This window comes from Streptomyces desertarenae (assembly GCF_042681365.1).
In the GTDB taxonomy this organism is placed as follows: Bacteria; Actinomycetota; Actinomycetes; order Streptomycetales; family Streptomycetaceae; genus Streptomyces; species Streptomyces desertarenae.
The window spans coordinates 282832-340173 of the sequence record NZ_JBHUFU010000005.1; the positions used below are offsets into that span (position 1 = coordinate 282832).

Consider the following 57342-nt stretch of genomic DNA (forward strand, 5'->3'; position numbering starts at 1 on the left):
GTGGCGTGCGGGCTTCGGCCGTTCCTCCCCGAGGGCGTGACCGCCTCCGGACGCGTCTGGCACAGCAGCGACCTGCTGCCCAACCTCAAGGAGATCAAGGAGGACGCCGCCCCCACCCGCTTCGTCGTGGTGGGCGCCGGCCAGAGTGCGGCCGAGGCCGTCTGGCACCTGCACCGGACCTATCCGTCCGCCGAGGTGTGCGCGGTGTTCTCCCGGTACGGGTACGGCCCCGCCGACGACAGCCCGTACGCCAACCGGGTCTTCGACCCCGAGGCCGTGGACGTGTACTTCCACGCCGACGGCCAGGTGAAGGCCCAGCTGATGGGTTACCACCGCAACACCAACTACTCCGTGGTGGACATGGACCTCATCGAGGAGCTCTACCGGACGGAGTACCAGGAGAAGGTCCGCGGCCAGCGACGGCTCCGCATCCTGCGCACCTCCCGGGTCACCGACGTGCACGACGGGCCGGACAGGGCCGTGGTGCGCGTCCAGGACCTCACGACCGCGACGGCCAAGGAGCTGCACGCCGACGCCGTGGTGTTCGCCACCGGGTACCGGCCCTTCAACCCCGCCGCGCTGCTCGGCGAGGCCGATCGGCTCTGCGTCCGCGACGCCGCCGGGCGGCTGTGCGTCGAACGCGACTACCGGGTGCGTACCGACCCCGCGGTGCGGGCCGGGGTCTACCTCCAGGGCGGCACGGAGCACACCCACGGCATCACCTCGTCCCTGCTGTCCATGGTCGCCGTGAGGGCCGGCGAGATCCTCGACTCCATCCTGCTGAGCACACGGGCGGAGCCGGGAGCCGTCGAGCGGCCGGCCGTCCTCAGCGGCAGCCATGAGTGAAGCCGCGAGCGGGACGTCGACCGCCGACGTGGTCGTCGTCGGCGCCGGGATCATCGGAGCGGCCGTCTTCCACGAACTGGCCGACCGGGGCCTGCGGGTCACGGCCGTCGACACCCGCCGGGCCGGCAGCGGCACCACCGCCTGGTGCGGCGGTGTGGTCCGCTGCTACCACGACACCCCGTCGCTGACCGACCGCGCCGTGGCCGGCTGGCGGTACTTCCACGATTTCGTCCGGCACACCGGCGTCGACGTGCCGTTCCACACGTGCGGCTTCCTGTACGTGCCGCGGGCCGACCGCGTCGAGTACGCCCGGGCGGAGACCTCGCGGATCGCCGCCGCCGAAGTGCCCGCCGAGTGGCTGCCCCCCGCCGAGGTGACCCGGCGCTTCGGGCACCTCCTCAGGGGGGAGTGCCACGGCGCCGTGTGGGAACCCCGCTCGGGGTACCTCGACGCGGACCGGGTCACCCGGGGCTACCTGCGGGCCGGACAGCGCAAGGGCGGCCGGCTCATGGAGGGCGTCGAGGTCCGCGGTCTCCTCCGCAGCGGGGAGCGGGTCACCGGCGTCCGCACCGGACCGGGTGCCGTCCACGCCGGCACGGTCGTCCTTGCGACCGGCGCGTGGACCCCCGCCCTGCTCTCCTCGTGGGGCATCCCGCACGACATGTGGATCCAGGCGATCCAGGTCGACCTGAGGTTCCCGTCCACCCCCCTGACCGGACACCCGGCGTACATGGACGACCTGTACGACCTCAACGGCAGGCCCGACCCGGACTCCGCCGGCGTCTACGTTGGCCACCCCACCGGTCTGCGCCTCCAGGACGCCGACCGGCACGAACCGGCCGACCCGGCCCACTCGCAGTCGATCCGGAAGGCCGCCGGACAGCGGCTGCGCTGGATGGACGACAGCCACGCCGGCGGGGGGCTGCGGGCCCCGGAATGCCACGCCCCCGGCACCGCCGCACGGGTGGGGCCCCTGTCCCGCGATTCCTCGCTGCTGCTCGCCACCGGTTTCAACGGCGGCGGTTTCAAGATGGCCCCCTGGGCCGCCGCCGAGGTGGCCGACCTGGTCACCGAAGCAGCGGCGGCCCCTTCCACCAGTTCGGTCCCAAGCCGCGACACAGAACGCAGGAGTGCACGATGACCAAGGAGATCAGGGGCGTCCTACCTGTGGTCCTGATGCCCTACACGGAGAACGGCGCCCTCGACGAGGACGACTTCCTCGCCCAGACGGACCACATGTTCGAGGTGGGGAGCGACGGCTTTGTCGTCGGCCAGATGTCGGAGCTGCTCCGGCTGACCCACGGCGAACGGCTGCGGGTCGCCGAAATCTCCGCCAAGGCCGCCGAGGGACGCGGCATCTCCGTGATGAGCACCGGCGCCGAGACGGCGGAGGCGGCCATCGAGTACTCACGCCACGCGCAGGAGTGCGGAGTCGACGCCCTGCTCGTGATGCACCCCACCACGCTCCCCCTGGGCGACGAGGAGATGACCGACTACTACAGCCGGGTCATCGAGTCGGTGGAGATCCCCGTGATCATCCACCACGCCAAGAGCCTGGCCAAGCAGCCTCTGTCCATCGCCGTCCAGGCGCGGTTGCTGGAGGAGTACGGCGAGGAGCGGGTGCTGTACAAGCCCGAGGCGCAGCCCACGCCGCCCCGCGTCAGCCAGCTGCGGGACGCCACCGGTGGCCGGGCCCGGATCTTCGAGGGCGACGGCGGCATGATGCTGCTCGACTGCCACCGCCGCGGCCTGGTCGGCACCATCCCGGCGACGGAGATCGCCGAGATCGTCGTGGTGCTGTGGCGCCTGCTGGAGGAGGGCCGGCGGGACGACGCCGAGAGGATCGGCCATCCGCTGTCCTACCTCATGTGCCACATGATGAACAGCACCGACTACTACCTGTCGATCGCCAAGCGCTTCTTGAAGGAGCGCGGCATCGTCAAGAACACGCTCGTCCGCGGTCCGAGTCGGCACGTGCTGGACGACGAGACGTGGACCGAGGTCCACCGCACCTACGAGAACCTTCTCGCCCTCTCCAAGGAGCTCTCCCGATGAAGAACCACGCCTTCACCATACGCCTGCGCGACGAGGCAGCCGCCGAGAAGTACATCGCCATGCACCGCGAGGTCTGGCCCGAGATCGTCGGCCCCGGCGGCGCGCTGGAGACCATCGGCGTCCGCAAGCTCCAGATCTTCTACATCGATCCGCTGACCCTGTTCATGTACGTCGAGGCCGAGGACCACTTCGAGCCCGTCCGCGACTTCCTGCGCGCCAACGACCTGCACCCCAAGGTGCAGGAGTGGGACGACATGATGCACGCCGACGGCGGACTGCTCGAACGCCACCCCGGCAACGACGGCAAGCTCAACTGGGCGCCGATGCGCCGCATCCACCATGTGGACTTCACCGGCACCCTCCCCGACCTGGACGAGAAGTGAGAGCCGTCGACAGGCCGGCGGTGACGGTCCTCGACTGCACACTGCGCGACGGCGGCTACTACAACGACTGGGCCTTCGACGACGTGCTGGTGGAGAGCTACCTCGCCGCCTGCGCGGAGGTCGGCGTCGACGTGGTCGAACTCGGCTATGCCGGGCCGGGCGACGCCGGCCGGGGGCCGTACGGCCGGCTCCCCGACGGCTTCCCCCCGCACCTGGCGGCCGCCCTGTCCGGGGACCGCGGAACGCGGCTCGCGGTCATGGTGGACGCCGGGCCGCTGCTCGGCGACCGCGCCGCCGAGGCGGGGTCCCGGCTCGCCGAGCGACTGGCCACCGGGCCGCTGCCCATCGACCTGGTGCGGATCGCCGTCAACCACGCCCGGACCGCCGAGACCGGGGCCCTGGTGGAGGCAGTGCGTTCCGCGGGGTTCGGCGTCTGCCTGAACCTGATGCAGATCGACCTCGCCGACGGCGACCGGCTCGCCCGGGCGGTGGACGCGGTCGCCGGAATGGCTCCGCTGGAGGCGGTCTACATCGCCGATTCGCTCGGCTCCATGTCCGCGGAGCGGATCGCCGCCCTGGTCGAGCGGTTCCGCGCAGGCCAGGACGCCCCCGTGGGGATCCACGCCCACGACAACCAGGGGTTCGCACTGCACAACACCCTCGCCGCGGCGGACGCGGGGGCCACCTGGCTCGACGCCACCGTCCTGGGCATGGGACGGGGCGCCGGCAACACGCGGACCGAGCAGCTGCTCGCAGCCCTCGGCACTCCGCCCGACCGGCTGCGGCCCCTCCTGGAGACGGCGGCACGCCGGTTCACCACGCTGCTCGACAAGTACAGGTGGGGGGCGAACCCGCTGTACGCCCTGGCGGGCATGGACCGGGTCCACCCCTCCTACGTGCAGTGCCTGGAACAGACCACGGAGCACAGCCTGGACGTCAAGCTGCGGGTGCTGCGGTCCCTCGCCGCGGTGGGTGCGAACGCCTTCTCGGCCGGCCGGCTGGAGACCGCGCTGCGCGATGGCTGACCGTCTGCTCCCCTGGCTCGCCGGCCACGACGCGGTCGTCTTCGACCTCGACGGCGTACTGGTCGACTCCAACGAGCTGAAAGTCGTGTGCATGCGCACCGCGCTGGCGGACTTCGACCCGGAACTCGTGGAGGACTTCCTCCACGAGTTCCGCCGGACGTTCGGCCGGTCCCGGCGCGAGCACTTCGCCGCCTTCCACCGCGAGCACCTCGGTGGAAGCGGCGAGTGCTCCGGTTTCGAGGACTTCTTCGACCGCTACGCCGGTGCCTACGCCGAGCTGCTCGCCGAGCGCTACCGGCAGGTCCCGCTGTGTGCCCATGCCGACGAGCTGGTCCGCGCACTGACCTCGCTCGGTGCGGAACTGCACGTCGCGACGGGAACGCTCACCGCGGAGGCCGAGGGGGTCCTCGCCGCGAGGGGGCTGCTGGACGCCTTCCGGTCCGTACGGGGCGGTGAGCGTCCCAAGGCCGAACGGCTCGGTGAGATCCTCGCCCGGACGGGCGCGGCGCCGCAGCGGACGGTCCTGGTGGGGGACTCCCGCCAGGACCTGACGGCGGCATCCGCCGCGGGCACCGGCTTCCTGTTCGTACGCAGATACGCTTTCTTCGGCGCGTCCCGGACGCTCGGCGGCTCCGACGCCGCCGGAGCACACCAGGTGTACGACCTCGACCCCGCAGGAGCCGTCCTGCCCGCCTCCGCTCCTGCGCGCGACGGAGAAACGACCCCCATCACAGTCATCGACGGGAAAGCGCGACAGAGATGAACGACAGGTATCCGGTGGTGGTCTCCGGTGTCACCAAGGGGATGGGCCGTGCGCTCGCGCTGCGGTTCGCCGAGCTGGGCCACCCCGTCTCCGGCTGCGGCCGCTCCGCGGACGCGGTCGGCGAACTGCGCGACCGGCTCGGACCGGGGCACGTCGTCGAGGCCGTGGACGTCACCGACGCCGCTGCCGTCGCGCGGTGGTCCCGGACCACCGTCGCCGAGATCGGCGTGCCGCGCCTGGTCGTCGCCAACGCCGGCGCCATCCACGCGCAGCGGCCCGTCTGGGAGGTCGACCCCGCCGTCTTCAGCGACATCATGCGGGTCAGTGTCGAGGGCGTGCACACGATGGCCCACGCGTTCCTGCCGCTGATGCTGGAGTCCGGGGGCTCCTTCGTCGCCGTCTCCTCCGGCTGGGGCCGCACCCCGCGCGAGTTCCTCGCCGCGTACAGCGCCGCCAAGTTCGCTGTCGAAGGCTACGTCGGCGCCGTCGCCAAGGAAGTGCCCGCCCACGTCAAGGTCGCCGCGGTCGCCCCGGACAGCGCCGTGGACACCGAGATGCTCGCCACCTGCCTGCCGGACGAGCACCATGCCTATCCCGGCCCGCAGGAGTGGGCCCGCGCCGCGGTGGACTACCTGCTGCACCGGCTCCCCCAGGAGCCCTCCGGCGGCGGCCTCGTCTTCCCGGCGCCCTGAGACCCTTTGCCACCTCCCCACCACAACGACCTTGGACACCACCATGAGCAACCGCTTCGGCGACCGCCGTGTCGTCATCAACGGCGCCTCCCGCGACTTCGGCCGCACCCTCGCGATCCGTTTCGCCCAGGAGGGCGCCGAGGTCTTCCTCTCCGCCCGCACCGCCGAGGGCGCGGAGAAGGTGCGCGACGAGATCCGCGCCCTCGGCCACGACCGCGTGCACGCCTTCGCCTGCGACCTGGCCGACCCCGCGTCGGTGCGCGGCTTCGCCACCCGGGTCGGCGAGATCACCGACCACGTGGACATCCTGGTCAACAACGCCGCCCGCTGGCTCGAGGGCACCGACCTGCTCTCCGCCTCGGACGACGACGTCATCGACACCATCGCCTCGGGCGCCGTCGGCACGGTCCTGACCGTCAAGAACTTCCTGCCCCTGCTGCTCGCCTCCGAGCAGCCCGACATCGTCACCATGGTGTCCGTCTGCGGAGTCCCCGGGAACCACCGCTCCAGCGCCCACGACGCCTTCTATGCCGCGAAGCACGCCCAGGCCGGCTTCACCGAAGTGCTCTCCAAGCGCCTGCGTTCCAAGGGCGTGCGGGTCATCTCCCTCTACCCGCCGGACTTCCGCAACAACGACCCGCTGTCGGAGGCCTGGGAGACGGCACCGCGCACGGCCGACTCCATGCTCACCTCCCAGTCGCTGTCGGAGTGCGTGCTCTTCGCCGTCGGCCAACCCCGCGACTGCTTCATCAAGTCCTTCCACTTCGAGCAGGTCTGAGAGCAGGTCCGACCATGCCCACACCACCGCAGGACGACCGGAACACAGGACTCCCCGAGGTGAGCACCAAGACGGGCCAGAACGCGGTGGTCGCCGCCGGCGACCCTGCGCTCGCCCTGGACCTGACCGTCCTGGAGAGTCCGGCGTCCCTGGCCCACCACCTCCTGGCCGCCTCCGGCACCGTGGTGGTACGCCCGGACGTCTCCGACGACATGGGATCGGCGCTGTTCCACCGCCCCGGCGCCCCGCTGTCCGAGGAGGACACCGCCCACCTGTGGCGGCGGACCGGGAGCCGCGTCGTCGCGCACGCCCTGGTGCCCGGCACCCCGCACTTCGCCAACGCCGTCGTGCACGACGGCCGCCTGGTCATCACCGACTGCTGGCGCTGCTTCACCCTTGAGGAGGGCGTACGCACGATCCTCACCAGCGTCATCAACGTCGCCTCCGACTCCCCGCTGCTCCCCAGGCTCACCACCGAACTGGAGAAGGTCGTCAAGGCCGCCGGCATCACCGACGGACCGGTGCACTTCGAACTCGTCGTCGCCGAGCACGTCACCAAGGTGGTCAAGTTCGCACGCCGGCAGGCGGCCTCCCCACTGCCCGAACTGTGCGACCTGCTCGGCATACCCGGTCAACACGGTGCGCTCACCACCGGACGGCCCGTCGCCCTCGCCGACACCGGGCACCCCGGGTTCGTCGCCGACTACTCCTTCATCGTCCGCACCCCCGGCCGGTTCGCCGGGGTGATCGGCCTCGCCGAGCTGCTGGCCCGCCCCTCGTACGCGGGAACGGAACGCATCCCCGAGCCGGAGACGCTCCTGGAGCCCTCACTGGACGAGAACGCCACCTTCGTGCTGTGGCTGCGCCACCAGGACGAAGCCACCGTCCTCGCCGACATCGCTCACTACCACTCCCGCAACCGGGAGGGTGTCTTCGCCCTCGCCGACTGACGGTCGGCGAGGGCGAGGAGCCCCTCCGAGCAAAGGAGCCCCCGTGCCCCCATCCGTCGCGCCGACCGTCGCCATCGTCGACGCCTACTCCTCGGCGAACCGCCTCGCCCCCCTGCTGCGGGAGCGTGGCCACCGCGTCGTCCACGTCCAGAGCACCGGACGCATCCCCGCCGTCTCTGCCCCCCAGTTCGTCCCGGAGGACTTCGACACCAACATCGTCCATCGCGGTGACCCGGCCGCCACCGCCTCGGTCCTCGCCGAACACCGCCCGGTGGCCGTACTGCCGGGCGGCGAAGTCGGAGTGGAACTCGCCGACGCCCTCAGCGAGTCGCTGGGCCTGCGGACCAACGGCACGGCGAAGAGCGCCGCTCGCCGGGACAAGTTCCGCATGGTCGAGACGGTCAGGGCCGCCGGGTTGCGCGGAGTCGAGCAGCTGATGACCTCCGACGAGGACGAGGCCGTGGAGTGGGCCGGCAAACTGGGCGGCAGGGTCGTCGTCAAACCGGTCCGCAGCTCCGGCAGCGAAGGAGTCCGGTTCTGCGAGTCCGGCCACGAGGTGCGGGCCGCCGTCCGCGCCGTGCTCGGCAAGGACAACGCCGTCGCGTCCCGCAACGACGCCATCCTGGTGCAGGAGTACCTCTTCGGCACCGAGTACTACGTCAACACGGTCAGCATGGACGGGCGGCACCACGTCTGCGACATATGGCGGACCACCCACATCTCCGCCAACGGGGTGCGCGACCTCCTCGACGGGGCGCACCTGCTTCCCCGGCGGGGCGAGGTACAGGAGCAACTGGTCGCATACACCTTCGCAGTGCTCGACGCGCTCGGTGTGGCCAACGGACCGGCGCACACCGAACTGAAGCTCACCCCCGACGGCCCCTGCCTGATCGAGAGCGGCGCCCGGCTGTGCGGCGGCGGCCTGCCCACACTGGTGCGGACCGCGCTCGGAGAGAGCCAGCTGGAGTGGACCGCCGACGCCTATCTCGCGCCGGACGTCTTCCTCGACCGGTGCGGGGAGGACTACCGCATCGAACGGTACATCGCCTCCATCGGGCTGATCGCACCCCGCTCCGGCACCCTCGTCGACTACCCCCGGCTTCCCGAGGTGCGCACCCTGGAGAGCTTCCACGAGCTCAAGATGGCCGTGGCACCCGGCGACCCGATCCACCGGACCGTCGACGACTTCAAGATCCCGCTGTTGGTCAACCTCGCCCACGAAGTGGAGGAGATCGTCCGCCGCGACCACGGAACCATCCGCCAGCTCGACGGCGACGGCTTCTACACCATCGGCTGACGCGCCCCGCCGCGACCGGAATCCGGCCCCCGCCGGGCCGCAGGGCACGACGACAGCCCACAGGAGGAGATGGAACCAGATGACGAACCCGCAATCGGCCGGCCCGCACGACGGCGTCCTCGTCGTCGTCGGCAGCGGCATACGCCTGTACCGCGAGTACCTGCTGGCGGGGGCCGCCGCGGAGCATCCACTCTGGCTCTTCGACTCCGGGGAACCCACCTGGCAGAAGCCGTACCTGACGGGCTTCACCCAGGTCGACACCTCGAATCCGCAGGCGCTCGTCGACGCCGCCCGGGCACTGCGGCGCAGCCGCCCGGTCGACGGTGTCTTCTGCTTCTCGGAGGCGCTGGTCGAGCCCGCCGCCGCCGTGGCCGACGCCCTGTCCCTGCCCGGTATGAGCGCGGAGGCCGTCCGCAACTGCCGGGACAAGGGCCGCACCCGAGAGCTGCTGGCCGCCGCCGGTGTGGGCCAGCCGAGTTCGGTGGCCGTCTCCTCCCTCGCCGAGGCCGCCGAGGCGGCGGACGCGATCGGCTATCCCGTGGTGCTCAAGCCCCGGGGACTGGCGGGCAGCCTCGGTGTCGTCTTCGTGTCCTGTGCGGAAGAACTCGCCGGCGCCTACCGGGAGGCCGCAGCACCCAGCTATCCGGGGGTGCCGGTCTTCACGGCGTCCGTGCTGGTCGAGGAGTACGTCGACGGTCCGGAGATCAGCGTCGACGGCCTGTTCGCCGACGGTGCCTACCAACCCCTGGCGCTCGCCCGCAAGCGGGTGGCCCTGCCCCCCTACTTCGAGGAGGAGGGCCACCTCGTCGACCCGCGCGACCCGCTGCTGTCCTCGGAAGAGCTGACGGCGTTCCTCGCCGACGTCCACCGGCTGCTCGGCGCCGCCGACGCCATCACCCACACCGAGCTCAAGCTGACGGACTCCGGGCCGCGCCTGATCGAGGTCAACGCCCGTCTGGGCGGCGGACTCATCCCCTACCTCGGGGCCCTGTCCAACGGCATCGACCCCGGCCGGGTCGCGGCCCGCGCCGCCCTGGGCCGCCCGGTCGTGCCGACCGCCGACGGCCGCGGCCGTGCCGCGGCCATCCACTTCGCCTATCCGGACGAGGACTGCACGGTCGACCGGGTGCGGCTTCCGCGGCCCGGCGAAGTCCCGGGGCTGCACCAGGCCGCGGCCCTGGTCGAGCCGGGCGACGTCCTGCGCCTCCCTCCGCGGGGCTACATCTCCCGCTACGCCTACGCGATATGCGTCGCGGACACGGTCGAGGAGTGCGAGGCGAGCCTGGCCCGCGCCCGCGAGGCGATCGGTCTGGAACGCCGTCCCGCACCCGCACTCGACGCGGACGCGGCACCCGAGCTGGTGTGGTCCCGGACGACACCGGGCGCCGCGGACCGGACCGCCGCCGGGGCGGAGGACACCCGATGAGCGCCGCACCGGCAGAAGAGGACGGGAAGGGCGGGAAGCGGAACGAGGCGGCCGGGGACGCCGGGACGTGGGGCGCCGTCAGGACTCTGCGCCAGAGCCATCCGGCTGTGCGCTTCCTGCTCCTGGGCGTCTTCGTCAACCAGGTCGGCGGCTTCGTCCAGCCCTTCCTGGTGCTCTACCTCGTCTGGCGCGGCTTCTCCACCGGGCAGGCCGGCATCGCGCTCACCGCGTACGGCGTCGGCACCATCGCGGGGGTGATGTTCGGCGCAGAGCTGGCCGACCGCCTCGGCCCCCGCAGGACCATCGTGCTGGCCATGGCCTGTGCCGCGACACTGACCGCCGCCGTGCCGATGATCGGCAACTACCACGTCGTCGTCGCCGTCATCGCCGCCTCCGGAGCGATGATCCAGGCGTACCGCCCGGCGTCCTTGAGCCTGCTCACCGACCTGGTGCCCGAGGAACGCCACGTCATGGTGTTCTCGATGAACCGGATCGCGCTCAACCTGGGCGCGACGGTGGGGCGGCTGTTCGCGGCCTGGCTGGTGACGGTCTCCTGGAACCTGCTGTTCTGGGTGAGCGGACTGGCCTCGCTGGCGTACGCCCTGATCGCGGTCATCGCGCTGCCGAGGGACGGCACGGCACGCGCGGGGGCCGCGGACTCCGGGGAGGCCGGGGACTCCGGGAAGACCGGAGAGGCCGGGGACGGGGCGGTCCCGGGACGTGCCGGCTACGCGCTCATCGTCCGCGACGTCCGCTTCATGCTCTTCCTCCTGGCGATGTTCCTCAGCGCGGCGATCTTCATCCAGTCGTTCGTGGCCCTGCCGCTGTCCATGAAGGAGGCCGGCTACTCACCCACCGCCTACACCTGGGTGATCACCTTGTCCGCGGCGGCCATCATCGCCCTGGAACTGCTCATCACCCGGTTCACCCAGCGCTGGCCCGCCTGGCTGGCGGCCTGTGCGGGACTGCTGCTCCTGGGATGCGGGCAGGCGATGTACGTCGCGCCGCAGTACGTCCCCCTGCTGGTGGCGGCGACGCTGGTGGGAGTCCTCGGCACGATGGTCGGGGGGCCCACCATGTGGACCTACCCCGCGAAGCTCGCCCCCCCGGGGTCCAAGGGCCGCTACCTCGGCCTCACCCAGGCCGCGTTCGGGCTCGGCAGCGCGCTGGGGCCGGTGATCGGCACCTTCGGCTGGGACGCGCTCGGCAACCGGGTGTGGCTGGTCTGGGGTGCGCTGGGACTGCTGTCGACGCTTGCCGCGGCAGTCGCGATGCGTCCACGCGCGGAGCCCGCCCGGCACAGTGCCCCCACAGCGACACCAACCCCCTAGGAGGCATTCAGTGGTGGAGTCCGACAACCGACCGGTGATCATCGTCGGTTACACGGCGGGCTGGAAGCACGTCGCGCAGAAGCACCACCGCGACACCACGACGCTCTTCGTGGACACGCCGGCGGCGGCCCGCGAGAAGGACCTGGCGGCGGTGCTCGCCGCCGCCGGGGCTCCCTGCGAACTGATCACGACCGACTACGAGGCCGAGGGCGCTGCGGCCCGGTTCCACGACGAGTACGAGGGCCGGCCGCCGGCCGCCGTCATCCCCGGCATCGAGTACGCCGTGCCGTTCGCGGCGCGGCTCGCCGAATTGTTCGGCCTGCCCGGCGCGGGCCCCCTGGCGGCCGACCGGCTGCGCGACAAGGGGCTGCTCCGGGAAGTGACCGCGGACAGCGGGGTGCGCAACCCGGTATCGCGTCCGGTCACCCACCCGGACGAGGTCCGCAAGCTCATGGCCGAGACCGGGGGACCGGTGGTCCTCAAGCCCGCCAACCGGCAGGGCTCGATCGGCACCAGGATCATCCGCACCGCCGAGGACGTGGCGGAGGCGTGGACGGAGTGCACCGTCCGTGAGCACCGGGCCATGGCCGCGCAGAGCACCGTACCGGTCCGGATGTTGGCCGAATCCTTTCTGTCCGGACCGGAGTTCAGCGTCGAACTCTTGGTCCGGGACGGCCGTGCCCTCTTCGGCAACGTGACGGCCAAGTCGCTCTTCCCCGGCGACCGCCCCGTGGAACTCGGGCACACCGTGCCCGCCGACATCCCCGCGGAGCTGAGCGAGCGCCTGCGCTCGGCGACCGAGCACCTCCTTGGGACCGTCGGATTCGCCACCGGCTTCGTCCACTGCGAGTGGATCGTGGTGGACGGCGAGCCGCACCTGGTGGAGTGCGCGGGGCGGATGCCCGGCGACGGGATCATCACGCTCATCGACCTCGCCTGGGGCATCGACATCACCCGCGAATACCTGGCGGTGATGCGCGGCGACGCCCCCCGCGCCGACCTGCCCGACCGCGCGGCCGGCGGTGCCGCGAGCTGGTTCGTCTCCGCGGAACCGGGCGAGGTCATCCGGGTCGGGGGCACATCGGCAGCAACCCGCCTCCCGGGCGTCGTCTCCGCCGACGTCCTCGCCGGGCCGGGATCGGTCACCCGGGCGCTGCGCTCCGGCCGGGACCGCGTCGGCTCGGTCGTGGCCACCGGTTCCGACGCGGCCGAGGCGCGCCGGCGAGCCCAGGACGCCGCCGCGTCGATCGAGGTGGTGGTCCGGCCCCGAACCTGACCCGCGTACAGCACCCGCACCGCCAGGGGAGGCCGACGGCGGACGACCCCGCCCCATCGGCACGCGGCACGGCCGAGGCCGTGCCGCGGGCAATCCCCGTGCAACCACTTGCCAGTGCAGGCAAAGGAGACCCGAACATGTCCGTGACCCGCACCGCAGTCCCGCGCCGCCTCCTGATGTGCCGACCGGCCCACTACGAGGTGTCGTACTCCATCAACCCCTGGATGCACCCGGAGAAGCCGGTCGACACCGGTCTGGCGATGCTCCAGTGGGAACGTCTGCGAAGACTCTACGAGTCGCTCGGCCACACCGTCGAGGTGATCGACCCCCTGCCCGGACAGCCCGACATGGTGTTCGCCGCGAACGGGGCGACGGTGGTGGACGGCAAGGTCCTCGGCGCACGTTTCCGCCATGTCGAGCGCACCGCGGAAGGCCCCGCCTACCTCGCCTGGTTCGCCCGGCAGGGGTACCGCGAAATACTGTGGCCCGAGTACATCAACGAGGGAGAGGGCGACTACCTGCTGGTCGGCCGCCGCATCCTGGCGGGCACCGGTTTCCGCACGGACCCGCGTTCCCACCAGGAGGCGCAGGAGTTCTTCGGCCTGCCGGTGACGAGCCTGACCCTGGTGGACCCGCACTACTACCACCTGGACACCGCGCTGGCAGTCCTCTCCGACACCGAGATCATGTACTGTCCGGCGGCCTTCACCCCGGGCAGCCGGGCGGTTCTGCGGGAGATGTTCCCCGACGCGATCCTGGCCTCCGAGGAGGACGCGGCCGTCTTCGGGCTCAACGCCTTCTCCGACGGTCTCAACGTCTTCCTCCCCGAGGTCGCCGAAGGCCTCATCGCCGAGCTGTCGGCCCGCGGCTTCAACCCGATCGGGGTGGACCTCACCGAACTGCTCAAGGCGGGTGGCAGCGTGAAGTGCTGCACCCTGGAACTGCGCTCCTGAGCCGACGCACGGTCACGGCGGGACGGGCAGCGCCCGGCCCGCCGTGCGCGCGGGGCCAAGAGGTGCGCCGACCAGGGCGCGGCCCGCACGGAGGGCGCCCGCGCCGGTCCCGCCGCGGGTTCGCCGACCGTCGCCGGCGCGGGGAGCCGACGTCCCGCAGACCGTGGAACGTGCCTTCGGCGTCGACGTGGCGGAGACCGGGCCGCCTGACGGGACCGGCCGTGCTGCCCGGCGGGCGGACGGGAAAGGCCCGACCGCTCCGAAAGGGCAGGAGCCGCAGGTCGGAACAGCCCCTCAGCACTCGATGACGTTGACCGCGAGCCCGCCGCGGGCGGTCTCCTTGTACTTGACCTTCATGTCCGCCCCCGTCTCCTTCATCGTCTTGATCGCCTTGTCCAGCGAGACGTGGTGGCGGCCGTCGCCGCGCAGGGCCATCCGCGCGGCGGTGACGGCCTTGACCGCGGCCATGCCGTTGCGCTCGATGCACGGGATCTGCACCAGGCCGCCGACGGGGTCGCACGTCAGGCCCAGGTTGTGCTCGATGCCGATCTCGGCGGCGTTCTCCACCTGCTCCGGGGAGCCGCCCAGGATCTCGGCCAGCCCGCCGGCCGCCATGGAGCAGGCCGAGCCGACCTCGCCCTGGCAGCCGACCTCCGCGCCGGAGATGGAGGCGTTCTCCTTGAACAGCAGCCCGATGGCGCCCGCGGTCAGCAGGAAGCGCACCACCGTGTCCTCGTCGGTACCGGGGACGAACTCCATCGCGTAGTGCAGCACGGCCGGGATGATGCCCGCCGCGCCGTTGGTGGGAGCGGTCACCACGCGGCCGCCCGCCGCGTTCTCCTCGTTGACCGCCATCGCGTAGAGCGTCAGCCACTCCATGGCGTGCGCCGCGGCGTCGCCCTCGGCGCGCAGCCGCCGGGCCGAGGCGGCCGCCCGGCGGCGGACCTTCAGCCCGCCGGGCAGGATGCCCTCCTTCGACAGGCCGCGCGCCACGCACGCGCGCATCACCTGCCAGATCTCCAGCAGGCCCGCGCGGATCTCCTCCTCGCTCCGCCACGCCAGCTCGTTCTCCAGCATCAGCGCCGAGACCGACAGGCCCGTCTCGCGGGTGGCGCGCAGCAGCTCGTCGCCGGTGCGGAACGGGTGCTTCAGCCGGGTGTCGTCGAGCTTGATGCGGTCCTCGCCGACCGCGTCCTCGTCCACCACGAAGCCGCCGCCGACCGAGTAGTACGTCTTCTCCAGCAGCACCGCGCCGGCCTCGTCGTACGCGACCAGCGTCATGCCGTTGGCGTGGTAGGGCAGCGAGCGCCGGCGGTGCAGCACCAGGTCGCGGTCGACGTCGAAGGGGATCTCCCGCCCCCCGCCGACGGCGGTGCCGTCGCCGCCGTCGTCGGCCGTCAGCAGGCCCAGCCGGCCCGAGCGCCGCACGCGCTCCACCTCGGCCTCCGCCGCCTCGACGTCCACCGTGCGCGGCGCGTGGCCCGCCAGGCCCAGCAGCACCGCCTTCGGCGTGCCGTGGCCGTGCCCGGTGGCGCCCAGGGAGCCGTACAGCTCGGCCCGCAGCGAGGCGGTGCGGTCCAGCACGCCCTCCCTCCGCAGCCGCAGCGCGAACATCCGGGCCGCCCGCATCGGGCCCACCGTGTGGGAGCTGGAGGGGCCGATGCCGATGGAGAAGAGGTCGAAGACGGAGATGGCCACGGTGGCGGACTCCCTTGTCTGCTCGTGGTTCGCGGCCCGCCGGGTGGACGGGCCCTCGGGTCCCGCGGGTGCGCGGGACGTGCGGGGTGCCGGGTGCGCCGCCCGGTGGGGCGGCGCACCCGGGGTGCCGTAGCCCGCGGCCCCTACAGGCCCGGGTACAGCGGGTGCTTCTCGGCCAGGGCCGACACGCGGGCGGCCAGTCCCTTGGCCGCGGTCTCGTCGAAGGAGGGCTTCAGCGCCTCGGCGACGACGTCCGCGACCTCGCGGAAGTCGTCGGCGGTGAAGCCGCGCGTGGCCAGCGCCGGGGTGCCGATGCGCAGCCCGGAGGTGACCATCGGCGGGCGCGGGTCGTTCGGGACGGCGTTGCGGTTGACCGTGATGCCGACCGTGTGGAGCCGGTCCTCGGCCTGCCGCCCGTCCAGCTCGCTGTCGCGCAGGTCGACCAGGACGAGGTGGACGTCGGTGCCGCCCGACAGCACGGACACGCCCGCCTCGGCCGCGTCGGGCCGGGTCAGCCGCTCGGCGAGGAGCCGGGCACCCTCCAGGGTACGGCGCTGGCGGTCCGCGAACTCCTCCGTCGCCGCGATCTTGAAGGCGACGGCCTTCGCCGCGATGACGTGCTCCAGGGGGCCGCCCTGCTGGCCGGGGAAGACCGCGGAGTTGATCTTCTTGGCGTACTCCTGCTTCGACAGGATCACGCCGCCGCGCGGGCCGCCCAGCGTCTTGTGGGTCGTGGTGGTGACCACGTCCGCGTACGGCACCGGGTTCGGGTGGAGCCCGGCGGCCACCAGGCCGGCGAAGTGCGCCATGTCCACCATCAGCAGCGCGCCCACCTCGTCGGCGATGCGGCGGAAGGCGGCGAAGTCCAGCTGCCGCGGGTAGGCCGACCAGCCGGCGATGATCAGCTTCGGGCGGCGCTCCTTCGCCAGCCGCTCGACCTCCTCCATGTCGACCAGGCCGGTGGCGGCGTCGACGTGGTAGGCGACCACGTCGTAGAGCTTGCCGGAGAAGTTGATCCGCATGCCGTGGGTCAGGTGGCCGCCGTGGGCCAGGTCCAGGCCGAGGATGGTGTCGCCCGGGTCGAGCAGGGCGAACATCGCCGCGGCGTTGGCCTGGGCGCCCGAGTGCGGCTGGACGTTGGCGGCCTCGGCCCCGAAGAGGGCCTTCACCCGCTCGCGGGCGATGTCCTCGATGACGTCGACGTGCTCGCAGCCGCCGTAGTAGCGGCGGCCGGGGTAGCCCTCGGCGTACTTGTTGGTGAGGACCGAGCCCTGGGCCTGGAGGGCGGCGACCGGGGCGAAGTTCTCCGACGCGATCATCTCCAGCGTGGACTGCTGGCGGCGCAGCTCGGCGTCGACGGCCGCGGCGACGTCGGGATCGACCTCGTGCAGGGAGGAGTTCAGAAGCGACATCCTGATCTTTCCGATCGTGGCGTGCGGGAGGCGGGCGGAACGGGCGGGCGGCCCGGGGCACCGGCGCTCGGGCCGGTGCCGGCCGGGGGACCGGCAAAGGTGCCGGCCGGGAGGGTCACTCGCCGGTGAAGGCGGCGTACTCGTCGGCGGAGAGCAGGTCCGAGGGCTCCTCCGTCACCCGCACCCGGAACAGCCAGCCGCCCTCGAAGGGGGCGGAGTTCACCAGCGCCGGGTCGTCCACCACGTCCTGGTTGACCTCGGTGATCTCGCCGGACACGGGCGCGTACAGGTCGCTGACCGACTTGGTCGACTCCAGCTCGCCGCAGGGTTCGCCCGCGGTCACCGTGTCGCCGACCTCGGGGAGCTGGACGAAGACGACGTCACCGAGGGCGTTCGCGGCGTGCTCGGTGATGCCGACCGTCGCCACACCGTCCTCGGCGGCCGACAGCCACTCGTGCTCCTTGCTGTAGCGCAGCTGCTGGGGGTTGCTCATGGCGTGATTCTCCTGGTGGGAAGGGGGGTGAGGAAAACGGGTCTTGCCAGGTGGGACGGGGCGGGACCGCCGTTCGGGCGGCGCGGCGCCGGTTGCCGGGGCCGCTGCGGGGTCAGCGCTCGCGCCGGTAGAACGGCAGCGCGACGACCTCGTACGGCTCGTGCGTACCGCGGATGTCCACGGCCACACCCTCCGTGCCGGGGGCGGCGTGGGCGGCGTCCACGTACGCCATCGCGATCGGCTTCCCCAGGGTGGGGGAGGGGGCGCCGGAGGTGACCTCGCCGATCACCGAGCCGTCCGCGCCGACCACCGCGTACCCCGCGCGCGGCACCCGGCGGCCGGCGGCGACCAGGCCGACCAGCGTGCGCGGCGGGTTCTCCCGCGTCCTGCGGGCGGCCTCCTCCAGGGCGGCGCGGCCGGTGAAGTCGCCGGGCTTGTCGAACTTCACCACGCGGCCGAGCCCCGCGTCGAAGGGGGTGGTCGCCCGGGTCAGCTCGTGCCCGTACAGCGGCATGCCCGCCTCCAGCCGGAGGGTGTCGCGGCAGGACAGCCCGCACGGCACCAGGCCCTCGGCCGCGCCGGCCTCGGTCAGCGCCGACCACAGCGCCTCGGCGTCGCCGGGGGAGACGAACAGCTCGAAGCCGTCCTCGCCGGTGTAGCCGGTGCGGGCGATCAGCGCCCGCACGCCCGCGACCGTGCCGGGCAGTCCGGCGTAGTACTTCAGCCCGTCCAGGTCGGCGTCGGTGAGCTTCGCCAGGACGGCGGGCGAGGCGGGGCCCTGGACGGCCAGCAGCGCGTACGCCTCGCGGTCGTCGCGCACGGCCGCGTCGAAGCCGTCGCGGCGCTCGGCGAGGGCGTCCAGCACCACCTGCGCGTTGGCGGCGTTGGCGACGACCAGGTACTCCTCGGCGCCCAGCCGGTAGACGATCAGGTCGTCCAGGATGCCGCCGGACTCCTCGCAGATCATGGTGTAGCGGGCCCGGCCCACCGGGACGGCGGACAGGTGGCCGACCAGGGCGTGGTCCAGCAGTTCGCCGGCCTGCGGCCCGGTGACGGTGATCTCGCCCATGTGGCTCAGGTCGAACAGGCCGGCGCGGGTGCGCACGGCGTTGTGCTCGTCGCGCTCGCTGCCGTAGCGCAGCGGCATCTCCCAGCCCGCGAAGTCCGTCATGGTCGCGCCGAGGGCGCGGTGGACGGCGTCGAGGGCGGTGCGTCGGGGGGAATCGCTCATGGTCGTGGCTCCCAGGCGAGGTGGCCGGGCCGCGGACGGGCCCGGCGGGACCGATGGACACGATGGACGGACGGGGGACGGTGGAGGACCAGGCCCTCCCCATCTGTCATCGGAACCTGAGAGGTTCGCCACAAGTCCGCACGGGCGGACCACGGCTTGCACCTTGGGTGGGACGCCTCCCGCGGGAGACGTCCGCTTTTCAGATGTGCCTCGCCCGCGCGGTATCGGGGCCTGAGAGATTCAAGGGAGGACTTGCTCCTTCGGCGCCCCGGAAACCCGCTGTGACCAGCGGTTCCCGGGAACTCTCCCGCGCGGGCTCAAGCGGCCGGTATGCAGTTCGCGCGCTCATCATCGCATGCCCGGCCCCGGGGCGGGCCGGGCGGGCGCGGAGCCGTGCGGAGGCGGCCGGACGCACCGCGCGGCGTGCCCCGCTGGGGTGCGCCCGCGAGCGGGGGGAAGGCGGAATGTGTCGGGACGCGCCCGGAATGGGTAGTCACCTTGTCCGCCGCCGTCCCGCTTGACACGCTCTGGGTACGGCCGCGGACACGTGGCGGACAGCGGGGAGGCCTACCAGTGAGCAGCCTGGAGAGCGCCTGTGCGGCGCAGGGCGGGGCCGGGGCGGTGCCGCGGCGCGCGCCGGCGCCGGCACTGGCGGGCGGGCGCGACCTGCGCGGGACGACGGGGGTGCGGGTCCTGCGCTTCCCCGCCGGGGACCGGGTGGTCGTCTCCGGCCTTCCGGGCAGCGGCAAGTCCACCCTGATCCGGCGCGTGGTGGCCGCCCACGAGACGGTGGTGCGGATCGACTCCCAGGACATGCGGGAGCGCTGGGAGGCGGGGCTGCCGGCCGGGCTGCCGTACGCCCTCTACCGCCCCCTCGTCCGCGCGGCCCACTACCTCGCCCTGGGCCGGGCGCTGGCCTCGGGGGCGAGCGTGGTGGTCCACGACTGCGGCTCCCAGAGCTGGGTGCGCCGCTGGCTGGCACTGGACGCGCGGCGCCGCGGCCGGGCGCTGCACATGGTGCTGCTGGACGTGCCTCCCCCGGTGGCGCTGGCCGGGCAGGCGGAGCGGGGCCGGGGGGTGTCGGCGTACGCCTTCGCCCGGCACCGCAGGGCGGTGCGGCGCCTGGTGGCGGAGTCGGAGGCGGGACGGCCGCCCGCGGGCTGCGCCTCGGTGGTGCTGCTGGACCGGGCGGCGGCCGGTGCGCTGCGCGGGGTCGTCTTCGACTGACGGCCCCCGGGCGCGCCGGACGGCCCCCGGCTGCCGATAGGGTTTTCGCATGACCATCCCGCAGCAGTACGGGCCGGGGGACGACGGCTGGCCCGGCAACGAGCTGGAGGAGGCCCTCGCCGCGTCCGTCGGCGTCCCCGGCGCGGGCGCCCGGCTGCTGGAGGTGCTCGGACGCAGCAGCCTGTGGGTGCCGCTGCCCGAGGGCGGCACGCCGGCCAGCCCCCACCTCGACCTGCCCACGGTCCAGCTCGACGGGGCGCCGTACGTGCCCGTCTTCAGCTCCCGGGAGCAGTTCCTGCGGGGCGCCGGCTCGCACCTGTCCTTCGCCGTCGCCCCCGCCCGCGAGTTCGCCCGCGGTCTGCCGCCGCAGGTGGGCATCGTGGTCAACCCCGAGGGCACGGTCGGCCTCCCGCTGCCCCCGCCGGCCGTGGCCGAGCTGTGCCGCGAGGGCGGCCCGGAAGGCGTGCCGGGGATGGCGAGCGGCGCCCGGGTGCGGCTCTTCGAGCCCGACTGGCAGGAGGAGCCGGTGGACTTCCTCGCCGCCGCGGCCGGGGAGCTCGCGGTGCTGCCGCAGGTCCGCAGCGCCCGCCGCGGCCTGGCCAGCATCGAGGGCGGCCCGCCCGCGCTGTTCGTCGGAGTGGAGCTGGACCTGCTCGACCCGCAGGCCCGCACGGCGGCGCACGACGCGCTGGGGCGCGCGCTGGGCCGGGAGCCGGTGCGCTGGCCCGTGCAACTGGTGCTGCTGGACGCGGCGCAGGACCCGGTCGTGGACTGGATGCGCCAGTGCGTCAGGCCCTTCTACGCACGCGCGGAGCAGCCGTACTGAGGCGCCCGGCCGGCCGCCCGCCCGCCGCGGGCTGAGTACCCGCGCCCAGGCGCGGATGAGTACTCCCGGCCCTGTCGGGTGCGGACCGTAAGCTGGTTGGATGTCGGGACGGGACGCGCGCGCGGCCCGGTGCGGGACGTACGGAGCACGCAAGGACGAGAAGGGGCGGCCACGTGAGCGCGGGTGGAAGCGTCGATCAGCTGCTGCACCAGGTGGCGCCCGGGCGGTACGACGCCTACGAGGCGCTGCTGCACGCCCTCGCCCGGGGCCGGGTGTGGATGCTGCTCTGGCACGGCCAGGCCGGCTCGCCCGACGCCCAGTACGGGAACATGGAGGTCGCCGGGCACGGCTACGCCCCCTGCGTGACGTCGGAGCGCGAGCTGGCCGCCTCCGGCTGGACGCGCGCGCACGAGGTGGTGGGCGGACGCGACGTCGCCGCCGCCCTCTTCCCCGACCGCTGGGGTCTGTGGCTCAACCCGCACGCGCCCGGCGGTGGCGTCGGCGTGCCCTGGCTGGACCTGCGCCGGATCGCCGGCGGGCTGGACCGGCTGCCCGCCGGGCCGCTGCGCATCGGCGAGCCGACCGTCGAGGTCCCCCACTTCTACGCCCAGCTCGTCCAGAACGCCCACCGCACCTCCGCCGTGCGCACCCTGCGCCGGGCCTGGGTGCAGCCCGCGCTGGGGGCGCCGTACCTGGTGATCGGCCTCGACCTGTACGACGGCAGTCCGCAGTCGGTGGAGTCGGTGCGCTCGATGATGCAGCGGTCGGTGGCCGCGGTGCCCGACGGACTGGCCGTCTCCACGGTGTCGATGGCGGACGACTACGACCCGGTCGCCATGTGGCTGAGGGCCAACTCCCGCCCCTTCTTCGACCGCGACGCCCACCAGGGGGCCGCACCGGCCGCCCCGGCGGCCGCCCCCGGCACCGGCACCGGGTACGGCTACGGCTACCCGCGCCCCTACTGAGCCGGGCGGTGGCGGACCGCCGGACCGCGGCGGTCCGAGGGGCCGGTGAGGGCCTGTGAAGGCCCGCTGGTTTCGCCCGTGTTGCACCTCTATGACCTGCGGTGTCGTCGTTCCGCGGTTCGGGTCTCAGGTCTATATCACCGACATGCGGACAGTTCACACCGCTGGTTGGGGGCAGTACTGTTCGGGCGACCAGCAGACCTTCCTACCGTCACCGACCCCTGAGGTGGAACATGCGAATAACCAGTTCCAGGGTCGTCCAGACGATCGCGGCCGCCCTCGCGGTTGGTGTGATCGCCACTGGATGTGCCAGCGAACGAGGCGAGAAGAGCGAGGGTGGGGACACCTTCGTCTTCGGCGCCGCCGGTGACCCCGGCTCCCTGGACCCGGCGCTGGCCAGTGACGGAGAGACGTTCCGGGTGACCCGCCAGGCCTTCGAGGCGCTGATCGAGCACGAGCCGGGCGGCACCAAGCTGGTCGGCGGGCTGGCCGAGTCCTGGGACAGCAACGACGACGGCACCGAGTGGACCTTCAACCTCCGCAAGGGCGTGACGTTCCACGACGGGGAGAAGCTGACCGCCGAGGCCGTCTGCAAGAACTACGACCACTGGTTCAACTGGACCGGGACGTACCAGAACAGCGCGGTCTCCTACTACTGGCAGACCATCTTCGGGGGCTTCGCCAAGAACGAGAGCGAGGACACCCCGAAGGCCAACTACAAGGGCTGCGAGGCCAAGGACGAGCTGACGGCCGTCATCAGCGTCCACGAGGCCTCCGCCAACCTCCCGGGCGGCTTCTCCCTCCAGGCGCTGGCCATCCACTCCCCGAAGGCCATCGACAAGTACGAGGCGCAGGAGGCCACCGGCGAGGAGGACGCCATCTCCTACCCCGAGTACAGCCAGAAGGCCGGCACCGTCGCGGGCACCGGCCCCTTCCGGATCGTCGAGTGGGACAAGGGCAACAAGGAAGTCACCCTCGAGCGCTTCGACGACTACTGGGGTGAGAAGGCCGGCGTCGAGAAGCTGGTCTTCCGCACCATCGCCGAGGAGTCCGCGCGCCGCCAGGCGCTCCAGGCCGGCAACATCCACGGCTACGACCTGGTCGCGCCGTCGGACGTGGCGACCCTGGAGAAGGAGGGCTTCCAGGTCCCGGTCCGCGGCGTGTTCAACCTCTTCTACGTGGGCTTCTCGCAGGAGGCCAACAAGGCCCTGCAGAAGAAGGACGTCCGCCGGGCCATCACGCACGCGATCGACCGGGAGAACATCGTCAAGACCCAGCTGCCCGAGGGCGGCGTGGTCGCCACGCAGTTCATGCCGGACACGGTCGACGGCTACTCGGACAAGGTCGCCACCTACGAGTTCGACTCCGCCAAGGCCGAGGAGCTGCTGAAGAAGGCCGGCGAGGAGGGCCTCGCCGTCGACTTCTGCTACCCCACCGAGGTGACCCGCCCGTACATGCCCGCCCCGATGGACATGTTCGAGCTGATGAAGACCGACCTGACCGAGGCCGGCATCAAGGTCAACCCCAAGCCCATGAAGTGGGCCCCGGACTACCTGGACGCCACCGAGGCCGGCAGCTGCGACCTGCACCTGCTGGGCTGGACCGGTGACTTCAACGACGCCTACAACTTCATCGGCACCTGGTTCGCCGGCTACGACAAGCAGTGGGGCTTCCGCGACGACGAGGTCTTCGACGCGATGAAGGCCGCCGAGTCCGAGCCGGACCCGGCCAAGCGGGTGGAGCTCTACAAGAAGGCCAACGAGGTCATCATGGACTACATCCCCGGCGTCCCGGTCTCCTCGTCCCCGCCGTCCATCGCGTTCGCCAAGGACGTCAACCCCCCGAAGGTCTCCCCGCTGACCCAGGAGAACTTCGCCGAGGTCTCCTTCAAGTAAACGCATGATCGCGCAGGTCCGCCCGGCCACGGCACCGATGTGGCCGGGCGGACCTGACCATGAGGACATAGAAAGGGGCATCGCGGGGTGTTGCGTCTCGTCGTACGAAGACTGCTGCAACTGATTCCCACCCTGCTGGGCCTGTCGGTTCTGCTGTTCGTCTGGCTGAACCGGCTTCCCGGCGGACCCGCGGCGGCCATGCTCGGTGAGCGTGCCACCGCCGCCGACAAGGCCCGCATCGAGGAGGCCCTCGGGCTCGACCAGCCGGTGTGGGTGCAGTACGGCCGTTTCCTGAGGCGGCTGTCCGAACTGAACCTGGGCGTGTCCACCCAGACCGGCCAGCCGGTGTGGGACGAGTTCGCCCGGCGGTTCCCCGCCACGGTGGAACTCGGCGTCGCGGCCATGCTCATCGCCATCGCCGTCGGCGTCCCGCTGGGCTACTTCGCCGCCCGCCGGCGCGGCAGCTGGCTGGACATCAGCGCGGTCTCCGGCTCCCTGCTGGGCATCTGCATCCCGGTCTTCTTCCTGGCCTTCCTGCTCAAGGCGCTCTTCGCCGTCCAGCTCGGCTGGTTCCCCAGCTTCGGCCGCCAGACCACCGGCATCGACGCCACCGAGGTGACCGGCTTCTACGTCCTGGACGGCATCCTCACCGGCGAGTTCGACGCCTCCTGGGACGCGCTCATGCACCTGGTGCTGCCGGCGCTCGCGCTCTCCTCGATCCCGCTGGCCATCATCACCCGCATGACCCGGGCCAGCGTCCTGGAGGTGCTCGGCGAGGACTACGTGCGCACCGCCGAGTCCAAGGGCCTGAGCCGGCAGGTGGTGCGCGGCCGCCACGTGCTGCGCAACGCGCTGCTGCCGGTCGTCACCGCCGTCGGCCTGCTGACCGGCGGCCTGCTGTCGGGAGCGGTGCTCACCGAGTCGGTCTTCGCCTTCGGCGGCATCGGCTCGTTCATCAAGGACGCCATCGACCAGAGCGACTACCCGGTCCTGGTCGGCTTCATCATGTTCATCGCGGCCGTCTACGTGGTCGTCAACCTGCTGGTCGACCTCGCCTACAGCCTTATCGACCCGAGAGTGCGGGTGCACTGATGAGCACCAAGACCGACAAGATCGACCGGCTCGCCGAACTCACCGCCGCCACCGACCACGCCGCGGGTGCCGGCCTGTGGGTCGAGGCGTGGCGGCGGCTGAAGACCAGCAAGATGGCCGTCATCGGCGCGTCCGTCATCGCCGTGTTCGTGGTGTTCGCGGTCATCGGCCCGTGGATCGCCCCCTACGACCCCACTGCGCAGCTGTGGCGGGGCGAGGTCCTCACCAACCAGAACGTCTTCGTCGGCCCCCGCGCCGAGAACTGGCTCGGACTGGACCACCTGGCCCGCGACGAGCTCTCGCGGCTGCTGGTCGGTGCCCGCCAGACGCTGCTGGTCGGCATCGTCGCCACGCTGCTGGGCTTCACCGTCGGCGCGCTGATCGGCGGCGCCTCGGGCGCCGCCCTGGTGCTGGGCGGCCGGGCCGGGCGCCGCTTCGACACCGTCGTGATGCGCGTCATCGACATGATGCTGGCGCTCCCCTCGCTGCTGCTGGCGGTGTCCGTGGCGGCGGTCCTGGGCCAGTCCCTGACCACCGTGATGATCGCGGTCGGCGTGGTGCAGATCCCGGTCTTCGCCCGGCTGCTGCGCGGCGCGATGCTGGCGCAGGGCGGCGCCGACTACGTGCTGGCCGCCCAGGCCCTCGGCGTGCGCAAGCGGCGCATCGCGCTCGGGCACGTGCTGCCCAACTCGCTGAGCCCGGTGATCGTCCAGGGCACCCTGAGCCTGGCCACCGCCATCATCGAGGCCGCGGCGCTGTCCTACCTCGGCCTGGGCAACCCGGACGCCGCCGTCCCGGAGTGGGGGGTCATGCTGGCCCAGGCGCAGGAGTACTTCGACAGCGCTCCGATGCTCGCGGTCTACCCCGCGCTGGGCATCATCATCACCGCCCTCGGCTTCACCCTGCTGGGCGAGGCGATGCGGGAAGCCCTCGACCCGAAACTGCGGAGTTGATCACATGGCCCTGCTATCCGTGGACGAACTGACCGTCACCTTCACCCGGCGCGGGCGGCGCGACGTGAAGGCCGTGTCGGGGGTGTCCTTCGACGTCGACCAGGGCCAGGTGGTGGGCCTGGTCGGCGAGTCGGGCTGCGGCAAGTCCGTCACCTCGCTGGCCCTGATGGGCCTGCTGCCCGACCGGGGCGTGAGGGTCGGCGGCCGGGCCGTCTTCGACGGCACCGACCTGCTGAGCCTGAGCAGGGGGAGGATGCGCGACCTGCGCGGCCCCCAGCTGGCGATGATCTTCCAGGATCCGCTGTCCTCACTGAACCCGGTGGTCCCCATCGGCGTCCAGGTCACCGAGATCCTGGCCCGGCACCGGGGGATGAAGGGCGAGGCCGCCCGCAAGGAGGCCGCCTCCCTGCTGGACCGGGTCGGCATCCCCGACCCCGACCGGCGGCTGAAGGAGTACCCGCACCAGCTCTCCGGCGGCATGCGGCAGCGCGCCCTGATCGCCATGGCGGTGGCGTGCGCGCCGCGCCTGCTCATCGCCGACGAGCCGACCACCGCGCTGGACGTGACCATCCAGGCCCAGATCCTGGAGCTGCTCAAGGAGCTGGTCGACCAGGAGGGCACCGCCCTGCTGATGATCACCCACGACCTGGGCGTGGTCGCGGGCCTGTGCGACCAGGTCAACGTGCTGTACGCGGGCAAGGTGGTGGAGTCCGCCGAGCGCCGCGAGCTGTTCGGGGCCCCCACCCACCCGTACGCCAACGGCCTGCTGGGCTCCATCCCCCGGCTCGACGCGCCGCGCGGCGAGCCGCTCAGGCCCATCCGCGGCTCGATCAACGACGTCATCGCCTGGGAGGACGGCTGCGCCTTCGCGCCCCGGTGCGACCACTACACGATGGAGTGCCTCCAGGGCACTCCGGCGCTGGGCGAGCCGCGGAAGGCCGGGCACCGGGTGCGGTGCGTCAACCCGGTGCTCTCCTCCGGCGGCGCCGCCGAGCTGCGCGGTGCGGCCCTGGAGTCCGACGCGGCCGAGGCGCCCGGCGGGGCGAACGACGAGGCGGCGGACGAGACCGCCGGCACGGCCGGCACGGCCGGGAAGGAGGCCCGGGCATGAGCCTGCTGGAACTGAGGGACGTCAAGGTCCACTTCCCGGTGCGGAAGGGCATCCTGTTCGACCGCACCGTCGGCCACGTCTACGCCGTCGACGGGGTCTCGCTCTCCGTCGAGGCGGGCCGGACCTACGGCCTGGTGGGCGAGTCGGGCTGCGGCAAGACCACACTGGGCCGGTCGATCCTGCGGCTGGTGGACATCACCGACGGCGAGGTCGTCTTCGACGGCACCGACCTGGCGAAGCTGCCGGACGAGGAGATGCGGCGCTTCCGCCGCCGGCTCCAGATGGTCTTCCAGGACCCGCTGGGCAGCCTCAACCCCCGGCAGAACATCGAGTCGATCCTCTCCGAGGGCATGGCGGCCCACGGCATCGGCGCCGACCAGGAGGAGCGCCGCGAGCGGATCCGGGAGATCCTGGCCAGGGTCGGCCTCCCGGCCAACGCCCTCTCCCGCTACCCGCACGAGTTCTCCGGCGGACAGCGGCAGCGCATCGGCATCGCCCGTGCGCTGGTCCTGGAGCCGGACGTGATCATCTGCGACGAACCGGTCTCCGCGCTGGACGTCTCCATCCAGGCCCAGGTGATCAACCTGCTGGAGGAGCTCCAGCAGGCGCTCGGCCTGACGTACGTGGTCATCGCCCACGACCTGGCCGTGGTGCGGCACATCTCCGACGTCGTCGGGGTGATGTACCTGGGCTCGCTGGTGGAGGAGGCGCCCAGCGACATGCTCTACGCCGAGCCCCGGCACCCCTACACCAGGGCGCTGATGTCGGCCGTTCCGGTGCCCGACCCGCAGGTGGAGGACGACCGCGAGCGCATCCTGCTCACCGGTGACCTGCCCTCCCCGGCGAACCCGCCGGCCGGCTGCCGCTTCCACACCCGCTGCCCGTGGAAGCAGCAGACGCGCTGCGCCACCGACCGCCCCGAGCTGCGGGACCTGGGCGGCGGGCACCGGGTGGCCTGCCACTGGGCCGAGGAGATCGCCGACGGCCGGATCAAGCCCTCGGCGAACGCGGCCCGGGTGGTCCCGGAGCAGGCCGCCTCCGGGGAGCCGGAGGAGACCGGGACCGCCGCCGCGGTGAAGTGAGCCGCGTCCGCCGCCGCCCGTCCCCCCGCCGCCCGTCCGGCGGGGGGACGGGCGGCGGCGTGTGAGGCCGGTCCTGTTACAACCGGGGGGTGGATCTGTTCACCCCTTCCGTGCAGCACGGGCTCGACCTGGCCGGGATCTTCGTCTTCGCGATCTCCGGGGCGCTGCTCGCCGTGCGCAAGAACTTCGACGTCGTCGGCATGGCGCTGCTCGCCTGCGTCACCGGCCTGGGCGGCGGGCTCTTCCGGGACCTGGTGATCGGCGCGGTGCCCCCGGCCGCCTTCACCGACCTGGGCTACCTGCTGGCCCCGCTGGCCGCCACGGTGCTGGTCTTCTTCCTCCATCCGCAGGTGGAGCGGATCAACCGGGCGGTGATGGTCTTCGACGCGGCCGGGCTGGGACTGTTCTGCGTCACCGGCACCGTCAAGGCGTACGCGTACGGGCTCGGCCTGACCGCCTCGGCGGTCCTGGGGCTGGCCACGGCGGTCGGCGGCGGCGTGGTGCGCGACGTGCTGGCCAACGAGGTGCCCTCGCTGCTGCGCTGGGACCGCGAGGTCTACGCGGTCCCGGCGATGGTCGGGGCGGCGGCGGTGGCGCTGCTGATCCACGCCGGGCGGTTGAACGGGGCGACCAGCGGGGCGGCGGCCGCGCTCGCCTTCGCCCTGCGGTTGCTGGCCCTGCGCTACAACTGGCGCGCGCCCAGGGCGTGGCACCGCCGCAGCCGGCGCAGGGAAGACGGCGGCGGGGAGGCGTGAGCGGCGGCGGACCGGGTGCGGACCCCTATGCTACTTGCCGGTAATAAAAACCTGTACCGTGTACTCCCATGACCGAGGCAACCATCGGTGCCGGCGCGTTCGACCGCGACACGGCCGTCACCGCGCGGGAAGAGGGCGTCTATGGCGCCGAACTGTCCGACCAGTGGACCATCGGGAACGCCGTCAACGGCGGCTACCTCCTCGCCCTGCTCGGCCGCGCCCTGGGCGACGTGCTGCCGCACCCCGATCCCTTCACCATCACCGCGCACTACCTCACCGCCTCCCGGCCCGGACCGGCGACCGTGCGCGCCGCCACCGTCCGCGTCGGGCGCACCCTGTCCACCGGCACCGCCTCCCTGGCCCAGGCCGACGAGGAGGGGCGGGAGGTCGAGCGCATCCGCGTCCTGGCCACCTACGGCGACCTGGCCGCACTCCCCGACGACGTCCGCACCAGCGCCAAGCCGCCGCAGATCCCGCCGTACGAGCAGTGCCTGGGAGCCAAGGACGGCATGGACCCGGCGAACGTACCGCCCATCACCCACCAGGTGGACCTGCGGCTGGATCCGGCCACCGTCGGCTGGGCCGTCGGCGAACCCAGCGGACGCGGCGAGGTGCGCGGCTGGTTCGGACTGGCCGACGGCCGCGACCACGACCCGCTCTCCCTGCTGCTGGCGGTGGACGCCCTGCCGCCCACCGCCTTCGACCTCGGCCTGTCCGGCTGGGTGCCCACCGTGGAGCTCACCGTCCACGTCCGGCACCGCCCGGCGCCGGGCCCGGTGCGCGTGGCGATCACCACCCGCAACCTGGCCGGCGGCTTCCTGGAGGAGGACGCCGAGGTCTGGGACAGCCAGGACCGCCTCGTGGCCCAGTCCCGGCAGCTCGCCCGGGCCCTGCTGGACTGACCGGGCCCCGCACGCACGGCCGCACGGCCCGAGGCCGCCCCGGAACCGGACCGGGGCGGCCTCCGCGCGTCCGGGCCGCCCTCCCTCCCCGGCCGCGGCCCGCGGGGCCGTACGGGATGCGGGCGGGAGTGGCGGGGCCCGTCCTGGGTAACCGGACCAGGGACGAAACCTGACCAAGCGCGGCAGACGCCGTAAGAGAAGCGAAGGTGGTCAACGGATGTACGCCGTGAAGAGCACACTGCCCGACCAGGACCTCAAGGTCGTCGGTGAGGCGCTGCAGGGCGCGCTGGTCGACCTGGTCGATCTCTCCCTGGTGGCCAAGCAGGTCCACTGGACCGTGATCGGACCGCGCTTCCGCTCCATCCACCTCCAGCTGGACGAGGTCGTCGAGACCGCCCGCACCTACTCCGACACCGTCGCCGAGCGCGCCGCAGCCCTCGGTCTGGCCCCCGACGGCCGCGCCTCCAGCGTCGCCTCCGGCTCCGGCATCGACGGAGTGGAGAGCGGCTGGCACCAGGACGACAAGGCCGTGCAGGTCATGGTCGGCGCCCTGGCCTCCGTGGTGAACCGCATGCGCGAGCGCATGGAGGCCACCGAGAAGCCGGACCCGGTCACCCAGGACATCTTCATCGAAATCATCGCCGAGCTCGAGAAGCACCACTGGATGTTCCAGGCCGAGCACAAGATCGTGGACAAGTGAGCCGGGGCCGCACCCGGTCCGCCCGCCCGCGCGCGGCCGTGTGACGCGGCCGCGCCCCGGGCGGGCGCGGGCAGGAACGGACGGGTCCCCCGCCGCACCGCGCGGCGGGGGGCCCGCCGCGTGTGCGGGCCCCGCACCCCGGCCGGCGAGGGCGGACGCGGCCGGCGGTGGCGGCACCTGGCCGGTCCTCGCTGCCGCGCGCCTCCGCGCGGCTCGTAGAATCGGGGAACCATGGCCTACCTCGACCACGCCGCCACCACCCCGATGCTCCCGGAGGCGGTGCAGGCGATGACCGCCCTGCTCGGCGCCACCGGCAACGCCTCCTCCCTCCACGCGGCGGGGCGGCGGGCCCGGCGCACCGTCGAGGAGGGGCGCGAGACGCTGGCCGCCGCCCTGGGGGCCCGGCCCAGCGAGGTGGTGTTCACCTCCGGCGGCACGGAGGCGGACAACCTCGCGGTCAAGGGCCTGTACTGGGCACGGCGCGCGGCCGACCCCGCCCGCAGGCGCGTCCTGGCCAGCCCCGTCGAGCACCACGCGGTGCTCGACGCCGTCCACTGGCTCGCCGACCACGAGGGCGCCGAGGTGGAGTGGCTGCCGGTCGACGCGGTGGGGCGGGTGCACCCCGAGGCGCTGCGCGAGGCGATCGCGCGCGACCCGGACGATGTGGCACTGGCCACCGTGATGTGGGCCAACAACGAGATCGGCACCGTCCAGCCCGTCGCCGAGCTGGCCGCCGTGGCCGCCGAGTCGGGCGTCCCGATGCACGCGGACGCCGTCCAGGCCGTCGGCCAGGTGCCGGTGGACTTCGCCGCCTCGGGGCTGGCGGCGATGACGGTCAGCGGCCACAAGATCGGCGGCCCGTACGGGGTCGGCGCACTGCTGCTGGGCCGCGCGTGGGCGCCGGTGCCGCTGCTGCACGGCGGTGGCCAGGAGCGCGACGTGCGCTCGGGCACCCTCGACGTCCCCGCCGTCGCCGCCTTCGCGGTCGCGGCGGAGCTGGCCGCCCGGCGGCGCGAGGAGTTCGCCCGGGAGGTCGGCGCGCTGCGCGACGCGCTGGTCGACGCCGTGCGCGAGGCCGTGCCGGACGCCGTCCTGAGCGGCGACCCGGACCCGGCCGGGCGGCTGCCCGCCAACGCGCACTTCTCCTTCCCCGGCTGCGAGGGCGACTCGCTGCTGCTCCTCCTGGACGCCCAGGGTATCGAGTGCTCCACCGGGTCGGCCTGCACGGCCGGAGTGGCCCAGCCCAGCCACGTCCTGCTGGCCACGGGCACCGATCCGGACCTGGCCCGGGGCACCCTGCGCTTCTCGCTGGGACACACCTCCACCAGGGCCGACGTGGAGGCGGTGGCCGCCGCCATCGGGCCGGCCGTGGAACGGGCCCGCGACGCCGGGCTGTCGTAGGCGGCCCCCGGCCCGTCCGCCCCTCACGGCGGGCGCTCCGCCGCCCCGGCGGAGCGATCACGTCCGGCGGACGGGGACGTCCCGGACCATCCGCAGGTAGCGCTCCCAGTCCCAGTGCGGCCCGGGGTCGGTGTGGTCGGTGCCGGGTACCTCGACGTGGCCGACGATGTGCTCCCGGTCCCTCGGCAGGCCGTAGCGGTCGCATATCCCGGCCGTCAGCTCGGCCGAGGCGCGGTAGGTGGCGTCGGTGAGGGTGTCGGCGCGGTCCACGAAGCCCTCGTGCTCGATGCCGATGCTCCGCTCGTTGTACGCGCGGTTGCCCGCGTGGTACGCCACGTCCAGCTCCCGCACCAGCTGCGCCACGTGCCCGTCGGAGGTGCGGACCACGTAGTGGGTGGCGGCGCCGTGCGCGGGGTCCTGGAAGACCTTCAGCGCCACCTCGTAGCTCCCCTGGATGACGTGGATCACCACCCGGTCCACGGTGTAGTCGTACGGGCGGTCGGCGCGCCGCCAGTTCGCCTCGGAGGCCGGCACCCACTCCGCCCCGGGGTGGTCCACCTCGCCCTCCCTGCGGGGCCGGTCCACCCCCGGCACCTTCCACCACGTCCTGGCCATCTCGTCGCGGGCCGCGTACCCGACCGCGCCCAGGCCCACCGCCGCACCGCCGATCAGCAGGGCCCGGCGGCCGACCGGCCGCCCCTCGCGGTCCGCCCGGTGCCCGGGGGCTCTTCTCTCGCTCACGGCGAGCACAACGGCCGGGATCACCCGTACGGTTCCACCGGCCCGCGCCCGGACCCGTACCCTGGGAGCGCTATGACTGACACGCCCAGCGCCCCGACCCGCCTCCGCGTCCTCGCCGCCATGTCCGGCGGCGTGGACTCCGCCGTCGCCGCCGCCCGCGCGGTGGAGGCGGGCCACGACGTCACCGGCGTCCACCTCGCCCTCTCGGCGAACCCGCAGTCCTTCCGCACCGGGGCCCGCGGCTGCTGCACGGTCGAGGACTCCCGCGACGCCCGCCGCGCCGCCGACGTCATCGGCATCCCCTTCTACGTGTGGGACCTGGCCGAGCGCTTCCGCCAGGACGTGGTGGAGGACTTCATCGCCGAGTACGAGGCCGGCCGCACCCCCAACCCCTGCCTGCGCTGCAACGAGAAGATCAAGTTCGCGGCGCTGCTGGACAAGGCCCTGGCGCTGGGCTTCGACGCGGTGTGCACCGGGCACTACGCCACCGTCGTCGTCCGCCCCGACGGCACCCGCGAGCTGCACCGCGCCGCCGACGCGGCCAAGGACCAGAGCTACGTGCTGGGCGTGCTGGACGAGAAGCAGCTCGCCCACGCCATGTTCCCCCTGGGCGACACCCCCGCCACCAAGGACGAGATCCGCGCCGAGGCCGAGCGCCGCGGCCTGGCCGTGGCGAGGAAGCCCGACAGCCACGACATCTGCTTCATCGCCGACGGCGACACCCAGGGCTTCCTCGCCAGGCACCTGGGCACCGCCGAGGGCGACATCGTCGACGAGGACGGCAACCGGCTCGGCACCCACACCGGCGCCTACGGCTTCACCGTCGGCCAGCGCAAGGGCCTGCGCATCGGCCACCCGGCCCCCGACGGCAAGCCCCGGTACGTCCTTGACATCTCCCCGGTGGACAACACCGTCACCGTCGGCCCGGCCGCCGCGCTGGATGTCGTCGCCCTGACCGCGATCCGCCCCCGCTGGTGCGGCACCCCGCCCAGCGGCCCGGGCACCTACACCGCCCAGCTCCGCGCCCACGGCGGCGAGACGCCGGTCACCGCCGAGCTCGTCGGCGGCGAGCTGAAGGTCGTCTTCACCGAGCCGGTGCGCGGCGTGGCGCCGGGCCAGGCGGTCGTCCTCTACGACGGCACCCGCGTGGTCGGCTCGGCCACCATCGCCGCCACCGAGCGCCGCCGCGAGGCCACCGTCGGCTGAGGACGGCGTTCCCGCGGCGGCCCGGCCGCGGTCCCGGCGCGCGCCCGGCCGCGGTCCCGGCGCGCGGGGCGCGGCTACCAGCCGCCGTCGAGCGGCAGGACCGCGCCGTTGACGTAGCCCGCGCCCGGGCTCGCCAGGAACGCCACCAGGTCGGCGCACTCGCGGGGGCGGCCGAGCCGGCCGGTGTCGTTGGGGCCGAAGGCGGCGACGGCCTTGGGCTCGACCTCCTCCAGGGTCTCCCCCCAGCCGAAGCGTCTGCCCGCGTCCAACAGCATCTCCTCCACGGGAGGGGTGACGAAACCTCCCGCGGCGATCGCGTTCGACGTCACGCCGGTGTGCCTCAGCTCGTGCGCGAGGGACCTGGCGAGGTTGTCCCGGGCGGCGCTGGCCGCGGCGTAGTGGGGGTAGCCCGCCGGGGGCCGGGTGCCGACGACGCTGCTGATCTGGATCACCCGTCCCCAGCCGCGCTCCCGCATGCCGGGGACGAAGCGCCGGATCATGCGCACCCCGGAGAGGACGTTGGTGTTGTAGGTCTCGGCCCACACGTCGGGCGGGGTCGTGTCCCAGCTCAGCGTGACGTCGTAGACACCGGCGTTGTTGACGAGGACGTCGACGGGAGGGCCGCTCGCGGCGACCGCGGCCTCGACCGCGTCGGCGCCGGCGTCCGTACCCAGGTCGCCGATGGCGGTGGCGGCGTCGCCGCCGCTGCCGCGGATGGACTCCGCCACCGCAGAGGTCCTGCCGCCGTCCCGTCCGTGGACGACGACCGAGGCCCCCTCGGCGGCCAGCACTCTGGCGATCTCCGCGCCGAGTCCGCTGCTCGCACCGGTCACCAGCGCCCGTCTGCCGCTGAGCCGCAGGTCCATGTGCCCCTCCCCCTCCGGGCCCGGGCGGGCCGCCGGATCCGATGGTGGGGGCGGCGGGGCACGGCGGCCAAGACCGGAACCGGACACGGCTCGGACGGCGAGGCCGGGGCCGCAGGGGCGGGGCTGCCGGCGCCGTCACGCCCGGGCCGCCGGAGCGGCGGTCCGCGGCGCGCTGCCCGGTTCCTCCGCGTACGCGCCCCATGGGCACACGGCACGTACACCCGGGGAGCACAGGGAGTCGGAGGGCGGTCGGCACCCCCCGTGGCCAGGGGAGACGGCCCTGTGGGCCGCCCCGCACGCGGCAGGACGCGCGCGGCGCCGGCCGGGTCGACCGGTCCGGCGCACGCCGCCCGCGGGGGCCGGGCGCCTACCCGTTCGGACCAGTCGGGGGGTGCGGCGGGGGCGGGGTGCCCATACTGGCGCCACCGGCTCGACATCCGAGCGACACGGAGGTGCCCCATGGGAACCCGGATCCCCTCCGCCAAGGTCCCTTCCCGCCTCATCCGGAACCGCGCCAGCCTCACCCACAAGGCGCGCTACGCGCTCGCCCACCCCGGGCGGGTCCCCGCCCACCTGCGCCGCGCCGCCCGCGACGCCTGGCTGCGGGCGAAGTACCGCGACGACCACATCGCGTACTACCGGGCCGTGATGGCCTCCGACACCGCACGCAGTCCCGAGGCGGCCGTCGGCGGCAGGGCCTCGTACGAGCGGTGGCTGGCGGTCGGGCGGATGCAGTTCGACTACCTGGCCGGCCACGGGCTGCGGCCGCAGGACCGGATGCTGGAGATCGGCTGCGGCAACCTGCGGGCGGGCCGGCTGTTCATCGGCCACCTGGAGCCCGGCCACTACCACGGCATCGACATATCGCCCCACATCCTCCTGGAGGCCCAGCGGACCGTCGTGCGCCACGGGCTCCAGCACAAGCTGCCGCACCTGGCACTGGTGGAGGACCTGACCTTCGACTTCCTGCCCGAGGGGCACTTCACGGTCGTCCACGCCCACAGCGTCTTCTCCCACTCGCCGCTGGACGTCATCGACCAGTGCCTGGAGAACGTGGCGCGGATCCTCGCACCGGGCGGCTTCTTCGACTTCACCTTCGACCGCACCGAGGGCCGCGAGCACGACGTGCTGCGCGAGGACTTCTACTACCGCACCGAGACGCTGACCGACCTCGCGGCCAGCCACGGCCTGACGGCGCGGTTCATGGAGGACTGGGAGCGGCTCCCGCACGGCCAGTCGAAGATCCGCGTCACCCTGCCGGCCCCGGACCGGGCGGCGCCGGAGCGCAGCCCCGCGTGAGGGGGCCGGTCACGGGGCCGGTGCCGGGGAGCCGGCCCCCGTGCCGTCCGCCGCCCCGGCGCCCTGCGGGTCCTCGCCCGCCAGCAGCGCGCCCAGACCGTCGCGGGTGGCGGCCACCACCACCCGGTCGCCCGCCGTCATCACGTAGCCGTCGTGGAGCCGCCAGACCAGGTCGCCGGTGAGGGTGTGGGTGGCGCCGCCCGGGGGGAGGGCGCCCAGGTCCGGGCGGCGGTGTTCGGGCGGGGAGGCGTCCAGGGCGAGGATCCGCCAGCGCCCGGGACGGGACGCCTCGCCCACGGTGCGCCCCTCCAGCAGCCGGTTGCCCGTCACCGACACCACCGCGAAGACCAGCACCCGGCGGCCCACCGGGACCGCCCCCAGCACCTGGCGCCCCATCATGGCGCCCGCGAAGGCCGGGGCCGCCAGCGCCGAGACGCTGCGGCTGCGGGTCTGCGCGCCGGGGTAGGTGTCGCGCAGCGTGCGGTAGACCGTGGCGGCGAACTCGTCGTCGAACAGGCGCATCACCACCCGCAGCCCGGGGTGGACCTGGCGGGCGTAGAGCACGGCCTCCAGATTGGTGCCGCTGTCGCTGGTGAGGGCCAGCAGGGCGCGGCTGCGCGCGACCCCCGCCTCCTCCAGCACGCCGTCCTCGGTGACGTCCGCGATCAGGGTGGGCACCCGCCGGGCGCGGGCCACGGCGATGCCGCGGGCCTCGGCGTCGCGCTCGATGCACACCACCGGGATGCCCAGTTCCAGCAGCTGGTCCAGCACGCGGGTGCCCACCTTGCCCAGGCCCAGCAGGACGACGTGCCGCTCGATGCCGCGCGGCGGGGGCGGCAGGGCGGCCGCCTGGCGGAAGGTGCCGTAGCTCTCCAGCACCACCGCGAACAGCAGCGGCAGCAGCGCCATCCCCGCCAGTCCGCCCAGCAGCTGCAGCACCTGCTCCCCGGTGGTGCCCCCCAGCTCCGGCTCGTTGATCGACATGACGTTGAGCAGGGTGACGTAGGCGGCGTGCAGCGGCGTCTCGCGGGTGACGTACCAGTTGGCGGCCGCCAGCAGCACGGTCACGGCGGCCAGGCCCAGCAGGAAGGCCCGCAGCCGCCGGGAGAAGAAGGAGCCCACCGGCAGGCGCGGCACCCGGGACAGGGGGGCGCCCGCGGGGCCGGAGCGGCGCGTGATCGCCTCCAGCACCACCGTGCCGCGGTCGTCGGGCAGGCCCTCCAGCTCCCGCGGGTCGGGCAGCAGCACGGGCCCGTCCCGGTCCTCGGGGTCGGCGTAGACGTCGCCCTCGTCGGAGTCGGGGGCGTCGGGCAGCAGGGCGAGGGTGCACAGCGGGTCGCGGCGGCCGGCGGTGCCGATGGTGCGCTCCTTGGCGCGCAGCAGCAGCCCGTCCGCCTGGATGACCTTGCCGGCGCCCACCACCGCGGCCGCCACCAGGGAGGGCGCGGCGGTGTCGGCGTCGGAGAGCACCGTGGTGGAGGCGTCCACGGCCTGCCGGTCCAGGCCGGGGACGCGGGTGGTGATGGTGCGGTCGAGCAGGTCCTCCAGGTAGCGGCCCAGGGTCCGGTTGAACATCCGGATGACCAGCCGCAGCCCGGGGTTGATGCGGCGGGCGCGCAGCGCGGTGTGGATGTTGAGCTGGTCGTCGCCGGAGGTGAGGGCCAGCGCAGCGGCGTGCTCGATGCCCGCCTCGCGCAGCGCCGCCTCGTCGGGCACCTGCGCCTGGACCGCCCGCACGTCCAGGCGCGGATCGCCCACCAGGGCGGCGATCTGCGGCCCCTGGTCGCCGCCGCGCAGCGAGGGCAGCACGACGGTGACCTGCTGCCCGTAGACCGAGGCGAGCTCCCTCACCAGCCGCTGTGCCAGGGAGTTGTCGCCGCAGACCACCAGGTGGCCGGTGCGGTGGGCGGGGTCGCCCGGACCGCCGCGGCGTCCGCCCTGCGGCGGGACGCCCGGCGGCGGCGGGGACGGGGGCGGGGAGGGCGGCGTCGAGGAGGTCACGGAAGCGCATTGGATCACGCCTGCCGCGCGGAGGGCACCGTTCCCGCCGGCGGGAGCGGCGGATGGGACGATGTCCGCCATGGGAACGCATGTGATCACCGGGGCGGGCTCCGGCATCGGGGCCGCGATCGCCGAGCGGCTGAGCGGGCGCGGCGAGGAGTTGTGGCTGCTGGCGCGGGACGCGGGACGCGCCAGGGAACTGGCCGGGCGCTTCCCCGGCGCCCGTACCCTCGTCGGGGATCTGGCCGAACCCGAGCGGCTGTCGTGGGCGCTGTCCCACCAGGAGCTGCCGCAGGAGGTGGACTCCCTGCTGCACGTGGCCGGCGTGGTGGACCTCGGCGCGGTCGGCGACCTGACGCCCCGGGTGTGGAACGCCATCCTGGCGGTGAACCTGGTCGCCCCGGCCGAACTGACCCGGCTGCTGCTGCCGCAGCTCCGCCTCGCCCGCGGCCACGTGGTCTTCGTCAACTCCGGCGCCGGCCTGAACGCGAACGCCGACTGGGGCGCCTACGCCGCGAGCAAGCACGGCCTGAAGGCGCTGGCCGACGCGCTGCGGGCGGAGGAGAAGGGCAGCGGGGTGCGCGTCACCTCCGTCTACCCGGGCCGCACCGCCACGCCGATGCAGGCCAAGGTGCACCGGCAGGAGGGAAGGGAGTACGAACCGGGCCGCTGGATCACCCCCGAGGCGGTGGCCACCACCGTCCTGACCGCCCTCGACCTGCCGGAGGGCGCGGAGATCACCGACCTGAGGGTGAGGCCGTCGGCGTGAGCGCTCACGTGTGGGGGACGGCCGCCGCCACCGGCGTCGGCTCCCTGCCCGGCACCGACGTGCGGGAGGCGGTCAGGACCGTCGTCGACACCCTCGGACAGCTTCCGCACCTGCCGGAGCTGCCCGCACGCGGGCCGGGCGCGGACATGATCGGACGGACGGCCGGGATGCTGGTGGAGCTGCCCGTGCACCTGGAGCCCAGCGGCTGGCGGGCCGCCGACGCCCCGGGCCACGACATGCGGCGCGCCCGCTCCCTGCTGGGCGAGGACCTGGACGCGCTGGAGGAGTTCACCCAGGGGTACTCCGGCGCGCTGAAGGTCTCGGCCGCGGGCCCGTGGACGATGGCGGCGTCGCTGGAGCGCCGCAGCGGCGAGGCGATGCTCGGCGACGCCGGCGCCTGCCGCTACCTGGCCGAGTCCCTGGCCGAGGGGCTGCGCGAGCACCTGGCCGAGGTGCGGCGGCGGGTGCCGGGCGCGGCGGTCGTCCTCCAGCTCGACGAGCCGTCGCTGCCGGCGGTGCTGGCCGGCCGGGTGCCCACCGCCAGCGGCTACCGCACCCACCGGGCCGTGGACCGGGGCGTGGCCGAACAGGCGCTGCGGCAGGTGCTGGAGGCCGCCGGGGAGGGGCCCGCGGTGGTGCACTGCTGCGCCCCGGGGGTGCCCTTCGGGCTATTGCGCCGGGCGGGCGCCGCCGGCATCTCGTGCGACCTCTCGCTGCTCACCGAACGTGACGACGAGGCGATCGGCGAGGCGGTCGAGGGCGGCACGGCGCTGTTCGCGGGGGTGGTGCCGGCGACCGGGGCGGGAACGGCCGGATTGTCGGACCCGGGCGGTAGCGTCATGGGTGTCAGGATGCTGTGGCGCAGGCTGGGGCTTTCTCCGGAGCTGCTGCCGCGGTCGGTGGTGGTCACGCCCTCCTGCGGGCTGGCGGGTGCCTCCCCGGTGTACGCGCGGGCCGCGCTGGCGCACTGCGTCCGGGCGGCACGATCGCTCGCTAACGACCCTGAGTGACGGGAGGCTGGATTCGTGGAGATGGTGGGCCCGGGCAGCGAGGCGCGGGAGAGGCACGCGCGGCTGGCTCAGGAGATCGAGGAACACCGCTTCCGGTACTACGTGACCACGCCGGTCATCAGCGACGCCGAGTTCGACGCCCTGATGCGCGAACTCCAGGCGCTGGAGGAGGAGTACCCGGAGCTGGCCACGCCCGACTCGCCGACGCAGAAGGTCGCGGGTGCCTACGAGACGGAGTTCACCGCCGTACGGCACCGTGAGCGGATGCTGTCGCTGGACAACGCCTTCGACGACGAGGAGCTGGACGGCTGGGCCGACCGGATCGCGCGCGAGCTGGGCGGTGTGCCGTACCACTTCCTGTGCGAGCTGAAGGTGGACGGGCTCGCGGTCAACCTGACGTACGAGCACGGCAGGCTGACGCGCGCGGCGACCCGGGGCGACGGGCGCACCGGCGAGGACATCACGCCCAACATCCGCACCATCGCCGACGTCCCCGAGCGGCTGCGGGGGGAGCGGGTCCCGGAGCTGGTGGAGGTCCGCGGCGAGGTGTTCATCCCCATGGAGCGCTTCGAGGAGCTGAACGCCCGGCTGGTCGAGGCGGGCAAGCCGGCGTTCGCCAATCCGCGCAACGCGGCGGCCGGCTCGCTGCGGCAGAAGGACCCCAAGGTCACCGCGGAGCGCCCGCTGCGCATGGTGGTGCACGGCATCGGGGCCCGGGAGGGCTTCGACATCGACCGGCTGTCGCACGCCTACGAGCTGCTGCACGGGTGGGGCCTGCCGACGGCCGCGTACAACAAGGTGGTCGACTCCGTCGAGGGCGTGCGGGAGTTCATCGCGCACTTCGGGGTGAACCGGCACTCGGTGGAGCACGAGATCGACGGGGTGGTCGTCAAGCTGGACGAGATCCCCCTCCAGGGGCGGCTGGGTTCCACCTCGCGGGCGCCGCGCTGGGCGATCGCCTGGAAGTACCCGCCGGAGGAGGTCAACACCCGGCTGCTGGACATCCGGGTGAACATCGGCCGGACGGGGCGGGCCACGCCGTTCGCGGTGGTGGAGCCGGTGACGGTGGCCGGCTCGGAGGTGGAGTTCGCCACCCTCCACAACCAGGACGTGGTGAAGGCCAAGGGCGTGCTCATCGGGGACACGGTGGCGCTGCGCAAGGCGGGCGACGTCATCCCCGAGATCCTGGGTCCGGTGGCGGACCTGCGGGACGGCAGCGAGCGGGAGTTCGTGATGCCCACCGAGTGCCCGGAATGCGGCACCCCGCTCAAGCCCGCCAAAGAGGGCGACGTCGACCTGCGCTGCCCCAACGCCCGTTCCTGCCCCGGCCAGTTGCGCGAGCGCCTGTTCTACCTGGCAGGGCGCAAGTGCCTGGACATCGAGCACTTCGGCTACGTGGTGGCCACCGCGCTGACCCAGCCGCTGGAGCCGGCCGAGCCGCCGCTGAGGGACGAGGGGGACCTCTTCGACCTCACCCTGGAGCAGTTGCTGCCCATCAGGACGTACGTCCTGGATCCGGACAGCGGTCTGCCCAAGCGGGATCCGAAGACGGGCGAGGAGAAGGTCGTCACCCTCTTCGCCAACCTCAAGGGCGAGCCGCGTAAGAACACCCTGGCCATGCTGGAGAACATCGAGGCGGCCAAGCGGCGCCCGCTGGCGCGGATCATCACCGGCCTGTCGATCCGCCACGTGGGCCCGGTGGCGGCCGAGGCGCTGGCGCGGGAGTTCCGCTCGCTGGACCGGATCGCCGCGGCGTCCGAGGAGGAGCTGGCCGCCACCGAGGGGGTCGGCCCGACCATCGCGGCCTCGCTCAAGGCGTGGTTCGCCGAGGAGTGGCACCGCGAGATCGTCGAGAAGTGGCGGGCCGCGGGGGTCCGGATGGAGGAGGAGGGCGGCGAGGAGCTCGGCCCGCGTCCGCTGGAGGGCCTCACCGTCGTCGTCACCGGGACGCTCCAGGCCTACACCAGGGATGCGGCGAAGGAGGCGCTGCAGAGCCGCGGAGCAAAAGTGACTGGTTCTGTTTCAAAGAAGACCAGTTTTGTTGTGGCAGGCGACAGTCCAGGATCGAAATATGACAAGGCCGTGCAGTTGAAGGTTCCGATCCTGGATGACGACGGTCTGGCCGTCCTCCTGGAGCAGGGGCCCGAGGCCGCGCGGAAGGCCGCTGCCGCCCCCGCCGAAGCCGCCGCGGAGCCTCCCGCGGAGTGATGCGGGGCGGCGTCCCGGCCGCCAACCACGTTTGCGCGGAACGCCGTTGGGTGAGTGATGGAGCGCGTCCGTCCGGCGCTTATCAGACGGACGCGAGCGACCGGTCGGCATTCGGGCACCCCCGGTCGACCACCGCACCCGGCGGCCGCGCGCGCCCTACTGTTGATGGGGTGCGCCTGCCGTGGCGTGGGCACCGACGGCTGTGAGAGGGACGCGCATGCAGCGACAACCCCGGGACCGGGGACGGCAGTGGCTCCGCCGCGGGCACCCGCAGGCCCCGCCGGGCGAGGACTCCGACGGGGTGCCGCTGCTGCTGCGCCTGATCTCGCTGGAGGTCCCCGGCCTCTCCCGCGCGGTCGTCGCGACCGCCGGCGCCGCGCTGGCCGTCGGCGTCCTCCGGGTCGTCTCCGAGGGGCACGCGCTCTTCCCCGGCGGCATGCCGGGCTGGTCCTTCGCCGTCCTGACCGGCCTGATCGTCGGGCACCTGGTGGCGCTGGGCCGGGACCGCTGGTGGGGCGGCACCGGATCCGGCGCCACCCTCACCCTGGCCATCCTGCTGCTGTACGGCTGGATCCCGGCCACCCTGGTCAGCCTCGCCGTCGTGGTGCTGGTCGGCACGGCCCGGCGCCACCACTGGCGCCAGGCCGTGCGCAACGGGGCGGTGGACATCCTCGGCATCGGCGCCGCCGCCCTCTGCCTCGCCGCCTTCGGCGTCCGCCCCTCGGTGGAGCGGCCCTGGCTGCCGGACGCCTGGAGCCCCTCCACCGTCCTGGAGGTGCTGCTGGCCGCCTGCGCCTACCTGCTGGTCACCCGGACGCTGCTGTGGTACGCCCTGACCCGGCGCCGGGACGGGCTGCCCACCATCGCCCGCACCGCCCTGGTCCGGCAAGGGCTGGTGGGGCTGGCCCTGCTCGCCATCTCCCCGCTGATCGTCGTGGTCGCCGCCCACACCCCGCCGCTGCTGCCGCTGTTCGCCGTGCCGCTGATCTCGCTGGACTCCGCCCTGTGGATCGCCCGTGCCCGCGCCGAGGAGCAGCTCCGCGACCCCCTCACCGGGCTCGCCAACCGCCAGTGGCTGCTGGAGCGCACCTGGTCCGCCCTGGACGAGGCCGACCGGATGGGCGCCCGCTCCGCCCTCGTCCTCATCGACCTGGACCGCTTCCGCTCGGTCAACGACACCCTCGGCCACCTGGCCGGCGACCGGCTGCTGCTCCAGATCGCGGAACGGCTCAGGACGGCGCTGCCGTGCGGCGCCGAGGTGGCCCGGCTCGGCGGCGACGAGTTCGCCGTGCTGCTCCCGCTCGCCGACTCGCCCACCAGCGCCCAGCGCGTCGCCCGCACCCTCGTCTCCGCGCTCGGCTCCCCGATCGACCTGGACGGTCTGACGCTGGAGCTGGAGGCCAGCGCGGGGGTGGCGGTCTTCCCCGACCACGCCGGCGAGGCCGAGGGGCTGCTGCGCCGCGCCGACGTCGCGATGTACCAGGCCAAGCGCGACCGCAGCGGGGTGGAGGTCTACGAGGCCACCCGGGACGGCAACACCCCCGACCGCCTGGGGCTGCTGGGCGACCTGCGCCGCGCCCTGGACGCCGGCGAGATCGAACTCCACTACCAGCCCAAGGTCGCCTTCGACGGCACCGTCTCCGGTCTGGAGGCGCTGGTGCGCTGGGTGCACCCGGAGCGCGGCAGGGTCCCCCCGGACGAGTTCATCGCCATCGCCGAGACCTCCGGCCTGATGCCCCGGCTGACCGACTACGTGCTGGAGACCGCCCTCGCCCAGGTCGCCCGCTGGCGCGCCCAGGGCCTGAGGGTGCCGGTCGCCGTCAACGTCTCGCCCCGCGACGTCCACAGCCCCGGTTTCGCCGGGTCCGTCGCCGCCCGGCTCGCCCGGCACGGCGTCCCCGCCGCGGCGCTGCAGCTGGAGATCACCGAGCACGTCCTCCTGGAGGACCCGCAGCGGGCCGCGGGCACCCTGGCCGCGCTCACCGGCCACGGCGTGCGGATGTCCCTGGACGACTTCGGCACCGGCTACTCCTCGCTGGTGCACCTGCGGCGGCTGCCGGTGAGCGAACTGAAGATCGACCGCTCCTTCGTGGCCCGGCTCGCCGTGGACGCCGAGGACGCCGAGATCGTGCGCTGCACGATCGACCTCGCGCACTCCCTGGGCCTGCTGGTCGTCGCCGAGGGCGTGGAGGACGACGAGACCTGGGAGCGCCTGCGCGACCTGGGCTGCGACGCGGTGCAGGGCTGGCTGGTCTCCGCCGCGCTGCCCCCGGCCGAGGCCACCGCCTGGCTGAGGGCGCGCGACGGGGCGCCCCCGGCGGTCGAGGGCGCGGCGCACGCGCTGCCGGGCCCGAACCGCGTGCTGCCGCGCCCCGGCGCGGCGAGGGGGGCCGGGCACCCCTACGGACAGCCGGCGCGGTAGGCGCGGCGGGCCGCTCCGGGCCCCGCGCCCGGGGCGGCCCACGCGGCGGTGCCGTGGTGCTGTGCGCCGGGGGCGCCGGGCGCCATAGGATTGGGGCGGACCGCAGAAGAGTCCGTCAAGCCCCGAAGGATCCACCACTCACCCCCGAGGAATCGCTGCATGCCTGGCATCACGCGCGAGGAGGTCGCCCACCTCGCCCGGCTGGCGCGTCTGGAGCTGAAGGACGAAGAGCTCGACCACTTCGCCGGACAGCTCGACGACATCATCGGCGCGGTCGCCCGCGTCTCCGATGTCGCCGACGAGGACGTACCGCCGACCTCCCACCCGCTGCCCCTGACCAACGTCATGCGCCCGGACGAGGTCCGTCCGTCGCTCACCCCCGAGCAGGCGCTCTCCGGCGCCCCGGCCCAGGAGCAGCAGCGATTCAAGGTGCCGCAGATCCTGGGGGAGGAGTGACCGCCGTGACCAGCACCAGTGACCTGACCAGGCTCACCGCGGCCGAGACCGCCGCGCTCATCGCCTCCGGCGAGACCAGCGCCGTGGAGGTGGCCGAGGCCCACCTCGCCCGCATCGAGGCCGTCGACGAGAAGGTCAACGCCTTCCTCCACGTCGACCGCGAGGGCGCCCTGGCCCGCGCCCGCGCCGTGGACGCCAAGCGCGCCCGCGGCGAGGAGCTCGGCCCGCTCGCCGGCGTCCCGCTCGCCCTCAAGGACATCTTCACCACCGAGGGCGTGCCCACCACCGTCGGCTCGAAGATCCTCGAAGGCTGGATCCCGCCCTACGACGCCACGGTCACCCGGCGCCTCAAGGACGCGGACGTGGTGATCCTGGGCAAGACCAACATGGACGAGTTCGCCATGGGCTCCTCCACCGAGAACAGCGCCTACGGCCCCACCTGCAACCCCTGGGACCTCACCCGCATCCCGGGCGGCTCCGGCGGCGGCTCCTCGGCGGCACTGGCCTCCTACCAGGCCCCGCTGGCCATCGGCACCGACACCGGCGGCTCCATCCGCCAGCCCGCGGCCGTCACCGGCACCGTCGGCGTCAAGCCCACCTACGGCGGCGTCTCCCGCTACGGCATGGTCGCCTTCTCCTCCTCCCTGGACCAGGGCGGCCCCTGCGCCCGCACCGTGCTGGACGCGGCCCTGCTGCACGAGGCGATCGCCGGACACGACCCGATGGACTCCACCTCCATCGACGCGCCCGTCCCGCCGGTGGTCGAGGCCGCCCGCGACGGGAGCGTCCGGGGGATGCGCGTCGGCGTGGTCCGGGAGTTCGGCGGCGAGGGCTACCAGGCCGGCGTCATGCAGCGCTTCACCGAGTCCGTGGAGCTGCTGCGCGAGCTGGGCGCCGAGGTCGTCGAGATCTCCTGCCCCTCCTTCGACAAGGCGCTCGCGGCGTACTACCTGATCGCGCCGTCGGAGTGCTCCTCGAACCTGGCCCGCTTCGACGCGATGCGCTACGGCCTGCGCGTCGGCGACGACGGCGGCCGCTCCGCGGAGGAGGTCACCTCCCTCACCCGCGAGGCCGGCTTCGGGCCCGAGGTCAAGCGCCGCATCATGCTCGGCACCTACGCGCTGTCCTCCGGCTACTACGACGCCTACTACGGCTCCGCCCAGAAGGTGCGCACGCTCATCAAGCGCGACTTCGAGGCCGCCTTCGGGCAGGTGGACGTGCTGGTCTCGCCGACCACCCCCACCACCGCCTTCCCCATCGGCGAGCGCGCCGACGACCCGATGGCCATGTACCTGGCGGACCTGTGCACCATCCCGGCCAACCTGGCGGGCAACGCGGCCATGTCGCTGCCCTGCGGCCTGGCCCCCGAGGACGGGCTGCCGGTGGGGCTGCAGATCATCGCCCCCGCGATGGCCGACGACCGGCTGTACCGTGTCGGAGCGGCGGTCGAGGCCGCCTTCCAGGCACGGTGGGGCCACCCGCTGCTGGAGGAGGCACCCGCGCTGTGAGCACGCTGAAGAAGGCCAGGGGGTTCAAGAAGAGCCGGCCCGGCCTGTACCTGTCCATCGGCACCTCGCTCTTCGGCATCGTCGGCGTGGTCAAGCAGATCCAGCTCGCCCGCCGCGAGACCGACAAGCTCAAGCTGCTGGACGCCGTCGTCTCCGGCGCCGCGGTCCTCACCAACGCCGCCGTCCTCGTCCGGGAGCTGCGCCGCCTGGACATCGACGACGTCCTGGCCGACGACTGACCGCAGCGCCTGAAAGGTTTGGCTTTCCGTGACTGTCACTGAACTGGTGTCGTACGAGGACGCGCTGGCCTCCTACGACCCCGTCATGGGCCTGGAGGTCCATGTCGAACTGGGCACCAGGACCAAGATGTTCTGCGGCTGCTCCACCGCGCTGGGCGCCGAGCCCAACACCCAGACCTGCCCGGTCTGCCTCGGCCTGCCCGGCTCCCTGCCGGTGGTCAACGCGACCGCGGTGGAGTCCGCCGTCCGGATCGGCCTCGCACTCAACTGCGGGATCGCCGAGTGGTGCCGGTTCGCCCGGAAGAACTACTTCTATCCGGACATGCCGAAGAACTTCCAGATCTCCCAGTACGACGAGCCGATCGCCTTCGACGGCTACCTGGACGTCCAGCTGGAGGACGGCGAGGTCTTCCGCGTGGGCATCGAGCGCGCCCACATGGAGGAGGACACCGGCAAGTCCACCCACATCGGCGGCGCCACCGGCCGCATCCACGGCGCCTCGCACTCGCTGCTGGACTACAACCGGGCCGGCATCCCCCTGATCGAGATCGTCACCAAGCCGATCACCGGCGCCGGGGAACGCGCCCCGGAGGTGGCCCGCGCCTACGTCGCCGAACTGCGCGAACTCATCCGCGCCCTCGGCGTCTCCGAGGCCCGGATGGAGATGGGGCAGATGCGCTGCGACGTCAACCTGTCGCTGCGCCCGCACGGCACCGAGACGTTCGGCACCCGCAGCGAGACCAAGAACGTCAACTCGCTGCGCAGCGTCGAGCGGGCCACCCGCTTCGAGATCCAGCGCCACGCCGCGCTGCTGGACGCCGGCGAGAAGGTCGTCCAGGAGACCCGCCACTTCCACGAGGAGGACGGCACCACCACCTCCGGCCGCGTCAAGGAGGAGGCGGAGGACTACCGCTACTTCCCCGAGCCGGACCTGGTGCCGGTCGCGCCCGCCCGCGAGTGGGTGGAGAAGCTGCGGGCCCAGCTGCCGGAGCTGCCGCGCGTGCGCCGCAACCGGCTGCGCGAGGAGTGGGGCGTCTCCGAGCACGAGATGCAGTCCGTCCTCAACGCCGGCGCCATCGACCTGATCACCGCCACCGTCGACGCCGGCGCCCCGGCCGACCAGGCCCGCAAGTGGTGGATGGGCGAGCTGGCCCGCCGGGCCAACGAGCAGGGCAGCGAGCTGTCCGCCCTGCCCATCACCCCGGCCCAGGTGGCCCGGGTGTGCGCGCTGGTCGCCGAGGGGTCCCTCAACGACAAGCTGGCCCGCCAGACCATCGAAGGCGTCCTCGCGGGCGAGGGCGAGCCGGACGAGGTCGTGGAGAGGCGCGGTCTGAAGGTCGTCTCGGACACCGGCGCGCTGGGCAAGGCCGTGGACGAGGCGATCGCCGCCAACCCGGACGTCGCCGAGAAGATCCGCGGCGGCAAGGTGGCCGCGGCGGGCGCCCTCGTCGGCGCCGTGATGAAGGCCACCCGCGGCCAGGCGGACGCCGCCCGCGCCCGCGAGCTCATCCTGGAGAGGCTGGGCGTCCAGGGCTGACGCCCACCCGCCCGGTACGGCCCGGCCCCCGCACCTCCCGCCCGGAGGCGCGGGGGCCGGGCCGTGTCCGCACTGCACCACCGGGGCCGGGGCCCCGGTGGGAAGGCGCTCCCGGCACGGACCGGGCGCCGGGTGGCGGCCGCCCCGCGCCCACGGCCCGTCCCCCCGGGACGCCGTCCCCCGGAGCATCCCGCACATGCCCTAGGGGCGGCCGCCGCGGCCCGCGCCCGGGGACGCTCCCTAGGGCACCCGGGGCGGCACGGATCCGGCATCCTCCCGATGCGGCCGCCCCGCCTGGGGGAGGAGGGTCGAACCGTCCGCGGACAGCGGAGGGAGACGACCACCGAGCACGGGGGGCCGTGATGATCGAGTACCAGCTGTACCGGCAGAGCGCCGGTGAACTGCGCAGGGAGGCCGAACGGGAGCGCCTGGCGCGCGAGGCCGCGGCGGCCCGCCGGCGCCGCCGCCGGACGGAGCGCACCGGCGCGGACGGAGGGCGCCGGCGCGGCGGCGCGGACGGAGGACGCGGCCGGTGGACCCGGGCCGCCTGACCCGGCGCCGCCCCGGTCCGGCGGCCCGCCCGCCGGACCGGGACGCGGCGCCGGAATCCGGTGCCGCGCGGCCCGGTTCCTGTGCGATGCTCGGCGCCGTGGACAGTGCCCGAGTGAGTCCGGTGTTCGTCGGCCGCGGGGACGAGTCGGCCGCCCTCGCCGACGCGCTCGCCCGCGCCGCCGCGGGCGGCCCGCAGGCGGTCGTGGTGGCGGGGGAGGCGGGGGTCGGCAAGACGCGGCTGCTGGAGGAGTTCCTCTCCGCCGCCCGCGCGGCCGGCGCCGTCGTGGCCGTGGGGGGATGCGTCGAGATCGGGGCGGAGGGGCTGCCGTTCGCGCCCGTCTCCACCGTGCTGCGCTCCCTGCACCGGCAGCTCGGCGAGGAGCTCACGGCCGCCGCCGCGGGCCAGGAGGGCGAACTGGCCCGCCTCCTGCCGGAGTTGGGGGAGACCACCCGCGAGTGGCACGAGGAGGACGGCCGGGCGCGGCTGTTCGAGCTGACGGCCCGCCTGCTGGAGTCCCTCTCCGCGCGCCGCACCCTCGTCCTGGCCGTGGAGGACCTGCACTGGGCCGACCGCTCCACCCGCGAGCTGCTGGCCTACCTCTTCCGCTCGCTCGACCGCGCCCGGCTGGTCATCGCCGCCACCTACCGCTCCGACGACATCCACCGGCGCCACCCGCTGCGCCCCTTCCTCGCCGAACTCGACCGGCTGCGCACCGTCCGTCGGATCGAGCTGCCCCGGCTCAGCCGCGACGAGGTGCGGGCGCAGATGGCCGGCATCCAGGGAGTGGAGGCGCCCGACCACGACCTGACGGAACAGGTCTTCGAGCGCTCCGAGGGCAACCCGTTCTTCGTGGAGGAGCTGACGGTCTCCGGTTCCGCCTGCGGCATCAGCGAGTCGCTGCGCGACCTGCTGCTGGTGCGGGTCGAGGCGCTGCCGGAGACCGCCCAGCAGGTGGTGCGGACCGCCGCCGAGGGCGGCTCCACGGTGGAGCACGCCCTGCTCGCGGCCGTCGTCCGGCTCCCGGAGGACGAGCTGATCGCGGCGCTGCGGGACGCGGTGGGCGCCAACGTCCTGGCCCCCGCCCAGGACGGCGACGGCTACCGCTTCCGGCACGCGCTGGTGCGCGAGGCCGTTTCGGAGGACCTGCTGCCCGGGGAGCGCGCCGCGCTCAACCGCCGCTACGCCGAGGCGCTGGAGGCGGACCCCTCCCTGGTCCGCACCGACGAGCGGGCCGCCCGCCTGGCCAGCCACTGGTATGCGGCGCGCGACGTGCCCCGGGCCCTGCCCGCCGCGCTGGACGCGGCGGTCGCCGCCCGGCGGCGCTACGCCTACGCCGAGCAGCTGCGGCTGCTGGACCGGGTGCTGGAGCTGTGGGAGGACGCCGACGCGGCCACCCGCCGCGCCCTGCCCTCCCCCCGGCACGCCGAGGTGTACCCGTCCTGCGACGGAGACGACGAGTCGCTGCGCCACCTGGACCTGTTGGCCGAGACGGTCACCGCCGCCCAGCTCTCGGGGGAGCGCAAGCGGGCCCTGGCCGTCGTCAGGCGAGCCCTGCGGACCCTGGACGAGAGGCGGGAGCCCCTGCGGGCGGCCTGGTTCTGGACCCAGCGCTCCCGGCTCGTGCAGAGCACCGGCCAGGGCGACGGCCGCGAGGAGCTGGCCCGGGCCCGGGAACTGGTGCGCGGACTGCCGCCCTCCCCGGTCCACGCCGACGTGCTGGCCGCCGCGGCGGGCTGGGGCGCCGTCCACGAGGTCGGGCCGGAGACCTTCTCCACCGCCCGCCGCGCGGTGGAGCTGGCGTCCGTGGTGGGCGCCGGGAGCATCGAGCTGCACGCCCGGCTCACCCTGGGCAACCTGCGGGTCTTCGCGGGGGACGTGGACGCCGGGCTCGCCGAGATGGCGGAGGTGGCCCGGTGCGTGGTGGACCGGGGCGAGGTCGGCGTCATGGGACGCTGCCACGTCAACCTGTCGTCGGCCCTGGAAGGGGTGGGCCGCTCCGAGCAGGCCGTGGAGACGGCCGAGGAGGGGCTGCGGGTCGCCCACCGCTTCGGCCTGCGGGACACCAGGGCGTGGCTGCAGAGCAACAAGGCCGAGTCGCTCGTCGCCCTGGGGCGCTGGGAGGAGGCCGACGCCGCGCTGGCCGCCGTGCGCCGGCTGGCGTGCAGTCCCCGGCCGCGCGGTTCGGCCGCGCTCAAGAGCGCCCACCTCGCCCTGCGCCGGGGCGACACCGACCGGGCCGTCCGGGAGCTGGCCGAGGCGTGGCGGCACCACGGCACGCACGATCCGCAGCCGCAGTACACCGTCCCCCTCGCCCGGCTGGAGCTGGAGGTCGAGGCGGCGCGCGGCCGGCCGATGGAGGCCCGGCGCGTGCTGGAGGAGGCGCTGGACCGCGGTTTCCCCCTCGCCGTCGAGCGGTACGCCTGGCCGCTGCTGTGCTCGGCGCTGGCCGTCGAGGCGGACGTGCGGGGGCTGCCCGCCGCCGCGCCGGGGCGCGAGGAGGTCCTGGAACGCATCCGCGAGGCGGCCCGCGCACTGCCGCGGCTGGTGCCGGTGTGGGCGGCGTACGGGCTGCTGGCGGACGCCGAGCTGCTGCGGGCCCGGGGGGACGACGACCCGGACCGCTGGGCCGAGGCGGTGGCCGCCTTCGAGGAGCTGCCCCGGCCCTTCCGGCTGGCCCTGGTGCGCCACCGCCGGGCGGAGTCCCTGCTCGACGCCGGCGGCGACCGCGACGAGGCCGCCGAACTGCTGGCCGGGGCGCACGGGACGGCCGTCCGGCTGGGTGCCGCGCCGCTGCGCGCGAGCATCGAGCACCTGGCAGGGCGGGCCCGCATCCCCCTCCGGCCCCCCGGCGGCCCCCGCACCGGGCCGCGGACGCCGGCCGGCCCGGCGGAGGCCTTCGGCCTCACCCCGCGCGAGCGCGACGTGCTGGGGCTGGTCGCGGCCGGGCACAGCAACCGCCGGATCGCCGAGGAGCTGTTCATCTCGCCCAAGACGGCCGGCGTGCACGTCTCCAACATCCTGGCGAAGCTGGGGGTGTCGGGACGCGGCGAGGCGGCGGCGATGGCGCACCGGCTGCGGCTGGTCGAGCCGGACGGTCCGATCCGGCCGGCGCCGGCGGTCGCGGGATGAGCGGACGCCCGGCGGCGTCCCGGCTCAGCCCCGCTCCCCGCCCCGGTCGGTCTCCGCGGCCGGGGCCGGGCGCTGGGGCCTTATCAGGACCTGGCCGGAGGCGAGGTCGATGGGACCGCGGCCGGGGTCCTGGCTGCCCTCCTCCACCCGGGTGTGCTCCAGCCGCCTGCGCTCGTCGTCGGCGTGGCGCCGTCCCGGGCTGAACAACTCCTCGACCAGGTTGAACATCAGCGGACCTCCAGCCTCAGGATGCGGTCGTCGTCCTCGCCGGGCGTGCCGCGGGAGTCGGTCTCGCCGGTCACCAGCCACAGCCCGCCGCCGCCGTCGGGGACGACCGTCCGCAACCGCCCGTACTCACCCTCCAGGAACGCCTGCGGTTCCGCCACCGCTTCCCCGCCCTCCAGAGGGATCCGCCACAGCCGCTCGCCGCGCAGGCCCGCCATCCACACCGAGCCCCGCGCCACGGCGATGCCGCTGGGGGAGGCCTCGGCCGGCTTCCACTGGGCCACGGGGTCGACGAGGCCCTCCTCACCGGCCTCGCCCTCCGCCTCGGGCCAGCCGTAGTTGCCGCCGGGCCGGATCAGGTTGAGCTCGTCCCAGGTGTCCTGGCCGAACTCCGAGGCCCACAGGCGCTTCTCGGCGTCCCACGCGAGTCCCTGGACGTTGCGGTGGCCCCAGGAGTAGACGACGGAGTCCGCCTCGGGATTGCCGTGGCCCGGGGGTTCGCCCTCCGGCGTCATGCGCAGGATCTTGCCCCCGAGGGAGTCCCGGTCCTGGGCGAGGCTCTCGTCGCCGGTGTCGCCGGTGCCGGCGTAGAGCATGCGGTCGGGGCCGAAGGCGATCCGGCCGCCGTTGTGGACCACCCCCTTGGGGATGCCCCGCAGGACGGTGCTGGGCGCGCCCAGCCGGCCGGCCCCCTCCTCGTCCTCCTCGTAGAGCATGCGCACGATCCGGTTGTCGGAGGCGCTGGTGAGGTAGGCGTAGACGTAGCGGTCCTCGGCGAAGTCGGGCGAGACGGCGATGCCCAGCAGGCCGCCCTCGCCGCCCGGTTCCACCCCGGGCACCGACCCCAGCCCGGTCACCTTCCCGCTGCCGGCGTCGACCCGGGAGACCGTGCCCTCGTCCCGGGAGGAGACCAGCAGGTCGCCGTCGGGCAGGGGCGCCACCCCCCAGGGCGACTCCAGGCCCGTCGCGACGGTGTCCACCACCTTCACCGAGCCCTTGGCGGGAGCGGGCGAGGCGCCGGGGGAGCGGGAGGACTCCGGAGCGGGGGAGGACCGGCCGGCGGTGGCGTCCGGGGAGCCGGAGGGCTCGGGCCCGCCACCGGAGCAGCCCGCCGCGAGCAGGGCGAGACCGGCCAGGGAGGCGGTGGCCGCCCGCAGCGGCAGGGAACGGCTTCGCAGCATCGGCGTGCCTTTCGGGGGCTGTCGGGGCTGTCGGTCACGGTGCGGGCCGCGGCGCCGGTGCGGCGGTCCCGTACCCGACCGTACGCCGCGGAGGCGCCGGATGTTCCCGGATCAGTCCCACGACCCCCGGGCCGGGGGCAGCCCGGCTATCTCCGCCAGGTCCTCCGCGGTGAGCTCCAGCCGCGCCGCCTCCGCGTTCTGCGCGGCCCAGCGCTCCTTCTTGGTGCCCGGCACCGGCACCACGTGCGGTCCCTGCGCCAGCAGCCAGGCCAGCGCGACCTGGGCCGGGGTGGCGTCGCCGTGCCGGCGGGCGACGCGCCGCAGCCCGGCGACGATCGGCTGGTTGGCGGCCATCATCTCGGCGGTGAACCGCGGGTGGCGGGCCCGTGCGTCGTCGGGCTCGAAGCCGCTTCCGGGGGTGAGGGTGCCGGTCAGGAAGCCGCTGCCCAGCGGCATGGCGGCCAGGAAGCCGATCCCGCGCGCCTCGCACCACGGCAGCAGCGCGGAGAGGGCCTCGGGGGACCACACCGACAGCTCGGCCTGGACGCAGCTGACCGGGAAGACCTGCTGCACCCGCTCCAGCTGGCGGATCGTTTCCTCGTAGGGGGAGGCTCTGGAGCCCCGCCGCCGCGCCCGCGCGCCGACCGCGCACAGCCCCAGCGCGCGCACCTTGCCGGCCGCCACCAGTTCGGCCATCGCGCCCCAGGTCTCCTCGATGGGGACCTCCGGGTCGGCGCGGTGGAGCTGGTAGAGGTCGATCACGTCGGTCTGCAGTCTGCGCAGCGAGGCGTCGCAGGCCCGCCTCACGTAACCGGGGCGCCCGTTGGCCACGATGTGCTGCTCGCCGACCAGCAGCCCGCACTTGGTGGAGACGAAGGCGTCCGCGCGCCGCCGGCGGAGCACCCGGCCCAGCAGCAGCTCGTTGGTGAACGGGCCGTACATGTCGGCGGTGTCCAGCAGCGTCATCCCCCGGTCGAGCGCGGTGTGCACCGTGCGCAGCGAGGCCTCGCCGTCCTGCTGGGAAGTGGTGTAGGCCCAGCTCATGGGCATGCAGCCGAGCCCGACGGCACCCACCTCCAGCGCCGCCGCACCGATCGTCCTGCGCTCCACCTGGACGTGCTCCCTCCCTCGCCCCCCGCCGGGCGCGTCCCAACCTAACGGGTGCTCCGCGGCGGCTCCGCACAGCCTCCGGATAGCCTCTGACCATGGCTTCCACCGACGTCTGGCTGCCCATCCCGCCCGAGGAGATCGGCGGTCTGCCCGCCGCGTTCCGCTACGTCCACTGGGACGGCGCAGAGGAGTTCCCCGCGGACCCGGCGGACTGCGTCTTCTACGTCGTTCCCTACCTGAAGGGTGAGGCGGTCGCCGTACGTCCGCTGGAGCACATGCCGAAGGTCCGGGTGGTGCAGACGCTCACCGCGGGGGTCGACCACGTGGAGCCCGCCGTACCGAAACTGCCCCCGGGCACCCTGCTGTGCAATGCCCGCGGCGTCCACGACGCCTCCACCGCCGAACTCGCCCTCGCCCTGGCGCTCGCCTCGCTGCGCGGTGTCCCGGACTTCGTGCGGGCCCAGGACGCCGGGCGCTGGGAGCCGTGCTTCCGGCCGGCGCTGGCCGACCGGACCGCGCTGATCGTCGGCTACGGGGCCATCGGCGCGGCCATCGAGGAGCGGCTGGTGCCCTTCGAGGTGGGGAGGGTCCACCGCGTCGCCCGCACCGCCCGGTCCGCGCCGCGCGGCCCGGTGCACACCCTGGCGGACCTGCCCGGGCTGCTGCCCGAGGCGGATGTCGTCTTCCTGGTCACACCGCTGACCGAGGCCACCCGCCGCCTGGTCGACGCCGGCTTCCTGGCCCGGATGAAGGACGGGGCGCTGCTGGTGAACGTCGCGCGCGGGGCCGTGGTGGACACCGGGGCGCTCCTGGCCGAACTGGAGTCGGGCCGGTTGCGCGCCGCCCTGGACGTCACCGACCCCGAACCGCTGCCCGCCGGGCACCCGCTGTGGAAGGCGCCCGGCACTCTGATAACGCCCCATGTCGGCGGCCCCACCTCGGCGTTCCGGCCGCGCGCCGAGCGGCTGGTGCGCTCGCAGCTGGAACTGTTCGCGGCGGGGGAGCGGCCGCGGAACGTCGTCGCCACGGCGTAGCGGTGCCGACCGGGGAGTGGTGCGCCCGGCGCGGTGGCGGCGCGGGCACCACGGGCGCGCCGGACCGGCCGCACCACCCCTTGCACGCTCCGGATACAGGTGGCTGCGCATTGTATCCGCATTTTCCACACTAGTCACGCTGCGTAGACGTGCTATGTCCCTGCGTGACTTTTCTGGTGTATCGTCCGGTCGGGGGCGTACCAGACCACGAGGGGGGACGGGCGACATGCACGGCCACCGGACGAACCACCGGCCACACGGCCGACGCCGGACGGACCGCCGGTCCGCGGTGCTCCGCACGCCAGCGGGCCGCCCGTACCGGGAGGCTGCGTGATGAACCTCCGGGAGACGGAGTTCCCGCGGCTCCCCGGGCTGCTCCGCCCGGTGCGGCGGCGCGGCGCGGCGCGGGGACCGAGGACACTTCCCAGGCTCACCCTGGCCGCGATCTGCGGGGCGTACGCGGTGGGCGCCGCGCTCGGCTGGGGCTCGGAGGCGGTGGCCCTCTTCATGGGCGACTTCGGGCTGAGCATCGCGGCCCTCGCCGCCGCGGCCTCCTGCCTCCACTACGCCCGCACCCACCCGGGCAACCCGTTCCGCCCCGCCTGGGTGCTCTTCGCCGTCTCGTCGACGATGGCCGGCCTGGGGAACGCGGTGTGGGGCTGGTACGAGGTGGTGCTCGGCCGTCCCGTGCCGAGCCCCTCGCCCGCGGACTTCTGCTTCCTCCTCTTCGCACCCCCCTCGATCGTCGGGCTGCTCGTCCTGGCCAAGCGGCCGGTCAACCGCGCGGGCTGGGTCTGCCTCGCCCTCGACGCCTGGCTGATCGGCGGCTCGCTGCTCACCCTCTCCTGGAGCCTGGCGCTCGACCATCCCTCGTACTGGCAGGGCGAGTCCGTCTCCCTCGTGGCGCTCTCCCTCGCGTACCCCCTGATGGACATCGTCCTGATCAGCATGGTCCTCGTCCTGCACTTCCGCCGGTCCTCCGCCCACCGCTCGGCGGTCAACACCGTCATCGGCGCCCTCGCCCTCACCGTGCTGTGCGACGCCCTGTTCTCCGCGCCCCTGCTGAGGGAGCACTACTCCTCGGGGCAGGTGCTCGACGCCGGCTGGTTCGCCGGCTCCGTGCTGCTGGCGTACGCGCCCTGGGTGAGCAGTGCGGAGGGGAGGGAGACGGAGGCGGTGCGCGCCGTCCGCCGGCCGCCCGCCCCGGCGAACGGCGCCATGGCGGGGTCGCTGGCCGCCCTCACGCCCTACCTGGCGGCGGCCGTGTGCACGCTGGGGATCCTCTACAACGTCCGCGACGGGGGGGCCATCGACCGGGTGGTGCTGCTGACCGGCTGCACCGTCGTGCTCGCCCTGGTGGTGCGCCAGGGGATCATGCTGCTGGACAACATCCACCTCACCCAGGAACTGGCCCAGAAGGAGAACCACTTCCGCTCCCTGGTGCAGGGCTCCAGCGACGTCATCATGATCGCCTCCCCCGCCGGGATGCTGCGCTACGTCTCCCCGGCCGCCGCGGGCGTCTACGGCCGCGAGCCGGACAAGCTGGTCGGCTCCGAACTCGCCTCCCTGATCCACCCCGAGGACCTCGGCCGGGTCCTGCACGAGGTGCGCCGCTTCCTGGCCGCCCGGCCCGACGAGGAGCCCTCCACCCGCATCGAGTGCCGCATCCGGCACGCCTCGGGGCGGTGGCTCAACGTCGAGTCCACCGTCAACCGCTACCAGAGCGGGCTGATCTTCAACAGCCGCGACGTCACCGAGCGGGTGCGGCTCCAGGCCCAGCTCCAGCACAACGCCTCCCACGACCCGCTGACCGACCTGCCCAACCGCGCGCTGTTCACCGACCGGGTGCGCCAGGCGCTGGGCGGACGCCGCCGGGGCGACGCCGCCGCGGGCCACACGGCGGTGCTCTACATCGACCTGGACGGCTTCAAGGCCGTCAACGACACCGTCGGCCACCAGGCGGGCGACGAACTGCTGGTGCAGGCGGCCCGGCGGCTCCAGGAGTCCGTGCGGGCGGGGGACACCGCGGCCCGGCTGGGCGGCGACGAGTTCGCCGCGCTCATCGTCGGCGACGACCGGTGCGACCGCGCCGAGCGCGAGTACCGCGTGCTGGAGATCGCCGAACGGCTGCGCGCCGCCCTCTCGCACCCCTACCTCGTCGAGGGCGGCGAGGTGCGGGTCGCCGCCTCCATCGGCGTGGCCTTCGCCGAGCCCGGGACGACCCCGGCCGTGCTGATGCGCCACGCCGACCTGGCGATGTACCGCGCCAAGCAGGCCGGCAAGAACCGGGTCGAGCTGTACGCGCCCCAGCAGCAGGCCGAGGCCGTCCG

50 protein-coding genes and 2 riboswitches (2 of these 52 cut by a window edge) are annotated in these 57342 nt (G+C 73.9%); of the genes, 40 read left to right on the forward strand and 10 right to left on the reverse strand.

The window, feature by feature from the left end; genetic code table 11:
• The 14 genes from ACFSJS_RS11140 to ddaH form a co-directional block, all read left to right on the forward strand.
• On the forward strand, positions 1-846 hold the 3' portion of the coding sequence (locus ACFSJS_RS11140) for a lysine N(6)-hydroxylase/L-ornithine N(5)-oxygenase family protein (protein ID WP_380899187.1). Its footprint begins 516 nt before the window's first position; 846 of the gene's 1362 nt are visible here — the last part of the coding sequence; the start codon falls outside the window, past its left edge; its stop codon occupies positions 844-846.
• On the forward strand, positions 839-1987 hold the full coding sequence (locus tag ACFSJS_RS11145; protein ID WP_380899188.1) for an NAD(P)/FAD-dependent oxidoreductase: 1149 nt from the start codon (positions 839-841) through the stop codon (positions 1985-1987). Before ACFSJS_RS11140 ends, ACFSJS_RS11145 begins: the two co-directional genes overlap by 8 nt.
• Positions 1984-2901, forward strand: coding sequence for a dihydrodipicolinate synthase family protein (locus ACFSJS_RS11150; RefSeq protein ID WP_380899189.1), 918 nt, complete (start codon positions 1984-1986; stop codon positions 2899-2901). Before ACFSJS_RS11145 ends, ACFSJS_RS11150 begins: the two co-directional genes overlap by 4 nt.
• The gene (locus ACFSJS_RS11155) at positions 2898-3284 is read left to right on the forward strand and encodes an L-rhamnose mutarotase (protein WP_380899190.1); all 387 of its coding nucleotides are present in this window, start codon (positions 2898-2900) and stop codon (positions 3282-3284) included. Before ACFSJS_RS11150 ends, ACFSJS_RS11155 begins: the two co-directional genes overlap by 4 nt.
• On the forward strand, positions 3281-4309 hold the full coding sequence (locus tag ACFSJS_RS11160; protein ID WP_380899191.1) for a beta/alpha barrel domain-containing protein: 1029 nt from the start codon (positions 3281-3283) through the stop codon (positions 4307-4309). Before ACFSJS_RS11155 ends, ACFSJS_RS11160 begins: the two co-directional genes overlap by 4 nt.
• Complete coding sequence (locus tag ACFSJS_RS11165) at positions 4302-5072, forward strand: HAD family hydrolase (RefSeq protein WP_380899192.1); 771 nt, start codon at positions 4302-4304, stop codon at positions 5070-5072. The genes ACFSJS_RS11160 and ACFSJS_RS11165 overlap by 8 nt, the downstream gene beginning before the upstream one ends.
• A complete protein-coding gene (locus ACFSJS_RS11170; RefSeq protein WP_380899193.1) occupies positions 5069-5764 on the forward strand; it encodes an SDR family oxidoreductase in 696 nt (231 codons plus the stop codon). Before ACFSJS_RS11165 ends, ACFSJS_RS11170 begins: the two co-directional genes overlap by 4 nt.
• 43 nt (positions 5765-5807) lie before the next feature.
• A complete protein-coding gene (locus tag ACFSJS_RS11175) occupies positions 5808-6542 on the forward strand; it encodes an SDR family oxidoreductase (RefSeq protein WP_380899264.1) in 735 nt (244 codons plus the stop codon).
• A 59-nt stretch (positions 6543-6601) separates the two neighbouring features.
• Positions 6602-7492, forward strand: a complete 891-nt coding sequence (locus tag ACFSJS_RS11180; protein ID WP_380899194.1) for a hypothetical protein — start codon at positions 6602-6604, stop codon at positions 7490-7492.
• Positions 7493-7535: 43 nt separating this feature from the next.
• Positions 7536-8789: an ATP-grasp domain-containing protein gene (locus tag ACFSJS_RS11185; protein ID WP_380899195.1), complete on the forward strand. Its 1254-nt coding sequence runs from the start codon at positions 7536-7538 to the stop codon at positions 8787-8789.
• A 79-nt stretch (positions 8790-8868) separates the two neighbouring features.
• Entirely contained in the window at positions 8869-10215 is a 1347-nt protein-coding gene (locus ACFSJS_RS11190) for an ATP-grasp domain-containing protein (protein WP_380899196.1), read from the forward strand.
• A complete protein-coding gene (locus tag ACFSJS_RS11195) occupies positions 10212-11546 on the forward strand; it encodes an MFS transporter (protein ID WP_380899197.1) in 1335 nt (444 codons plus the stop codon). Before ACFSJS_RS11190 ends, ACFSJS_RS11195 begins: the two co-directional genes overlap by 4 nt.
• 13 nt (positions 11547-11559) lie before the next feature.
• Positions 11560-12822, forward strand: a complete 1263-nt coding sequence (locus ACFSJS_RS11200; protein ID WP_380899198.1) for an ATP-grasp domain-containing protein — start codon at positions 11560-11562, stop codon at positions 12820-12822.
• Positions 12823-12959: 137 nt separating this feature from the next.
• The gene (gene ddaH, locus ACFSJS_RS11205; protein WP_380899199.1) at positions 12960-13775 is read left to right on the forward strand and encodes a dimethylargininase; all 816 of its coding nucleotides are present in this window, start codon (positions 12960-12962) and stop codon (positions 13773-13775) included.
• Positions 13776-14069: 294 nt separating this feature from the next.
• On the opposite strand, the gene ACFSJS_RS11210 is transcribed toward ddaH, so the two are convergent.
• The 4 genes from ACFSJS_RS11210 to gcvT all read right to left on the reverse strand — a co-directional run bounded on the left by ACFSJS_RS11210 (position 14070) and on the right by gcvT (position 18609).
• On the reverse strand, positions 14070-15473 hold the full coding sequence (locus ACFSJS_RS11210; protein WP_380899200.1) for an L-serine ammonia-lyase: 1404 nt from the start codon (positions 15471-15473) through the stop codon (positions 14070-14072).
• 143 nt (positions 15474-15616) lie between these two features.
• Positions 15617-16885, reverse strand: coding sequence for a serine hydroxymethyltransferase (locus tag ACFSJS_RS11215; protein WP_380899201.1), 1269 nt, complete (start codon positions 16883-16885; stop codon positions 15617-15619).
• Between the two features lie 115 nt (positions 16886-17000).
• Complete coding sequence (gene gcvH, locus ACFSJS_RS11220; RefSeq protein WP_380899202.1) at positions 17001-17378, reverse strand: glycine cleavage system protein GcvH; 378 nt, start codon at positions 17376-17378, stop codon at positions 17001-17003.
• A 112-nt stretch (positions 17379-17490) separates the two neighbouring features.
• Positions 17491-18609 (reverse strand): glycine cleavage system aminomethyltransferase GcvT, encoded by a 1119-nt coding sequence (gene gcvT, locus ACFSJS_RS11225; protein ID WP_380899203.1) that lies wholly within the window; start codon positions 18607-18609, stop codon positions 17491-17493.
• A gap of 93 nt (positions 18610-18702) precedes the next feature.
• Positions 18703-18818, reverse strand: a riboswitch (glycine riboswitch).
• Positions 18819-18929: riboswitch (glycine riboswitch) on the reverse strand.
• A gap of 262 nt (positions 18930-19191) precedes the next feature.
• Between gcvT and ACFSJS_RS11230 the strand changes: the two genes are divergently transcribed.
• The 12 genes from ACFSJS_RS11230 to ACFSJS_RS11285 all read left to right on the forward strand — a co-directional run bounded on the left by ACFSJS_RS11230 (position 19192) and on the right by ACFSJS_RS11285 (position 31518).
• Positions 19192-19836 carry an AAA family ATPase gene (locus tag ACFSJS_RS11230; RefSeq protein WP_380899265.1) on the forward strand — a complete coding sequence of 215 codons (645 nt, stop codon included), beginning with the start codon at positions 19192-19194 and terminating at the stop codon, positions 19834-19836.
• Between the two features lie 49 nt (positions 19837-19885).
• Positions 19886-20662: an enhanced serine sensitivity protein SseB gene (locus ACFSJS_RS11235; RefSeq protein WP_380899204.1), complete on the forward strand. Its 777-nt coding sequence runs from the start codon at positions 19886-19888 to the stop codon at positions 20660-20662.
• 173 nt (positions 20663-20835) lie between these two features.
• The gene (locus ACFSJS_RS11240; protein ID WP_380899205.1) at positions 20836-21627 is read left to right on the forward strand and encodes an enhanced serine sensitivity protein SseB C-terminal domain-containing protein; all 792 of its coding nucleotides are present in this window, start codon (positions 20836-20838) and stop codon (positions 21625-21627) included.
• A gap of 233 nt (positions 21628-21860) precedes the next feature.
• Positions 21861-23522: an ABC transporter substrate-binding protein gene (locus ACFSJS_RS11245; protein WP_380899206.1), complete on the forward strand. Its 1662-nt coding sequence runs from the start codon at positions 21861-21863 to the stop codon at positions 23520-23522.
• An 87-nt stretch (positions 23523-23609) separates the two neighbouring features.
• Positions 23610-24614, forward strand: coding sequence for an ABC transporter permease (locus tag ACFSJS_RS11250; protein WP_380899207.1), 1005 nt, complete (start codon positions 23610-23612; stop codon positions 24612-24614).
• Positions 24614-25567, forward strand: coding sequence for an ABC transporter permease (locus tag ACFSJS_RS11255; protein ID WP_380899208.1), 954 nt, complete (start codon positions 24614-24616; stop codon positions 25565-25567). The genes ACFSJS_RS11250 and ACFSJS_RS11255 overlap by 1 nt, the downstream gene beginning before the upstream one ends.
• A gap of 4 nt (positions 25568-25571) precedes the next feature.
• Positions 25572-26678 carry an ABC transporter ATP-binding protein gene (locus ACFSJS_RS11260; protein ID WP_380899209.1) on the forward strand — a complete coding sequence of 369 codons (1107 nt, stop codon included), beginning with the start codon at positions 25572-25574 and terminating at the stop codon, positions 26676-26678.
• Positions 26675-27760, forward strand: coding sequence for an ABC transporter ATP-binding protein (locus ACFSJS_RS11265; RefSeq protein WP_380899210.1), 1086 nt, complete (start codon positions 26675-26677; stop codon positions 27758-27760). The genes ACFSJS_RS11260 and ACFSJS_RS11265 overlap by 4 nt, the downstream gene beginning before the upstream one ends.
• Positions 27761-27849: 89 nt before the next feature.
• The gene (locus tag ACFSJS_RS11270) at positions 27850-28515 is read left to right on the forward strand and encodes a trimeric intracellular cation channel family protein (RefSeq protein ID WP_417823616.1); all 666 of its coding nucleotides are present in this window, start codon (positions 27850-27852) and stop codon (positions 28513-28515) included.
• Between the two features lie 68 nt (positions 28516-28583).
• Entirely contained in the window at positions 28584-29417 is an 834-nt protein-coding gene (locus ACFSJS_RS11275; protein WP_380899211.1) for a thioesterase family protein, read from the forward strand.
• Between the two features lie 217 nt (positions 29418-29634).
• Positions 29635-30117: a Dps family protein gene (locus ACFSJS_RS11280; protein ID WP_380899212.1), complete on the forward strand. Its 483-nt coding sequence runs from the start codon at positions 29635-29637 to the stop codon at positions 30115-30117.
• Positions 30118-30348: 231 nt separating this feature from the next.
• Positions 30349-31518: a cysteine desulfurase family protein gene (locus ACFSJS_RS11285; protein ID WP_380899213.1), complete on the forward strand. Its 1170-nt coding sequence runs from the start codon at positions 30349-30351 to the stop codon at positions 31516-31518.
• A gap of 57 nt (positions 31519-31575) precedes the next feature.
• Here the strand turns inward: ACFSJS_RS11285 and ACFSJS_RS11290 are convergent, their stop codons facing one another.
• Entirely contained in the window at positions 31576-32259 is a 684-nt protein-coding gene (locus ACFSJS_RS11290) for an N-acetylmuramoyl-L-alanine amidase (protein WP_380899214.1), read from the reverse strand.
• A 72-nt stretch (positions 32260-32331) separates the two neighbouring features.
• On the opposite strand from ACFSJS_RS11290, the gene mnmA reads away from it, so the two are divergent.
• Positions 32332-33465 (forward strand): tRNA 2-thiouridine(34) synthase MnmA, encoded by a 1134-nt coding sequence (gene mnmA / locus ACFSJS_RS11295; RefSeq protein ID WP_380899215.1) that lies wholly within the window; start codon positions 32332-32334, stop codon positions 33463-33465.
• Positions 33466-33539: 74 nt separating this feature from the next.
• Here the strand turns inward: mnmA and ACFSJS_RS11300 are convergent, their stop codons facing one another.
• Entirely contained in the window at positions 33540-34331 is a 792-nt protein-coding gene (locus ACFSJS_RS11300; RefSeq protein WP_380899216.1) for an SDR family NAD(P)-dependent oxidoreductase, read from the reverse strand.
• Between the two features lie 459 nt (positions 34332-34790).
• Between ACFSJS_RS11300 and ACFSJS_RS11305 the strand changes: the two genes are divergently transcribed.
• Positions 34791-35630 (forward strand): class I SAM-dependent methyltransferase, encoded by an 840-nt coding sequence (locus ACFSJS_RS11305; protein ID WP_380899217.1) that lies wholly within the window; start codon positions 34791-34793, stop codon positions 35628-35630.
• A 9-nt stretch (positions 35631-35639) separates the two neighbouring features.
• Here the strand turns inward: ACFSJS_RS11305 and ACFSJS_RS11310 are convergent, their stop codons facing one another.
• A complete protein-coding gene (locus tag ACFSJS_RS11310; protein ID WP_380899218.1) occupies positions 35640-37631 on the reverse strand; it encodes an NAD-binding protein in 1992 nt (663 codons plus the stop codon).
• Positions 37632-37710: 79 nt separating this feature from the next.
• On the opposite strand from ACFSJS_RS11310, the gene ACFSJS_RS11315 reads away from it, so the two are divergent.
• The 10 genes from ACFSJS_RS11315 to ACFSJS_RS11360 all read left to right on the forward strand — a co-directional run bounded on the left by ACFSJS_RS11315 (position 37711) and on the right by ACFSJS_RS11360 (position 51462).
• Positions 37711-38400 carry an SDR family oxidoreductase gene (locus ACFSJS_RS11315; protein ID WP_380899219.1) on the forward strand — a complete coding sequence of 230 codons (690 nt, stop codon included), beginning with the start codon at positions 37711-37713 and terminating at the stop codon, positions 38398-38400.
• Positions 38397-39410, forward strand: a complete 1014-nt coding sequence (locus ACFSJS_RS11320) for a methionine synthase (protein WP_380899220.1) — start codon at positions 38397-38399, stop codon at positions 39408-39410. Before ACFSJS_RS11315 ends, ACFSJS_RS11320 begins: the two co-directional genes overlap by 4 nt.
• A 21-nt stretch (positions 39411-39431) precedes the next feature.
• Positions 39432-41618 carry an NAD-dependent DNA ligase LigA gene (gene ligA / locus ACFSJS_RS11325; RefSeq protein ID WP_380899267.1) on the forward strand — a complete coding sequence of 729 codons (2187 nt, stop codon included), beginning with the start codon at positions 39432-39434 and terminating at the stop codon, positions 41616-41618.
• A gap of 217 nt (positions 41619-41835) precedes the next feature.
• The gene (locus ACFSJS_RS11330) at positions 41836-44040 is read left to right on the forward strand and encodes a putative bifunctional diguanylate cyclase/phosphodiesterase (protein WP_380899221.1); all 2205 of its coding nucleotides are present in this window, start codon (positions 41836-41838) and stop codon (positions 44038-44040) included.
• A gap of 159 nt (positions 44041-44199) precedes the next feature.
• Complete coding sequence (gene gatC / locus ACFSJS_RS11335) at positions 44200-44496, forward strand: Asp-tRNA(Asn)/Glu-tRNA(Gln) amidotransferase subunit GatC (protein ID WP_031505700.1); 297 nt, start codon at positions 44200-44202, stop codon at positions 44494-44496.
• A gap of 5 nt (positions 44497-44501) precedes the next feature.
• Positions 44502-46004 carry an Asp-tRNA(Asn)/Glu-tRNA(Gln) amidotransferase subunit GatA gene (gene gatA / locus ACFSJS_RS11340; protein ID WP_380899222.1) on the forward strand — a complete coding sequence of 501 codons (1503 nt, stop codon included), beginning with the start codon at positions 44502-44504 and terminating at the stop codon, positions 46002-46004.
• Complete coding sequence (locus tag ACFSJS_RS11345) at positions 46001-46243, forward strand: hypothetical protein (protein WP_380899223.1); 243 nt, start codon at positions 46001-46003, stop codon at positions 46241-46243. The genes gatA and ACFSJS_RS11345 overlap by 4 nt, the downstream gene beginning before the upstream one ends.
• Before the next feature lie 28 nt (positions 46244-46271).
• Positions 46272-47780, forward strand: coding sequence for an Asp-tRNA(Asn)/Glu-tRNA(Gln) amidotransferase subunit GatB (gatB, locus tag ACFSJS_RS11350; protein ID WP_380899224.1), 1509 nt, complete (start codon positions 46272-46274; stop codon positions 47778-47780).
• A 362-nt stretch (positions 47781-48142) separates the two neighbouring features.
• A complete protein-coding gene (locus ACFSJS_RS11355; protein ID WP_380899225.1) occupies positions 48143-48331 on the forward strand; it encodes a hypothetical protein in 189 nt (62 codons plus the stop codon).
• An 86-nt stretch (positions 48332-48417) separates the two neighbouring features.
• Complete coding sequence (locus ACFSJS_RS11360) at positions 48418-51462, forward strand: helix-turn-helix transcriptional regulator (protein ID WP_380899226.1); 3045 nt, start codon at positions 48418-48420, stop codon at positions 51460-51462.
• A 24-nt stretch (positions 51463-51486) separates the two neighbouring features.
• Here ACFSJS_RS11360 and ACFSJS_RS11365 read toward each other — a convergent pair whose 3' ends face one another.
• The 3 genes from ACFSJS_RS11365 to ACFSJS_RS11375 form a co-directional block, all read right to left on the reverse strand.
• Positions 51487-51690 carry a DUF6191 domain-containing protein gene (locus ACFSJS_RS11365; RefSeq protein ID WP_380899227.1) on the reverse strand — a complete coding sequence of 68 codons (204 nt, stop codon included), beginning with the start codon at positions 51688-51690 and terminating at the stop codon, positions 51487-51489.
• Positions 51690-52868 (reverse strand): PQQ-dependent sugar dehydrogenase, encoded by a 1179-nt coding sequence (locus ACFSJS_RS11370; RefSeq protein WP_380899228.1) that lies wholly within the window; start codon positions 52866-52868, stop codon positions 51690-51692. Before ACFSJS_RS11370 ends, ACFSJS_RS11365 begins: the two co-directional genes overlap by 1 nt.
• Before the next feature lie 111 nt (positions 52869-52979).
• Complete coding sequence (locus ACFSJS_RS11375) at positions 52980-53978, reverse strand: aldo/keto reductase (RefSeq protein WP_380899229.1); 999 nt, start codon at positions 53976-53978, stop codon at positions 52980-52982.
• Between the two features lie 95 nt (positions 53979-54073).
• Here ACFSJS_RS11375 and ACFSJS_RS11380 point away from each other — a divergent pair, with 95 nt between their 5' ends.
• The gene (locus ACFSJS_RS11380) at positions 54074-55012 is read left to right on the forward strand and encodes a 2-hydroxyacid dehydrogenase (RefSeq protein ID WP_380899230.1); all 939 of its coding nucleotides are present in this window, start codon (positions 54074-54076) and stop codon (positions 55010-55012) included.
• 333 nt (positions 55013-55345) lie between these two features.
• A protein-coding gene (locus ACFSJS_RS11385) for a putative bifunctional diguanylate cyclase/phosphodiesterase (protein WP_380899231.1) crosses the window boundary here: on the forward strand, positions 55346-57342 show its 5' portion. Its footprint extends 946 nt past the window's final position; the window shows 1997 of its 2943 coding nt (coding positions 1-1997); it begins with the start codon at positions 55346-55348; its stop codon lies off the right edge, out of view.

Bases quoted from the DNA above. Each gene is read 5' to 3' on its own strand.
- ACFSJS_RS11145 (WP_380899188.1), top strand. From the start codon at position 839: ATGAGTGAAGCCGCGAGCGGGACGTCGACCGCCGACGTGGTCGTCGTC.
- ACFSJS_RS11150 (WP_380899189.1), top strand. From the start codon at position 1,984: ATGACCAAGGAGATCAGGGGCGTCCTACCTGTGGTCCTGATGCCCTAC.
- ACFSJS_RS11155 (WP_380899190.1), top strand. From the start codon at position 2,898: ATGAAGAACCACGCCTTCACCATACGCCTGCGCGACGAGGCAGCCGCC.
- ACFSJS_RS11165 (WP_380899192.1), top strand. From the start codon at position 4,302: ATGGCTGACCGTCTGCTCCCCTGGCTCGCCGGCCACGACGCGGTCGTC.
- ACFSJS_RS11170 (WP_380899193.1), top strand. From the start codon at position 5,069: ATGAACGACAGGTATCCGGTGGTGGTCTCCGGTGTCACCAAGGGGATG.
- ACFSJS_RS11175 (WP_380899264.1), top strand. From the start codon at position 5,808: ATGAGCAACCGCTTCGGCGACCGCCGTGTCGTCATCAACGGCGCCTCC.
- ACFSJS_RS11190 (WP_380899196.1), top strand. From the start codon at position 8,869: ATGACGAACCCGCAATCGGCCGGCCCGCACGACGGCGTCCTCGTCGTC.
- ACFSJS_RS11195 (WP_380899197.1), top strand. From the start codon at position 10,212: ATGAGCGCCGCACCGGCAGAAGAGGACGGGAAGGGCGGGAAGCGGAAC.
- ddaH (WP_380899199.1), top strand. From the start codon at position 12,960: ATGTCCGTGACCCGCACCGCAGTCCCGCGCCGCCTCCTGATGTGCCGA.
- ACFSJS_RS11215 (WP_380899201.1), bottom strand. From the start codon at position 16,885: ATGTCGCTTCTGAACTCCTCCCTGCACGAGGTCGATCCCGACGTCGCC.
- gcvH (WP_380899202.1), bottom strand. From the start codon at position 17,378: ATGAGCAACCCCCAGCAGCTGCGCTACAGCAAGGAGCACGAGTGGCTG.
- gcvT (WP_380899203.1), bottom strand. From the start codon at position 18,609: ATGAGCGATTCCCCCCGACGCACCGCCCTCGACGCCGTCCACCGCGCC.
- ACFSJS_RS11235 (WP_380899204.1), top strand. From the start codon at position 19,886: ATGACCATCCCGCAGCAGTACGGGCCGGGGGACGACGGCTGGCCCGGC.
- ACFSJS_RS11245 (WP_380899206.1), top strand. From the start codon at position 21,861: ATGCGAATAACCAGTTCCAGGGTCGTCCAGACGATCGCGGCCGCCCTC.
- ACFSJS_RS11255 (WP_380899208.1), top strand. From the start codon at position 24,614: ATGAGCACCAAGACCGACAAGATCGACCGGCTCGCCGAACTCACCGCC.
- ACFSJS_RS11260 (WP_380899209.1), top strand. From the start codon at position 25,572: ATGGCCCTGCTATCCGTGGACGAACTGACCGTCACCTTCACCCGGCGC.
- ACFSJS_RS11265 (WP_380899210.1), top strand. From the start codon at position 26,675: ATGAGCCTGCTGGAACTGAGGGACGTCAAGGTCCACTTCCCGGTGCGG.
- ACFSJS_RS11275 (WP_380899211.1), top strand. From the start codon at position 28,584: ATGACCGAGGCAACCATCGGTGCCGGCGCGTTCGACCGCGACACGGCC.
- ACFSJS_RS11280 (WP_380899212.1), top strand. From the start codon at position 29,635: ATGTACGCCGTGAAGAGCACACTGCCCGACCAGGACCTCAAGGTCGTC.
- ACFSJS_RS11285 (WP_380899213.1), top strand. From the start codon at position 30,349: ATGGCCTACCTCGACCACGCCGCCACCACCCCGATGCTCCCGGAGGCG.
- mnmA (WP_380899215.1), top strand. From the start codon at position 32,332: ATGACTGACACGCCCAGCGCCCCGACCCGCCTCCGCGTCCTCGCCGCC.
- ACFSJS_RS11300 (WP_380899216.1), bottom strand. From the start codon at position 34,331: ATGGACCTGCGGCTCAGCGGCAGACGGGCGCTGGTGACCGGTGCGAGC.
- ACFSJS_RS11305 (WP_380899217.1), top strand. From the start codon at position 34,791: ATGGGAACCCGGATCCCCTCCGCCAAGGTCCCTTCCCGCCTCATCCGG.
- ACFSJS_RS11315 (WP_380899219.1), top strand. From the start codon at position 37,711: ATGGGAACGCATGTGATCACCGGGGCGGGCTCCGGCATCGGGGCCGCG.
- ligA (WP_380899267.1), top strand. From the start codon at position 39,432: ATGGTGGGCCCGGGCAGCGAGGCGCGGGAGAGGCACGCGCGGCTGGCT.
- ACFSJS_RS11330 (WP_380899221.1), top strand. From the start codon at position 41,836: ATGCAGCGACAACCCCGGGACCGGGGACGGCAGTGGCTCCGCCGCGGG.
- gatC (WP_031505700.1), top strand. From the start codon at position 44,200: ATGCCTGGCATCACGCGCGAGGAGGTCGCCCACCTCGCCCGGCTGGCG.
- ACFSJS_RS11355 (WP_380899225.1), top strand. From the start codon at position 48,143: ATGATCGAGTACCAGCTGTACCGGCAGAGCGCCGGTGAACTGCGCAGG.
- ACFSJS_RS11360 (WP_380899226.1), top strand. From the start codon at position 48,418: ATGCTCGGCGCCGTGGACAGTGCCCGAGTGAGTCCGGTGTTCGTCGGC.
- ACFSJS_RS11365 (WP_380899227.1), bottom strand. From the start codon at position 51,690: ATGTTCAACCTGGTCGAGGAGTTGTTCAGCCCGGGACGGCGCCACGCC.
- ACFSJS_RS11370 (WP_380899228.1), bottom strand. From the start codon at position 52,868: ATGCTGCGAAGCCGTTCCCTGCCGCTGCGGGCGGCCACCGCCTCCCTG.
- ACFSJS_RS11380 (WP_380899230.1), top strand. From the start codon at position 54,074: ATGGCTTCCACCGACGTCTGGCTGCCCATCCCGCCCGAGGAGATCGGC.